General features: G+C 65.7%; 53 protein-coding genes (1 of these 53 running past the window's edge). 24 read left to right on the top strand and 29 right to left on the bottom strand.

The annotated features are described in order from the left end of the window. The first annotated feature begins 50 nt into the window (after nt 1-50). The 3 genes from ABGN05_RS02995 (at nt 51) to ABGN05_RS02985 (ending at nt 4,484) form a co-directional block, all read left to right on the top strand. Entirely contained in the window at nt 51-2,147 is a 2,097-nt protein-coding gene (locus tag ABGN05_RS02995; RefSeq protein ID WP_367952502.1) for a putative bifunctional diguanylate cyclase/phosphodiesterase, read from the top strand. A gap of 65 nt (nt 2,148-2,212) precedes the next feature. Continuing rightward, nucleotides 2,213-4,057, top strand: a complete 1,845-nt coding sequence (mutL, locus tag ABGN05_RS02990; RefSeq protein WP_367952501.1) for a DNA mismatch repair endonuclease MutL — start codon at nt 2,213-2,215, stop codon at nt 4,055-4,057. A 199-nt stretch (nt 4,058-4,256) separates the two neighbouring features. Further along, nucleotides 4,257-4,484, top strand: a complete 228-nt coding sequence (locus tag ABGN05_RS02985) for a DUF2093 domain-containing protein (protein WP_367953132.1) — start codon at nt 4,257-4,259, stop codon at nt 4,482-4,484. Nucleotides 4,485-4,665: 181 nt separating this feature from the next. On the opposite strand, the gene lpxK is transcribed toward ABGN05_RS02985, so the two are convergent. The 6 genes from lpxK to ABGN05_RS02955 are packed head-to-tail and all read right to left on the bottom strand — an operon-like array spanning nt 4,666 to nt 10,284. Further along, nucleotides 4,666-5,706 (bottom strand): tetraacyldisaccharide 4'-kinase, encoded by a 1,041-nt coding sequence (gene lpxK, locus ABGN05_RS02980; protein WP_367952500.1) that lies wholly within the window; start codon nt 5,704-5,706, stop codon nt 4,666-4,668. Nucleotides 5,707-5,709: 3 nt separating this feature from the next. Then, nucleotides 5,710-7,032 carry a lipid IV(A) 3-deoxy-D-manno-octulosonic acid transferase gene (waaA, locus tag ABGN05_RS02975; protein WP_367952499.1) on the bottom strand — a complete coding sequence of 441 codons (1,323 nt, stop codon included), beginning with the start codon at nt 7,030-7,032 and terminating at the stop codon, nt 5,710-5,712. After that, entirely contained in the window at nt 7,029-7,823 is a 795-nt protein-coding gene (locus ABGN05_RS02970) for a lysophospholipid acyltransferase family protein (RefSeq protein WP_367952498.1), read from the bottom strand. The genes waaA and ABGN05_RS02970 overlap by 4 nt, the downstream gene beginning before the upstream one ends. Continuing rightward, the gene (locus tag ABGN05_RS02965) at nt 7,820-8,086 is read right to left on the bottom strand and encodes a DUF4170 domain-containing protein (RefSeq protein WP_367952497.1); all 267 of its coding nucleotides are present in this window, start codon (nt 8,084-8,086) and stop codon (nt 7,820-7,822) included. Before ABGN05_RS02965 ends, ABGN05_RS02970 begins: the two co-directional genes overlap by 4 nt. A gap of 40 nt (nt 8,087-8,126) precedes the next feature. After that, nucleotides 8,127-8,960, bottom strand: coding sequence for a 3'(2'),5'-bisphosphate nucleotidase CysQ (locus tag ABGN05_RS02960; RefSeq protein WP_367952496.1), 834 nt, complete (start codon nt 8,958-8,960; stop codon nt 8,127-8,129). Further along, entirely contained in the window at nt 8,947-10,284 is a 1,338-nt protein-coding gene (locus ABGN05_RS02955; protein ID WP_367952495.1) for a TldD/PmbA family protein, read from the bottom strand. The genes ABGN05_RS02960 and ABGN05_RS02955 overlap by 14 nt, the downstream gene beginning before the upstream one ends. A gap of 160 nt (nt 10,285-10,444) precedes the next feature. Here ABGN05_RS02955 and ABGN05_RS02950 point away from each other — a divergent pair, with 160 nt between their 5' ends. Both ABGN05_RS02950 and ABGN05_RS02945 read left to right on the top strand, forming a co-directional pair. Continuing rightward, the gene (locus ABGN05_RS02950; protein ID WP_367952494.1) at nt 10,445-12,244 is read left to right on the top strand and encodes a monovalent cation:proton antiporter-2 (CPA2) family protein; all 1,800 of its coding nucleotides are present in this window, start codon (nt 10,445-10,447) and stop codon (nt 12,242-12,244) included. A 107-nt stretch (nt 12,245-12,351) separates the two neighbouring features. Beyond that, entirely contained in the window at nt 12,352-13,797 is a 1,446-nt protein-coding gene (locus ABGN05_RS02945; RefSeq protein WP_367952493.1) for an MATE family efflux transporter, read from the top strand. On the opposite strand, the gene ABGN05_RS02940 is transcribed toward ABGN05_RS02945, so the two are convergent. From ABGN05_RS02940 to ABGN05_RS02920, 5 genes are all read right to left on the bottom strand, one after another. Beyond that, a complete protein-coding gene (locus ABGN05_RS02940) occupies nt 13,794-14,702 on the bottom strand; it encodes a patatin-like phospholipase family protein (protein ID WP_367952492.1) in 909 nt (302 codons plus the stop codon). The genes ABGN05_RS02945 and ABGN05_RS02940 overlap by 4 nt on opposite strands. 1 nt (nt 14,703) lies before the next feature. Beyond that, nucleotides 14,704-16,026, bottom strand: a complete 1,323-nt coding sequence (locus ABGN05_RS02935; RefSeq protein ID WP_367952491.1) for a M16 family metallopeptidase — start codon at nt 16,024-16,026, stop codon at nt 14,704-14,706. Nucleotides 16,027-16,067: 41 nt separating this feature from the next. Then, nucleotides 16,068-17,492, bottom strand: coding sequence for a M16 family metallopeptidase (locus tag ABGN05_RS02930; protein WP_373695879.1), 1,425 nt, complete (start codon nt 17,490-17,492; stop codon nt 16,068-16,070). Between the two features lie 100 nt (nt 17,493-17,592). Next, nucleotides 17,593-18,147 (bottom strand): 16S rRNA (guanine(966)-N(2))-methyltransferase RsmD, encoded by a 555-nt coding sequence (rsmD, locus tag ABGN05_RS02925; RefSeq protein WP_367952490.1) that lies wholly within the window; start codon nt 18,145-18,147, stop codon nt 17,593-17,595. 3 nt (nt 18,148-18,150) lie between these two features. Continuing rightward, nucleotides 18,151-20,127, bottom strand: a complete 1,977-nt coding sequence (locus tag ABGN05_RS02920) for a pseudouridine synthase (RefSeq protein WP_367952489.1) — start codon at nt 20,125-20,127, stop codon at nt 18,151-18,153. A 77-nt stretch (nt 20,128-20,204) separates the two neighbouring features. Here ABGN05_RS02920 and ABGN05_RS02915 point away from each other — a divergent pair, with 77 nt between their 5' ends. Continuing rightward, nucleotides 20,205-20,660, top strand: coding sequence for a nucleoside deaminase (locus ABGN05_RS02915; protein ID WP_367952488.1), 456 nt, complete (start codon nt 20,205-20,207; stop codon nt 20,658-20,660). A gap of 4 nt (nt 20,661-20,664) precedes the next feature. Here ABGN05_RS02915 and ABGN05_RS02910 read toward each other — a convergent pair whose 3' ends face one another. From ABGN05_RS02910 to ABGN05_RS02890, 5 genes are all read right to left on the bottom strand, one after another. Then, nucleotides 20,665-21,531, bottom strand: a complete 867-nt coding sequence (locus ABGN05_RS02910) for a hypothetical protein (RefSeq protein ID WP_367952487.1) — start codon at nt 21,529-21,531, stop codon at nt 20,665-20,667. Then, a complete protein-coding gene (gene ileS / locus ABGN05_RS02905; RefSeq protein ID WP_367952486.1) occupies nt 21,518-24,550 on the bottom strand; it encodes an isoleucine--tRNA ligase in 3,033 nt (1,010 codons plus the stop codon). The genes ABGN05_RS02910 and ileS overlap by 14 nt, the downstream gene beginning before the upstream one ends. 258 nt (nt 24,551-24,808) lie before the next feature. Beyond that, the gene (locus ABGN05_RS02900; protein WP_367952485.1) at nt 24,809-25,615 is read right to left on the bottom strand and encodes a MipA/OmpV family protein; all 807 of its coding nucleotides are present in this window, start codon (nt 25,613-25,615) and stop codon (nt 24,809-24,811) included. Nucleotides 25,616-25,732: 117 nt separating this feature from the next. Beyond that, nucleotides 25,733-26,719: a bifunctional riboflavin kinase/FAD synthetase gene (locus ABGN05_RS02895; protein WP_367952484.1), complete on the bottom strand. Its 987-nt coding sequence runs from the start codon at nt 26,717-26,719 to the stop codon at nt 25,733-25,735. A 28-nt stretch (nt 26,720-26,747) separates the two neighbouring features. Further along, nucleotides 26,748-27,608 (bottom strand): TIGR01459 family HAD-type hydrolase, encoded by an 861-nt coding sequence (locus tag ABGN05_RS02890; RefSeq protein ID WP_367952483.1) that lies wholly within the window; start codon nt 27,606-27,608, stop codon nt 26,748-26,750. 183 nt (nt 27,609-27,791) lie between these two features. Between ABGN05_RS02890 and ABGN05_RS02885 the strand changes: the two genes are divergently transcribed. The 8 genes from ABGN05_RS02885 (at nt 27,792) to ABGN05_RS02850 (ending at nt 37,387) form a co-directional block, all read left to right on the top strand. Continuing rightward, nucleotides 27,792-28,979, top strand: a complete 1,188-nt coding sequence (locus ABGN05_RS02885) for an EAL domain-containing protein (protein WP_367952482.1) — start codon at nt 27,792-27,794, stop codon at nt 28,977-28,979. 133 nt (nt 28,980-29,112) lie between these two features. Then, a complete protein-coding gene (locus ABGN05_RS02880) occupies nt 29,113-31,002 on the top strand; it encodes a TadE/TadG family type IV pilus assembly protein (RefSeq protein WP_367952481.1) in 1,890 nt (629 codons plus the stop codon). Nucleotides 31,003-31,039: 37 nt separating this feature from the next. Next, on the top strand, nt 31,040-33,034 hold the full coding sequence (locus ABGN05_RS02875; protein WP_367952480.1) for a pilus assembly protein TadG-related protein: 1,995 nt from the start codon (nt 31,040-31,042) through the stop codon (nt 33,032-33,034). Nucleotides 33,035-33,249: 215 nt separating this feature from the next. Continuing rightward, entirely contained in the window at nt 33,250-33,546 is a 297-nt protein-coding gene (gene groES, locus ABGN05_RS02870; protein WP_367952479.1) for a co-chaperone GroES, read from the top strand. 68 nt (nt 33,547-33,614) lie between these two features. Beyond that, entirely contained in the window at nt 33,615-35,267 is a 1,653-nt protein-coding gene (groL, locus tag ABGN05_RS02865) for a chaperonin GroEL (RefSeq protein WP_367952478.1), read from the top strand. A 149-nt stretch (nt 35,268-35,416) separates the two neighbouring features. Then, the gene (locus ABGN05_RS02860) at nt 35,417-35,596 is read left to right on the top strand and encodes a CsbD family protein (RefSeq protein ID WP_367952477.1); all 180 of its coding nucleotides are present in this window, start codon (nt 35,417-35,419) and stop codon (nt 35,594-35,596) included. 220 nt (nt 35,597-35,816) lie between these two features. Further along, nucleotides 35,817-36,269 (top strand): RrF2 family transcriptional regulator, encoded by a 453-nt coding sequence (locus ABGN05_RS02855; protein ID WP_367952476.1) that lies wholly within the window; start codon nt 35,817-35,819, stop codon nt 36,267-36,269. Nucleotides 36,270-36,610: 341 nt separating this feature from the next. Then, nucleotides 36,611-37,387 carry a sulfite exporter TauE/SafE family protein gene (locus ABGN05_RS02850; RefSeq protein ID WP_367952475.1) on the top strand — a complete coding sequence of 259 codons (777 nt, stop codon included), beginning with the start codon at nt 36,611-36,613 and terminating at the stop codon, nt 37,385-37,387. Between the two features lie 69 nt (nt 37,388-37,456). Here ABGN05_RS02850 and ABGN05_RS02845 read toward each other — a convergent pair whose 3' ends face one another. The 4 genes from ABGN05_RS02845 to ABGN05_RS02830 form a co-directional block, all read right to left on the bottom strand. Then, entirely contained in the window at nt 37,457-38,731 is a 1,275-nt protein-coding gene (locus ABGN05_RS02845; protein ID WP_373695893.1) for a TRAP transporter large permease, read from the bottom strand. Between the two features lie 19 nt (nt 38,732-38,750). Further along, a complete protein-coding gene (locus tag ABGN05_RS02840; RefSeq protein WP_367952473.1) occupies nt 38,751-39,308 on the bottom strand; it encodes a TRAP transporter small permease in 558 nt (185 codons plus the stop codon). 60 nt (nt 39,309-39,368) lie between these two features. Further along, a complete protein-coding gene (locus ABGN05_RS02835; RefSeq protein ID WP_373695892.1) occupies nt 39,369-40,295 on the bottom strand; it encodes a sialic acid TRAP transporter substrate-binding protein SiaP in 927 nt (308 codons plus the stop codon). A 235-nt stretch (nt 40,296-40,530) separates the two neighbouring features. Further along, nucleotides 40,531-41,814 (bottom strand): hemolysin family protein, encoded by a 1,284-nt coding sequence (locus ABGN05_RS02830; protein ID WP_373695878.1) that lies wholly within the window; start codon nt 41,812-41,814, stop codon nt 40,531-40,533. Between the two features lie 282 nt (nt 41,815-42,096). Here ABGN05_RS02830 and ABGN05_RS02825 point away from each other — a divergent pair, with 282 nt between their 5' ends. The 5 genes from ABGN05_RS02825 to ABGN05_RS02805 all read left to right on the top strand — a co-directional run bounded on the left by ABGN05_RS02825 (nt 42,097) and on the right by ABGN05_RS02805 (nt 46,519). Continuing rightward, the gene (locus tag ABGN05_RS02825; RefSeq protein WP_367952471.1) at nt 42,097-43,503 is read left to right on the top strand and encodes a S8 family serine peptidase; all 1,407 of its coding nucleotides are present in this window, start codon (nt 42,097-42,099) and stop codon (nt 43,501-43,503) included. Nucleotides 43,504-43,572: 69 nt separating this feature from the next. After that, nucleotides 43,573-43,809 (top strand): hypothetical protein, encoded by a 237-nt coding sequence (locus tag ABGN05_RS02820; RefSeq protein WP_367952470.1) that lies wholly within the window; start codon nt 43,573-43,575, stop codon nt 43,807-43,809. A gap of 196 nt (nt 43,810-44,005) precedes the next feature. Beyond that, the gene (fumC, locus tag ABGN05_RS02815) at nt 44,006-45,409 is read left to right on the top strand and encodes a class II fumarate hydratase (RefSeq protein ID WP_367952469.1); all 1,404 of its coding nucleotides are present in this window, start codon (nt 44,006-44,008) and stop codon (nt 45,407-45,409) included. Nucleotides 45,410-45,505: 96 nt separating this feature from the next. Beyond that, the gene (locus tag ABGN05_RS02810; RefSeq protein ID WP_373695877.1) at nt 45,506-45,937 is read left to right on the top strand and encodes a DoxX family protein; all 432 of its coding nucleotides are present in this window, start codon (nt 45,506-45,508) and stop codon (nt 45,935-45,937) included. A 126-nt stretch (nt 45,938-46,063) separates the two neighbouring features. Then, nucleotides 46,064-46,519 (top strand): DoxX family protein, encoded by a 456-nt coding sequence (locus ABGN05_RS02805; protein WP_367952468.1) that lies wholly within the window; start codon nt 46,064-46,066, stop codon nt 46,517-46,519. Here the strand turns inward: ABGN05_RS02805 and hisG are convergent. The 3 genes from hisG to hisS form a co-directional block, all read right to left on the bottom strand. After that, entirely contained in the window at nt 46,506-47,201 is a 696-nt protein-coding gene (gene hisG / locus ABGN05_RS02800) for an ATP phosphoribosyltransferase (RefSeq protein ID WP_367952467.1), read from the bottom strand. The two genes, ABGN05_RS02805 and hisG, sit on opposite strands and share 14 nt — an antisense overlap. Before the next feature lie 100 nt (nt 47,202-47,301). Next, complete coding sequence (locus ABGN05_RS02795) at nt 47,302-48,417, bottom strand: ATP phosphoribosyltransferase regulatory subunit (protein WP_367952466.1); 1,116 nt, start codon at nt 48,415-48,417, stop codon at nt 47,302-47,304. 177 nt (nt 48,418-48,594) lie between these two features. After that, on the bottom strand, nt 48,595-50,100 hold the full coding sequence (gene hisS, locus ABGN05_RS02790) for a histidine--tRNA ligase (RefSeq protein WP_367952465.1): 1,506 nt from the start codon (nt 50,098-50,100) through the stop codon (nt 48,595-48,597). Nucleotides 50,101-50,397: 297 nt separating this feature from the next. On the opposite strand from hisS, the gene ABGN05_RS02785 reads away from it, so the two are divergent. The 3 genes from ABGN05_RS02785 to ABGN05_RS02775 are packed head-to-tail and all read left to right on the top strand — an operon-like array spanning nt 50,398 to nt 51,190. Next, nucleotides 50,398-50,622, top strand: a complete 225-nt coding sequence (locus tag ABGN05_RS02785) for a hypothetical protein (RefSeq protein ID WP_367952464.1) — start codon at nt 50,398-50,400, stop codon at nt 50,620-50,622. A 41-nt stretch (nt 50,623-50,663) separates the two neighbouring features. Continuing rightward, the gene (locus tag ABGN05_RS02780; RefSeq protein WP_367952463.1) at nt 50,664-51,071 is read left to right on the top strand and encodes a hypothetical protein; all 408 of its coding nucleotides are present in this window, start codon (nt 50,664-50,666) and stop codon (nt 51,069-51,071) included. Then, nucleotides 51,068-51,190, top strand: a complete 123-nt coding sequence (locus ABGN05_RS02775; RefSeq protein ID WP_367952462.1) for a hypothetical protein — start codon at nt 51,068-51,070, stop codon at nt 51,188-51,190. The genes ABGN05_RS02780 and ABGN05_RS02775 overlap by 4 nt, the downstream gene beginning before the upstream one ends. On the opposite strand, the gene ABGN05_RS02770 is transcribed toward ABGN05_RS02775, so the two are convergent. Beyond that, nucleotides 51,185-51,829, bottom strand: coding sequence for a DNA-3-methyladenine glycosylase I (locus ABGN05_RS02770; protein ID WP_373695876.1), 645 nt, complete (start codon nt 51,827-51,829; stop codon nt 51,185-51,187). The two genes, ABGN05_RS02775 and ABGN05_RS02770, sit on opposite strands and share 6 nt — an antisense overlap. A 227-nt stretch (nt 51,830-52,056) precedes the next feature. On the opposite strand from ABGN05_RS02770, the gene ABGN05_RS02765 reads away from it, so the two are divergent. Beyond that, the gene (locus ABGN05_RS02765; protein WP_367952460.1) at nt 52,057-52,851 is read left to right on the top strand and encodes a L,D-transpeptidase; all 795 of its coding nucleotides are present in this window, start codon (nt 52,057-52,059) and stop codon (nt 52,849-52,851) included. A 181-nt stretch (nt 52,852-53,032) separates the two neighbouring features. After that, complete coding sequence (locus ABGN05_RS02760; RefSeq protein ID WP_367952459.1) at nt 53,033-53,914, top strand: bile acid:sodium symporter family protein; 882 nt, start codon at nt 53,033-53,035, stop codon at nt 53,912-53,914. On the opposite strand, the gene glcF is transcribed toward ABGN05_RS02760, so the two are convergent. The 5 genes in view from glcF to glcE are tightly spaced (at most 27 nt apart) and all read right to left on the bottom strand, a layout consistent with a single transcriptional unit that may run on beyond the window. Next, on the bottom strand, nt 53,892-55,223 hold the full coding sequence (glcF, locus tag ABGN05_RS02755) for a glycolate oxidase subunit GlcF (protein WP_367952458.1): 1,332 nt from the start codon (nt 55,221-55,223) through the stop codon (nt 53,892-53,894). The two genes, ABGN05_RS02760 and glcF, sit on opposite strands and share 23 nt — an antisense overlap. Nucleotides 55,224-55,236: 13 nt before the next feature. Beyond that, nucleotides 55,237-55,566, bottom strand: coding sequence for a hypothetical protein (locus ABGN05_RS02750; RefSeq protein WP_367952457.1), 330 nt, complete (start codon nt 55,564-55,566; stop codon nt 55,237-55,239). Further along, nucleotides 55,563-55,787, bottom strand: a complete 225-nt coding sequence (locus tag ABGN05_RS02745) for a DUF433 domain-containing protein (protein WP_367952456.1) — start codon at nt 55,785-55,787, stop codon at nt 55,563-55,565. Before ABGN05_RS02745 ends, ABGN05_RS02750 begins: the two co-directional genes overlap by 4 nt. A gap of 27 nt (nt 55,788-55,814) precedes the next feature. Continuing rightward, on the bottom strand, nt 55,815-56,189 hold the full coding sequence (locus ABGN05_RS02740) for a DUF4870 family protein (protein ID WP_367953128.1): 375 nt from the start codon (nt 56,187-56,189) through the stop codon (nt 55,815-55,817). Beyond that, on the bottom strand, nt 56,189-56,421 hold the 3' end of the coding sequence (gene glcE, locus ABGN05_RS02735; protein WP_367952455.1) for a glycolate oxidase subunit GlcE. It continues 1,015 nt past the right edge of the window; the window shows 233 of its 1,248 coding nt (coding positions 1,016-1,248); its start codon lies off the right edge, out of view; it ends in the stop codon at nt 56,189-56,191. Before glcE ends, ABGN05_RS02740 begins: the two co-directional genes overlap by 1 nt.

Raw genomic sequence — 56,421 nt, 5'->3', positions numbered from 1 at the left:
TATTCTGACCCTGGGGAACGATACACGTTCGCAGGGGACCACGGCGCGCGATGTTCAGACTGCCGAGCTTCAGGGCCGGGACGGGCAAACCGGTCACGCTCATCACTTTCGCTTACTGGGCCGCACTTCTCATCATTGCGGCGATGCTGGCAGGGTCCTTCATGCTCCTGCAGCAGATGCTGGCGGCCCAGCAGCGCAACGAGCGTGTGATCGGCCTGGCCAGCGCGCAGCGCGCCCTGTCACAACGCGTTGTGTTCCTCGCGAACGCAGCCGATGCGGCACCCGCGATCCGTCAGACTCCGCTGGTCGAGGCGCTCAAGCAGGCGACAGCGGAATTCGAAGCCAACTACGACGAGTTGCTGGACCAGCTCGGCGCCGATCCCTTCTCCAAGGCCCGCAACGACCCCGCCTCGATCGACGGCGTGCTGTTTTCCGCACCCTATCATCTCGACTACTTCTCCGGCAGCCTGGCCGCGAACGGATGGCGCGTCGCGGCAGCCCTGGAAACGGAGTTGCAGCCGAACGCGGACATAATCGGATACCGTGCGGGCAAGGAGCGCGCGCGGCTCGACGACATCGTGGCGACTGCAACCATGGATGGCTACGCGGCGCTCGGCGAGCGGCTTTCCGCCGGCGGGCGCGAGCGTCTTTCGACCCTGCTCCAGCTGCACCGGATCCTCTTCGTAGCCACCCTGGCGGTGATGCTGCTCATTGCCGTCTTCATCTTCCGCCCGATGGCATCGATGATCGGCCGGCGCACCGATCAGCTCGTGGAGGCGCGCAATGCCATGGCCTACAACGCCATTCACGACGAACTGACCGGCCTCTACAACCGCTCGTTCCTGAAGTACCGCTTCGACAAGCTCATCGAAGACGCGGCCGCGCGCCGCGATAGCATGGCGGTCATCCAGTTCGATCTCGACCGCTTCAAGCAGATCAACGACACGCTCGGGCATGCGGCGGGCGATCATGTCCTCGCCGTCACCGCCAGACGCATGCGCAAGGCGAGCCGCAAGCAGGACATGCCGGTTCGTCTGGGCGGCGACGAATTCGTCCTGATCACCAACCGCCGCGACGACAACAGCGAGATCGCCGCTCTCACCGAAGGCATCCTGCGGGCGATTAACCGGCCGATCGACTATGAGGGAACGACGATCCATCCCGGCGCGAGTGCCGGCATTGCGGTCTATCCGCGGGACGGCGAGCGCGGCTTCGACCTTCTGATGCACGCCGATGTGGCGCTCTACTCGGCAAAGAAGTCGGGTGGCGGCACCTTTTCATTCTTCACCGACGATCTGCGGCGTGAAATCGCCGAGCGGGTCGATATCGAGCAGCAAATGGTCCTCGCCATCGCCAGCCAGGACTTCACCGTCTGCTTCCAGCCGCAGGTTTCCCTTTCCGACGGCAGGGTCACCGGTCTGGAAGCCCTCGTCCGCTGGTTGCCGCCCGACGGCAAATTCATCCCGCCCTCGGTCTTCGTGCCGATCGCGGAGAAGTGCGGGCTCATGCCGGCCATCGGGCGGATCATATTCAGGAAGGCCATCGCGGCCGCGGCAGCCTGGCATCGAGACGGGCTGGAATTCGGCCGCCTCGCGCTCAACGCATCCGGCAGCGAGCTTGCGCAGCCCGATTTCGCAAGCTTCCTGTTGAAGACCCTGAAGGCGGAAGGGCTCCCTGCGCGCCACCTGGCGCTCGAGATCGTCGAATCGGTGATGCTGGACGATGAGAAGACCGGCATCGCGGCTACGCTTCGCGCCGTACGGGCGGAAGGGATCACGCTCGAGCTCGACGATTTCGGCACCGGCTACGCCTCGTTGACCCATGTCGACCCGCGAGAAATCGACCGACTGAAGATCGATCGGCGTTTCGTGCACGACATCGACAGCAATTCGCACCATGCGCAGATCGTTCGCGCCGTGACCGAACTCGCGCGCGGGCTGGGCATCGGCATCATCGCCGAAGGCGCCGAGACCGACACCGAGCTTTCGCTGCTGGCGGGCATCGGCTGCGACGAGGTGCAGGGTTACGCCGTCTCCTTCCCGATGCCTCCCGACAACATGCGCGAATGGCTCACGACGCGCAAACCCAGGCACGCACGCCCCGTTGCGATCGAGGACACCATTCCTTCACACCACCAAGCCGCCTGACGCCGTCACGGCGCCCCACGGCGCCAACGCTTCTGGCAGCGTCCGAATCCGGCTAGAGTGGCCGGATGTCCATCCGTCAGCTTTCAGAAACCGTCATCAACCAGATCGCCGCCGGCGAGGTGATCGAGCGCCCCGCAAGCGTGGTGAAGGAACTGGTCGAGAATGCGCTCGACGCCGGCGCGACCCGTATCGAGATCGTCACGGCCGGCGGAGGGCTGAACCTCATCCGCGTGATCGACGACGGATCGGGCATTGCGGCGGACGACCTGCCGCTCGCCGTCGCGCGCCACTGCACCTCCAAGCTCTCAGACGACATCCACGACATCCGCTCGCTCGGCTTCCGCGGCGAGGCGCTGCCGTCCATCGGTTCGGTCGCGCGTCTCACCATCCGCTCGCGCACCGCCGACGCGGCCGAGGCGATGGAAATCGTCGTGGAGGGCGGACGCATCGCCGGTCCCCGCCCCGGCGCGGCCAATCCGGGAACGCAGGTCGAGGTGCGCGATCTCTTCTTCGCCACGCCCGCCCGGCTCAAGTTCATGAAGGGCGAGCGGGCGGAAAGCTCGGCCATCTCGGACGTGGTGAAGCGCGTCGCCGTCGCGTTCCCGACCGTGCGCTTCACGCTGACGGGCGCCGACCGCGTGCGGCTCGACCTTCCCGCGGAAGCCGACGACGAAGCCGGGCGCCTGCGCCGGCTGGCAAAGGTCTTGGGCGACGAGTTCCCGGAGAATGCGCTGGCGATCGACGCGCTGCGTGAAGGCGTGCGGCTGATCGGGCAGGTTTCGATCCCTTCCTTCACCCGCGCGAACAGCCTGCAGCAATATGCCTACGTCAACGGCCGCCCGGTCCGCGACCGGCAGATCGCCGCCGCGATACGCGCCGCCTATGCCGACGTCCTGCCGCGTGACCGCCATGCGCTTGCCGTCCTGTTCTTATCGCTGGACCCCGCGCTGGTCGACGTCAACGTCCATCCCGCCAAGGCCGACGTGCGTTTCCGCGATCCGGGGCTGGTGCGCGGCCTGGTCATCGGTTCGATCCGCGAGGCGCTGGCCAATGCGGGAATGCGTCCCGCCACCTCCGGCGCGGCGGGCATGCTGGCTGCCTTTCGGGCCGGCGGCGCCCCGCAGGGCCGCGCAGGGACGACCGGCTTCGACCGCTCCCGCGACGCCGCGCATCGCACCTGGGGCGCGGGCTCCTACGACATTGCGCGATCGCCGAGCCGGCCGCTTGCGAACGGCTTCGGCGAGTCGGCCCAGGCCATCTTCGACCACGCGGCACCTCCGAGCGCCGATGCGCGGGCCGACGTCATCGAAGCCCCGGCCGAACTGCGCCGCACCCCGCTCGGTGCCGCGCGCGCGCAGGTGCACGAGAACTACATCGTCGCCCAGACCGAAGACTCACTCGTCATCGTCGACCAGCATGCCGCCCATGAACGCCTCGTCTACGAGGCGCTGAAGCAGGCGATCCATTCGCGGCCCCTTCCCGCGCAGATTCTCTTGCTGCCCGAGATCGTCGACCTGCCGGAGGAGGATGCAGAACGCCTCGCCTCGCATGCGGAGACGCTTGCCCGATTCGGTCTCGGGCTGGAGCGGTTCGGGCCGGGCGCGGTGGCGGTGCGCGAGACACCCGCCATGCTGGGCGAGACCAACGTCCAGGCGCTCGTGCGCGACCTCGCCGACGAGATCGCCGACACCGACACCGCCGACACGCTGAAACGGCGGCTCGACCAGATCGCCGCGACCATGGCCTGCCACGGCTCGGTGCGCTCGGGCCGGCGGTTGCGGCCCGAAGAGATGAACGCGCTCCTGCGGGAGATGGAGGCGACCCCCGGTTCGGGCACCTGCAATCACGGGCGCCCGACCTTCATCGAGCTCAAGCTTGCCGACATCGAGCGCCTCTTCGGACGGCGCTAGCCGGCGCGAGGGGTCCGCATCGGCTGCACTGCGCCGTTCCTGCCCCTGGCGGCTTGACCGTCCGGAAGAATTGTGGCGCTTAAGGCATGATCCCCGGGAAGCGAATACCGGTTCGCCGACGGATCGTGCTCCAGACAGAGTCAGAGCGGATGGGGATCCGGGAGCGGATCGACCGCCCTGAGCGGAAGAAAGCATGGCGATGAACCGTTTCGAAGGCCCTGGCGCGAAGGAAGCGCGCATTCGCTACCTGGATGGCGATTTCCAGGTCGCCAGCCCGGGCTCCTTCGTGCGCTGCGCCGTGACCGGCGAAATGATCCCGCTCGACGAACTGAAATACTGGAGCGTCGCGCGGCAGGAAGCTTATGTCAGCGCCGCAGTTTCGCTCGCGCGCGAGATCGAGAGCAATCCCGCCATCCGGCGGCGCTAACCGCCGCCCTCGCATCACCGGACCGGCGGTTCCCCACCAACATTTGAACACCTCGAATTCACGCGTCGACGTGGTTCAGCGACAGCTTGTTTGAGGCAGTTGTTCCCCCTCCGCCGGGCCGAAGGCGGCCAACGGTTTGGCAAGATATTGAAGCGGATTGTCGGCGCCTCGTCAGGAGACGTCAGGCAGTGCGGGAAACCCCGTGCTGGCGGCGTGCGAACGCCTCGAGCGTCCGATCGACGATCTTGGATGGAACGCGCGGATCGTCGAAGGCGAGATCGATTTCCAGGACGAGCGTACGCTCCGCCAGCGCCTTCGCAGCGGGCGATCCGCCGCGTAGCCGAACGGCGTCCTTGGCCGTCGTCACGAGTTGGAGCCCACCCGCATCGGCTTCGGCCTCGAGTTCGGCGATGTCGGTCTCGGAAAAGGAATGATGATCCGCGAAGCCGCGCGTCGCGACCGGGTCGCAGCCGGCGCGCCTGAGCGTCTCGAAGAATTTTTCCGGATCGCCGATGCCGGCGAAGGCGAACAGTCGCCGGCCCGACAGCCGATCCTGGTCGCGCGGCTGAATCGTGGCGCCGTAGACGGAGCGGCCTGCCCGCGCCGCCATGCGCACGACGTCTTCCGCGCCGTTGCCCTCGCCGATCGCCAGGACCGCGTCGGTAAAGCGCAGTTGGCTGATCAGGGGCGCACGCATGGGACCGGCCGGGATGCTAAAGCCGTTGCCCAGGCCGCGCCGCGCGTCTACCACGAGCAGCGCATAGTCGAACTGCAGCCGGGCGCTCTGGAAACCGTCGTCCATCAGGAGGAAATCGCAGCCGGCGTCGATCAGCAGGCGGGCACCTGCGGCGCGGTCGGGCGTCACCGCCACGGGCGCGTGCGCAGCCAGCAGCATAGGCTCGTCGCCGACATGACGGGCGCTGTCATGCGCCGGGTCGACGACGTGCGGTCGGGACAGGCTGCCACCATAGCCGCGCGAAAGGATGCCGGGCTGCCGCCCGGCCGCACGCGCCGCATCCGCCAGCGTGATGACCGCCGGTGTCTTGCCCGCGCCGCCGACGGTGAAATTGCCCACGCACAGGACCGGCACCGGAAGCTTCCTACGCCGCGCCGAGATCATCCTTCGCGCGGCGACCAGACCGTAGGCCCCTGACAGCGGCGAGAGCGCCAGCGCTCGCCAGTCCGGCTTCTCCCACCAGAACGGAGGCGCCTCGCCGGTCATGGCCTATCGGTTCTTTCTTCCGCCGTCTTCGAGACGCGCCTTGACGATCAGCGGATAGATGTAGGGCTCCAGCGCCTTCAGCGTGGCCGGAAGCGCGCCGCGCATCTCGTTCACCGTCTCGACGCCCGCATGCATCATCTGGCGCCTCTTCGCCTCGTTGCAGAGCAGGAAATTGACTGCGCCCGCCAGCATGTCCCTATCACCCACGAGCCTCGCTCCGCCGCGCTCGATCAATTTCTGGTAGGAATCGCGGAAATTCTGGACGTTGCGGCCGGAGAGGATCGCCGTCTCCAGCATCGCGGGCTCGAGCGGATTCTGGCCCCCTTCCGAGGTCATCGAACGGCCGACGAAAGCGATTTCCGTCAGGCGAAGATAGAGACCCATCTCGCCGATCGTATCGCCAAGCAGGATGTCGGTCTCCGGCCCCACATGGCCGCCGAGGCTGCGGCGGACCGTTTTCAGGCCCCTCCCGGAAAAAGCGGCGGCAAGCGTGTCGGCGCGGTCGGGATGCCGTGGAACGACGATCGTGAGGAGTTCGGGGTGACGCTTCTTGACCAGTTCGTGGACGTCCGCCGCGATCTCCTCTTCGCCCTTGTGGGTCGAGATCGCGGCCCAGACCGGACGGCCGCCGATTTCAAACTGCATCCTCCGCAAGGCGTCCTCGTCGACGGCAGGCGGGTCGGTGTCCACCTTGAGGTTGCCGGACACCGAGACTGGCCGCGCGCCGAGCGCCCGAAACCGTTCGCCATCCAGTTCGGACTGCGCCACGACATGGGAGAGGTTCTCGAAAAGCGCCTCGGCGATGAAGGAGCGCTTCTTCCATGCGGCGAAGGACCGGTCCGAGAGTCTGCCGTTCACCAGGACCTGGGGCACGCGCCGGGTGCCGAGTTCCAGGATGGTCATTGGCCAGATCTCTGATTCGGCGATGATCGCCAGGTCGGGTTTCCAGTGGTCGAGGAAGCGGCTCACCGCCGGCTTCAGGTCGAGCGGCACGTACTGGTGCAGCACCTTGTCGCCGAACTTCTCTCGCACGAGGTGCGCCGAGGTCACCGTCCCCGTCGTGAAGACGACGTTGATGCCGAAACCGGCGATGCGGCGCACCAGCGGGATCACCGCATTCGATTCGCCCACGCTCGCCGCATGCACCCAGACCAGCGGCCCGGGCGGGCGGGCGACCTTGGAGATCCCGTAGCGTTCGCGCCGCCGCGTCCGCTCTTCCTTGCCCTTCGTGGTGCGCCAGGCGATGTAGCCGCCGACCAGCGGATAGGCGGCCGCGCCCGCGAGGCGGTAGGCCGTGAGCATGGCTCGCGCCCATCGTTCGCTCATGGCGTGCGGTCGACCAGCCTGTAGGCCTTTTCGGTCGCGGCGTTCAGGCTCGCCGTAACCTCGCGCCGCTTCTGTTCCAGTTCCTCGTCGGTGGCATTCGCCGGCACGTGGACGGGTTCTCCCGCGACCATCGCCTTCCGGCCGAAAGGCAGGTTGAGCGTCGTCTTGTCCCAGGTTTTGTCGAGGACCTTGCGGCGGCTCGTGGCGAGCGCGAGCGGCACGATCGGACGCCCCGAGAAGCGTGCGAGCATGACCACGCCCAGGCCGGCCTCCCGCGGCGTTCCATGCGGTATGTCGGCGATCATGGCGACCGAGGACCCGCCGTCGATCGTCTTCTTCAGCGCGATGAGCGCACGCGCGCCGCCCTTCTCGCGGCTGCGCGAGGCATCGCGTCCGCCGGAACCGCGGATGATCGTAAAGCCGAACCGCTCGGCGACGCGCGCATTGAGTTCGGCGTCGCGGCTGCGCGAGAACAGGGCCGACATCTTGAGCCGTCGCGGCTTCAGGCACGGCGCCAGGACGTGTTGACCGTGCCAGAACACGGCAATGCCCGGCGCGTTCTTCGCGTAGACCTGGTCGAGATCGTTGGATTCGGGATGCGTCCGGTTGGTCGCAAAGACGAAGCGTACGCCAAGCGCCAGCGCCCAGGCGATCACATCGGCCGCGAAGCGCGATTCGGCAAGAGGAGCGCGGATGGACCGCCAGATGGTCTTGGATAGCCTCGGCCTGGCTTTCGGCTTCTGAACCCCGCTCATGTCGGGAGCGGCAGCGATCGGGCGCCCGTCCGTCATCGAGCCTTGCCCGCCGCGAGGCTGATGCCAGCCGCCTCGGGATCGAGAAGCCTGTGCAGATGCACGATGAAATAGCGCATGTGCGCGTTGTCCACCGTTTCCTGCGCCTTGGTGCGCCAGGCGGTTTCGGCCGACTTGTAGTCCGGATAGATACCGACGATGTCGAGATCGTCCAGACTGCGGAACTGGGTACCCGTCAGCGACGCCAGTTCGCCGCCGAAAACCAGATGCAGGAGCTGCTTGTCGTCAGCTTTTTCCGTCATTCTTCTTTCCCGCACACACGAAGTTGAAAACCGGAACTGATTAGATCATTCCCGGAGCATTGGAAACCGGCCTCCTGTCGCGCGAGGCCAGTGCCTCCAGGATCTCCGACAGGAGAGGACCGCTTCCCGCGACCAGCATGTCGTGGCGCACGTCGGCGCCCGCATAGGCAAGTCTTCGGCCGTATTCGTCGACGACCCTGCCTCCGGCCTGCCGCAGGATGAGGTCCGCGGCGGCGAGATCCCAATCATGCGAATTGGGCTTCACGAGGGCGGCATCGAGGTTGCCGCCTGCCAGGAGCGCGATCCGGTATGCGAGCGAGGGTATGTAGGACGTCGTGGCGACGCGGTCCCGCAAGGTGTCGGGCAGCATGTTGAAGATCGTCTTGGGCCCCCCGACTTCCGGCCGTTCGAGGCTCTCGCGCACCGAAATGGCGCGGCCGTTCTGGTACGCGGGACCCGTCTCGCTGGCCCAGTAGATTTCCTCCAGCGCCGGGCAGTCGAGCACGCCGGCGATCGGCACGCCATCCTCGACGACGGCGATGCTGACGCACCACGTCTTGCGCCGATCGAGGAAGGCACGCGTTCCGTCGATCGGATCGACCACGAAGGTCCGTTTCGCGCCGAGCCGCCCGGGCGAATCGGCAGTTTCTTCCGACAGCCAGCCGTAATCCGGCCGCGCCTTGGTCAGTTCCTCGCGCAGGAAGCGGTCGACGGCGTAGTCCGCCTCGCTGACCGGCGAGCTGCCCTCCTTCATCCACACTTCGGGAGTCTTGCAAAAGAAGCTCATGGCAATGCGCGCGGCCTCGCTGGCCGCGTCGCGGATCAGGTCCAGGTCGGCGGAGGCGGTCTGCGTTTCGGCGTTACTCTCCTGCAAGCGTCATCCCTTCCACGAGAAGCGTCGGTGCGGCCGTCCCGAATTGCCGGTCGATGTCGCTGGCGGGAACCATGTTCTGGAACATGTCCTTGAGATTCGATGCGATCGTCACCTCCGAGACCGGAAAGGCCAGTTCGCCGTTCTCGATCCAGAAACCCGAAGCGCCGCGGCTGTATTCGCCCGTCACCATGTTGACGCCCTGCCCGAAGACCTCAGTGACGTAGAAGCCGCGCTTGAGCGAGCGGACCAGTTCGTCGGGAGAGGCGGTCCCCGGCTCGATCGCGAGGTTCGTGGAGGACGGATTGACGGACGAGCCCGACCGGGAGCCATGCCCGTTGGTCTCCAGTCCGAGTTCGCGCGCCACCGAGGTCGACAGGAACCAGTGCTTCAGCACCCCCGCCTCGACCATGGTCAGCGTCTCGCCGCCGACACCCTCGCCGTCGAAGGGCCGGGAGGCGGGGCCGCGGGGCCGGCGCGGTTCGTCCGTCACCGTGATGCCGGTCGAGGCGACCTGCTTGCCCATCATGTCGCGCAGGAAGCTCGTCTTGCGCGCCACCGAAGCGCCGTTGATCGCTCCTGCTAGGTGCCCCGCGATCCCTCGCGCCACGCGCGGATCGTAGATCACCGTTACGGGGCCGCTCTTGACTTTGCGGGCGCCGAGCCGCTTCACGACACGTTCGCCTGCCCTGCGGCCGATCTCCCGCGGCGAATCGAGTTCGTCGAAGTAGAGGCGGGAGGAGAAATCGTAGTCCCGCTCCATGCCGGTCCCCTCGCCCGCGATGACGCTGACCGAGCGCGAGAATCGCGACGTGGCGTATCGCCCGAGAAAGCCGGCGGACGTGGCCAGCACCAGCCCGCCGATGCCGGCGTTCGCCCCTGCGCCGCTGGAATTGGTGACGCCCTTCACCGCGAGCGCCGCCTCTTCGGCCGCAAGCGCATCCTCGCGCAGACGGTCGGCCGAAACCTCCGTCGGGTCGAACAGGTCGAGGTCGGGCACGTCCTTCACCAGGCGGCTTTCGTCAGCAAGCCCCTGGAAGGGATCCTCGGGCGAGACCTTCGCCATCGCCACTGCGCGTTCCGCCAGCATGTCGACGTCCGCATCGATCGTGGCGGAGACGCTGGCGACGCGCTTGCCGATGAAGACCCGCAGCGCGAGGCTGTCGCCTTCGGAAGCCTCAGTCGATTCGACCTTGCCGAGACGAACGGTGACGCTGGTCGAGCGTCCCAGCACGGCGACCGCGTCCGACGCGTCGGCTCCGGCCCGGCTCGCGGCCTCGACGAGCGAAGCCACCACATCGTTCAGTTTGTCTGTGTTCAAGGACATGCAATAGTTCCGGTTGACTCGCACGGACGCGAGCGCTGCGCCCGGTTGAACGGGCTTCTCGTTACCGGACCATCTATGGCTCCGGTCGGACATGTGCAATGGCCGTCGGGCGGCATTCTCGCTGGCCGGCCCGAGGTCGAGGCTGAGCGAGGGGACGTTGATGGCTGCCGAAGCAAGCGAGTTCACGGAGGTGCTTCTGCTCCTCGGTGCCGTCGCCGTCGCCGCGCCCGCCTTCAAGAGCATCGGGCTAGCCACGGTGCTTGGTTACCTCGCGGCGGGGATCGCGATCGGCCCGGTCGCGACCCTCATAACCGGCAGCGAGGAACTGCTGGATTTCGGCGAAATCGGGGTCGTCCTCCTTCTCTTCGTCATTGGACTGGAACTGAAGCCGTCGCGCCTGTGGTCGATGCGCCGCGACATATTCGGGCTCGGCGCGTCGCAGGTCGTCCTCACCGGAGCCGTTCTCGCCGCGCTGGCCCTCGCCCTCACCGACCTGGAATGGCAGGTCGCGACGATCGTCGGATTTACGCTGGCCCTTTCCTCCACCGCCTTCGCCCTGCAACTGCTCGAGGAAGGCGGCGACCGGAACCGCCGCTACGGCCAAACGTCGTTTTCAATCCTGTTGTTCCAGGATCTTGCGATCGTGCCGTTGCTCGCGCTGGTCCCGTTGCTTTCACCGGGGACGGCGGACGCGGAACCGGGCGGCATCGATGATTTCGCGATCGCTATGCTGAGCATCGCCGCCCTGCTGGCGAGCGGGCGATACCTCCTCAATCCCCTCTTTCGCATCATCGCCAACACCGGCGCGCGGGAAGCGATGATCGCGGCGGCACTCTTCGTCGTCCTCGGCGCGGCGGGCCTGATGCAGTATGCCGGACTGTCGATGGCCATGGGCGCGTTCATCGCGGGCGTGATGCTCGCCGAATCCTCCTACCGTCACGAGCTGGAATCGTCGATCGAGCCCTTCCGAGGCATCCTGCTAGCCGTGTTCTTCATGGCAGTGGGGCTGTCGCTCGAACTCGGGATCATCCTCGAGAACTGGCTGACGATCCTGATCGCGGTTCCGCTGATCATGCTGGTCAAGGCGCTTGTCACCTACGGTCTCTGCCGCCTCTTCGGCTCCAGCCACGCAGACTCCGTGAAGGTCGGGCTTCTCCTTCCGCAGGGCGGCGAGTTCGGGTTCGTGATCTTTTCGGCGGCGGTGGCCGAGTTCATCTTTCTGCAGTCGCTGGCCTCGCTCCTGATCGCGATCATTACCGTGTCGATGGCCGCCACACCGCTCGCCATCGGTCTTGCGAGGTTCCTGATCCGGGAGGAAGAGGACGAGACCATCGACGAGAACTTCGAGGGTGCCGGCTCCGACGTGCTGATGATCGGCTTCTCCCGTTTCGGGCAGATCGCCTCGCAGATCCTGCTGTCGGGCGGCGCGCGCGTAACCATCATCGACCATTCCGCCAACCGGGTCCGCGTGGTGGAGAAGTTCGGCTTCCGCATCTACTATGGCGACGGCCGCCGCAAGGACGTGCTGGAGGCCGCGGGCATACGCCAGGCGCGCATCGTCGCCGTCTGCACCCACGGGCGCGAGGCGACGGACAGGATTGTGGACCTGATCCAGCGCGAGTTCCCGCACGTGCGGCTGTTCGTGCGCTCCTACGACCGCAACCACACGCTCGCGCTGCGCGCCAGGGACGTGGAGTACGAGATCCGGGAGACTTTCGAATCCGGCCTGATGTTCGGCCGCAAGACGCTCGAGGCCATGGGAATCGAGGAGATCACGGTCAGCGAGATCGTCGACGACGTGCGGCGCCGCGACGAGGAGCGCCTTTCGATCCAGGCGGCCGAGGCGAGCGGCCGGGAACGCGTCTCGACGCCCGAGCCGCTCGTCAAGCCCCGGCGCGAGAGCCGCCGGCTGGACAAGGTCGCCGACCTCCCGGACGGTCTCGACGAGCCGAGGAAATAGTCCGGCTCGCGGACGAACTTCGGGTTCGTATCGGCGACGGACTGCCCTATGAGTGGTCTCGGGACGCCGTGTAGCTCCCGGCCGGGATCGAGCGGACGGATGAACGGGTGAATACGGAAGAGCCAACGGCGACAGCGCCCCTGCCGGGCGCACCGGCCAAGTTCACGACGGGCTCGACCCTGCGTCACGTCGTGGTCATGACGGCGACGGGCTCGATCGGCCTCATCGCCATCTTCATCGTGGATGCCCTGAACCTCTTCTACATCTCGCTTCTCGGCGTCCGGGAACTGGCAGCCGCGATCGGCTTCGCCACCACAATCATGTTCTTCACCGTCTCGGTGGCGATCGGCCTGACCATCGCGACCTCGGCGGTCGTGTCGCGGGCGCTCGGAAGGGGCAGCAGGACCGATGCCGCGGCCTTGGGCGGCGCATCGATACTCTTCATGGGGTTGGCGCTCGGCCTGATAACCGCCTGCACATGGCCGTTCCTCAACCCGTTGCTGGCCCTGCTCGGCGCCACGGGGGAGACACTTTCCCTGTCGACGCGCTTCCTGCAGATCGTGCTGCCGTCGGCGCCGCTCGTGGCGGTCGGAATGGCAACGACCGGCATCCTGCGCGGCACCGGCGACGCGCGGCGCGCCATGTACGTGACGCTGGGAAGCGGGCTTGCCGCCGCGGTCCTCGATCCCCTCTTCATATTCGGGCTGGATCTCGGCCTCGACGGGGCCGCGATATCGACCGTCCTGTCGCGCATGATCATGGTCGCCATCGGGCTGCACGGCGTGCTGAGGGTTCACCGTCTTCTGGCGATGCCCGATCTGCGGCGGCTCTCCGCGGTCGCTCGGCCCTACTTCGCGATCGGGTTGCCGGCGGTCCTGACGCAACTCGCCACGCCTGTCGGCAATGCCTATGTGACGGCGGAGATGGCACCGTTCGGCGACGACGCGGTAGCCGGCTGGGCCATCATCGGACGCATCGTGCCGGTGGCCTTCGGAGCGATCTTCGCGCTCTCCGGCGCCGTCGGCCCGATCCTCGGCCAGAATTTCGGCGCGCGGCGTTACGACCGGCTTCTGGCCGTCATGCGCGACAGCCTGATCGTCACCATGATCTACGTTCTGGCGGCGTGGCTCCTGCTCGCGCTGTTCCGCCACCATCTGGCGACGCTGTTCGGCGCGACCGCGGAAGCTCGCCAGCTGATCGTATTCTTCTGCCTGTTCGCCGCCGGCAGCTTCCTGTTCAATGGCGCGCTCTTCGTCTCCAATGCCGCCTTCAACAATCTCGGCTATCCGGGCTACTCGACCATCTTCAACTGGGGCCGCGCCACGCTCGGGACGGTCCCCTTCGTCTGGCTCGGCGCCAACCTGTACGGCGCGGTCGGAGTGGTCGGAGGCTGGGCGCTGGGAGGGGTGGTTTTCGGGATCGTTTCGGCGGTCGTCTGCTTCCGCGTCGTCGCCCGCATCGGATCGCAACCGCCATCGGGTCCACCGATTCCGGGTCCGCCCCCGTCCGCGAACTCTCCGTTCACGACCGGCAAGGCGGCGACGGCGGGTTAGCCCTTCGCCTGCCGTGAGGGGCGGGCCAGTTCGAGCTTCTCGTGTTCCAGCACGGCCGCCTCGAGGGCGCGCTTCAGGTCGTCCTTGATCGGCGCGGTATGCGCCATCACGGCCTCCATCTTCATGAAGTCGAGCACGCGGAAGCGCGAGATCGGCGGACGCAGGAAGATCGAGGGGCGACAGGTTTTCAACTGCAACGCGATGATCGACTGCATCATGAGCTGGCTCGACCCGAACACCAGGTCCAGCGTGTTCAGCGTCCGCTTGCCGTGCGGGGTCGGCACCCCGACGACGTCGATGCCGATCGTGATGTCGGCCAGTCCCTCGATCAGGTCGAAGGGAACGGGATTGTAGATGCCGCCGTCGATGAGGATGCGCCCGTCGCGACGGACCGGACGGAAGACTGCGGGGATGGCGGCGGAGGCCGCCAGCGCCGACAAGAGGTCGCCTTCCTCGAAGACGACCTGCTCGTGACGAAAGAAATCCGTGGCCGTGACCTGGAGCGGGATTTCGAGTTCCTCGAAATTCGACGGGATCTGGGCCGGAAGGAACGCGCCGAGGATGCGCTCGACGTTGAACTGCGTGACACGCAATCCCCCGTCGATGAATTCGGCAAAGGTGCCCGGCCGTGCCCGCCACATCCTGGCCGCGACCTCGCCGCGACGGCTGAGGATGGAATGGGCATAATGATGGATGTCGCGGCCGGTCATGCCGGCAGCCATGCCCGCACCCATGATCGCGCCGATCGAGGAGCCCGCGATCGCCACCGGACGAATGCCGAGTTCGTCGAGCGCCTCGATGACGTGGATGTGGGCAAGGCCGCGCGCGCCCCCGCCGCCAAACGCGACGGCGAAGGTCGGATCGCTCCGTCGGCTCTCGCCGGAGGGCGGCTGTCCGTCCATCATGTCAACCCTTGTCGAAAGACACGGTCGGTCCGACGATCATGATGGCAGGCTCCGCCGACAGCAAGCGTTTCGCGACGGCTTTCACATCTTCCAGCGTCACCGCCTCGATCAGGTCGGCGCGCCGATCGATGTAGTCGATGCCAAGATCCTCGATCTGCAGCTGCACCAGCGTGCGGGCGATCGCACTGGAGGTATCGAGATTGTTGATCGCATAGGCGCCGACGACGTAATCCTTGGCGTCGCGCAGTTCCTGCTCGGTCGGGCCTTCCTCAGCCATGCGCGTGATGACGTCGCGGATGACGTCGAGCGTCTCCTGCGCGCGGTCGGCACGGGTGGACGTACCGATCATCAGCGCCGAGGAATAGTCGCGGTTCACCAGCGAGGAACCGATCCCGTAGGCCAGCCCGCGCTTCTCGCGCACCTCGTCGAAGAGCCGGGAGGAGAACGTGCCGCCACCCAGGATGTGGTTCATCAGGTAGGCTGCGAAAAACTGCGGATCGTCCCGTTCGATGCCGGGATAGGCGAGCCTGAGAGTCGCCTGCGGAATTTCGTAGGGAAGCGCGATCTGCTGGTCGAGCTTCGGCTGGACTTTTTGGACCACGCCGACGTCGGGCTTCTCCGGCAGCGACCCGAAGACGCGGTCGAGTTCCGTCTTCAGCGTCTCGGGATCGATCGCGCCCACGACGCTGACCACGAGATTGCCGCGCGCGAAAAGGTCCTCGTGCAGCTTCTGGAGGTCCTGCTGCGTGATCGTGGCCAGGGTCTCGGGCGTGCCTTCGTCCTGGCGCGAATACGGATGGTCGCCATAGATCGCGTTGGCCCAGGCAATGGACGCCTCCGTCTCCGGATCGTTCGCGCGCGCCTGGATGCCGGCCACGATCTGGGCGCGGATGCGTGCAAGCGGCTCGTCGTCGAAGCGCGGCCTGTTGACGGCCAGTTCCAGCAGTCGGAAGGCTTCTTCGCGGTCTTCGGCGAGCATGCGCATCGAACCGTAAAACGCGTCGGGGCCGGCATCGAACGACATCTCGGCCCCGCTCTGGTCAAGTTCCTCCTGGAACTCGGCTCGGCCGAGATCTCCCGCACCCTCGTCGAAAAGCCCGCTCATCAGTTGCGCCAGGCCTTCCTTGCCGACGGGATCCTGCGTGCTGCCGCCCTCGAAGGCGAAGCGGATCGAGATGATGGGAACGGTGTAGTCCTCGACCAGCCAGGCGGTGATGCCCTTGTCGCTGGTGACTTTCTGGATGTCGACGGCGGCCTGCGCGGGCGCAACCGCCGGCAGGAACGCGAGGCTGAAGCCGATGACCGAGGCGAAGATTGCTTTCATTGGTCTTTCCATGAGGCGGCCGGGCTGGCGAAGCGTCCTGTTCACGAGCGTTCTCCTTCGACCGGCAGCAGATATCCTGTCACCGACCGGCTCTGGTCCAGATAGCGGCGCGCGACGTCCTGCACTTGTTCGGCGGTGACCGCCTCGATGCGGTCGGGCCATTCGTCGATGTCCTTGATGGTACCGCCCGTGGTCAGCGTCGAGCCGTAGATGCGGGCCATGCCGCTCTGGCTGTCGCGGGCGAAGATCAGGCTGCGCACGTAGCGCTTCTTGGCCTGCTCGAGTTCTTCCGGGGTGACGCCATCGGCAATGATGCGGGCGATTTCGTCATCCATGGCCTTTTCGACGTCGTCGATCGTCGCCGTGCCGCGGGGGGACGCGTAGATCTGGAACGACGTCGCGTCGAGCGCATCGGACTGGTAGTAGGCGCCGACGCCCGACGCGATGCCCTCTTTCACGACCAGCGCCTCATAGGCCCGGCTGCGCGGCCCGCCGCCGAGAATCTCGGACAGGAGGTCGAGCGCCTCGGCCTCGCCCGGCTCGGCGGTGGCATAGGAGGGCACGACCCAGGCCTTGCGGACGCTGGGAACGCTGACGCGCGGATCGGACATGGTGACCGTGCGCTTCGTGTTCTGCTCCGGCTCCGTCGGGCGCACACGCGGCGGAAGCTCGGGGCCGCGCGGCACCTCGCCGTAGGTCGCCTCGGCCAGCCGCTTCACTTCTTCGGCATCGACATCGCCCGCGACCACCAGCACGGCGTTGTTGGGCGCGTAGTAGCGCTGGTAGAAGGCGAGCGCGTCCTCGCGGTTCAGCTTCTCGATCTCGTGCATCCAGCCGATGACCGGGATGCGGTAGGGATGGTTCTGGTAGAGTGTGGCGTCCATCTCCTCGCCGAGCAGCGCGCCCGGCTCGCTCTCGACGCGCGATCCGCGCTCTTCCAGGATCACGTTGCGCTCGGGCCCGATCACCTCATCGGTCAGGATGAGGTTGTGCATCCGGTCCGCCTCGTACTCCATCATGGTTTCGAGCGCATCGGGTGAGACCTGTTGGAAGTAGGCGGTGTAGTCGTTCGACGTGAAGGCGTTCTCCTGGCCGCCGATCTCGGCGACGCGGCGCGAGAACTCGCCGGGCGCATGGATCTTCGTACCCTTGAACATCAGATGTTCGAAGAAATGCGCGATGCCCGATTTGCCGGGCTCCTCGTCGGCGCTGCCGACCTTGTACCACAGCATGTGGGTCACCACCGGCGACCGGTGGTCGGGGATGACCACGACCTGCAGGCCATTGTCGAGGAAGAAGCTCGATATCTCGGCTTCGCTCTTCTTCTGCTCCGTCGCGGCCGCGGCAGGGTTCTCCGCCGCCATCGCCGGCACGGTGAGCGGCAGCGGCGACAGGCCCACGCCAAGCGCGATCAGCATCGGCGACAGGAATGCCTTCGCGCGGATGCCGCTTCGGTTGAATTCCATTGAACACCTCGATTTCACGGTCGCGCGGAAAGTGGGGGCATATTGAAGCGATGTGAAGCATCCGGAGCATGAAATCTCCGTAATGCAGCGCCGCCGCGCGCTATTCGGCCTCGATGAACCGGACGATCGTGTCGCCATAATGGCGCTCGTCGAGAATGGCAAAGCCCCCGCCCGGGGCGAAGGCCGCCGAAGCGGCTTCCTCGACGATGCAGAGCGCCCGAGCTTTCAGCCAGCCGCCAGCTTTTGCGGCCGCCAGCGCCTTCTCGGCGAGACCCTTGCCGTAAGGGGGATCGGCGAAAAGCAAATCGAAAGGCATGATCGTCCCGGCGCTTCCGAGGCTCGTGGCGTCGCGGCGGAAGATCTTGGTCCGACCCTGCAGCCCGAGTGCCTCGACATTCGTGCGGATCACTCCCCTTCCCTCGGCCGATTCCTCCACGAAGACGCAATACGCCGCACCGCGCGACAGCGCCTCCAGACCGAGCGCACCCGTGCCGGCGAAGAGGTCTAGCACCCGTGCGCCCGCGAGCCGGTTCTCGAAGCGGTGCGCCAGCACGTTGAAGACGGCTTCGCGGGTCCGGTCCGTGGTCGGGCGGATCGCCTCAGTCCGCGGCGCGGCCAGCGTGCGGCCGCGAAACTCGCCTCCCACGATCCGCAAGGGCTACTCGCCCTTGCGCGGCTTGCGGGGTCCAGGCCGGCCCGTGCCTGGACCGCCGCCCGCCTTCGAAGGATCCGGACGGAAACGACCGCCTTCGCCGCGTCCTGTGCCGGCGGCCTTGCGATCATCACCGCGCACCGGACCGCGGGCCTGCCGGCGCACGCCCTCCGGAGAGACTTCCTCTTCCGCTACCTTCTTCTTGCCTTGCGGCCGCGCGCCGGGAGCCATCCACACGTTCGAGGCCTTGCCGCGCGGCGGCTCGAATTTCTTCTCTTCGCTCTCGCGCTTGTCGCCACCCGCACGTTTCTTGTCCCGGAACGGCGGCTTCGTTGTCTGAAGGCGCCCGAGCGCGTCCTCTCGCTTGTGTTCGCGGTCGCGCTTCCGGTTCTTGACCAGTCCACCCTCGCCAGGCTCCCGATAGCCGCTGCGTGGCGGCTCCGGCCTGTCATCGCCGCGATCGGCCGGCCCGGCCGTCGGTCGGTTCGAGAACGGCTTCACGATCGGCGCATCGAAGTTTGCGCCGGCCTCCTCGATCAGCCGCTCGCCGAGCTGGTCGCGCAGCGTGCGGCCCTTGAGTTCCTGTACCGCGCCTTCGGGCAGTTCGCCGAGCTGGAACGGACCGTAGGAAATGCGGATCAGCCGCGCCACCTCGAGCCCGAGCGCGGCGAGGATGTTCTTGACCTCGCGGTTCTTGCCTTCGCGCAATCCCAGCGTCAGCCAGGCGTTGGACCCCTGCTCGCGGTCGAGGGTCGCCTCCACCGAACCGTAGAAGACGCCGTCCACGGCAATCCCTTCGCGAAGCGATGCGAGTTGCGCCTCGTCGACCGAGCCATGGACGCGAACGCGGTAGCGTCGCAGCCAGCCCGTGGCGGGCAGTTCCAGCATCCGCGACAGCCCGCCATCATTGGTGAGCAGCAGCAGCCCTTCGGTGTTGATGTCGAGCCGGCCGACGGTCATCAGGCGGGGCAGTTCCGAGGGCAGGACGTCGAAGACGGTCCTGCGCCCCTGCGGATCGCGGTTGGTCGTGACCAGCCCGGCAGGCTTGTGGAACAGAAAAAGCCGCGTCCGCTCGATCGCAGGGATGGGGTCGCCGTCGATCGTGATGGTGTCGCTGGCGGTGACGTTGACGGCGGGGCTTGCCAGCACCTGGCCGTTCAGCCGCACCCTGCCCGCCTCGATGAGCGCCTCGGCATCGCGCCGCGAGGCAACGCCGGCTCGCGCCAGGCGCTTTGCGATGCGTTCGCCTTCTTCCGGTGCCGCCGCGTCCTTGCGGGCGTCGCTTCGCGGCGGCCGTTTGGCGCCGCTGTCCGCCCGCGCTCCCGCGGGCCTGTCCTTGCCGGCAGCTCTGTCCCTGAAGGGACGCTTCTCGCCGAAACCGGGCTTGTCGGCGCCCGTCCGGCGATCTCCCGTCCCGGAAGTCCGATCGTCGCGGCGCTTGAAGTCGGGTCGTGCGCTATCCTGACGCTTGCCACCGAAACCGCCGCGCTCCCCACCTGCGTTACGGAAAGGCTTCCTGTCTCCGCCGGCAGGGCCATCCTCGCGCCGGGGCCGAAAAGTCCGCTCGCCGCCGGTGTCCGGCTTCCTGTCGCGGAAGGGCTTGCCTGCGCCGAAAGGTTTGCATCTTTCCCGGTCGGCAGGACCGCTGCCCGCCTCGCCCGGCGCCCGGCGTTGTCGCTGGCGATCCACTTCGCCGCGACCTTCCCGATTCGCGGGGGGCCCGGAGCGCCGCTGCTGACGCGCTTCGCCCTCGCCGCCCTCGGCCGGCCGACGCGGCTTGTAGGGCTTCTTCGCGCCCTGGTCGCTGTTGCGCGCGCGGAAATCGCCGCCGCCGTGCGCCGCCGCTCTGCCGGCCGGCTTGCCAGGCTTCTTGCCGCCAAAAGGTTTCCCGGCGTCCTTGCGGGCTCCGTCTCCGGCCGCCCGGAATCCGCCTTTTTTCGCGCCGGTTCCGCCCTTGCGCTTCTTGTCCTCGTCGTCGTCCATGTGGTCTTTGCCTTTCCGCGCGGCTAACTATCAGCAGACTTGGCCCGGCGCGAGTGGAATATCGGAGTTTCGGAACGGTGAACCGTCCTGTTTTCATGGGAGAGGCGCTGTCAGAGGCGCGGCTTGCCGCATCCCGCGGCGAAGTGCCCGTCGGCGCGGTGGTCGTGATCGAGGGTCGCATCGTCGCCCGCGACGGCAACCGCACCCGCGAACGCGCCGATCCGACCGCCCACGCCGAGATGCTGGTCATCCGCGAAGCCTGCCGGATATCCGGCTCCGAGCGGATTGGATCAGCCGACATCTACGTGACGCTGGAACCGTGCGCCATGTGCGCGGCGGCGATCTCCTTCGCGCGCATCCGCCGGCTCTATTTCGCCGCCGGGGACCCCAAGGGAGGCGGCGTGATCCACGGCGGACGCTTCTTTTCCGCGCCGACCTGCCATCACGCGCCGGAGGTTTACTCGGGCTTCAGCGAGAGGGAAGCCGCGGCGCTGCTGAAGGATTTCTTCCGCGAAAGGCGAACGGAGGAGTGAGCCCTCACCCCCAGGGAATGAGGTCTTTCAGGCTCCAGCCCTTCTTGCTGCCCACCTCGCGGCGCTTCTCCTTGCGCCATTCGTCCTCGCCGATGTCGCCGACAGGAGCAGTGGGCGCCGGCTGGCGGTAATCGAGCGGCGGTTCGCTCAGATAGCGGCGGGTGGTCGGGCTGCCCTGGTTGTTGGCGGCGAGCCGGCGGTTGAATTCCTTGCGCTGGTCTCCGCCAGAGCCTTCCAGGAGCGGCTCTCCGTTCAAGCCGACGTCATCGCCGCGCGTCCTGCGGACTGCCCTCTTGGGCGCCGCCCGCGCGACTTCGTCATAGACTTCAGGCTGAAAGTTGACTTCGTCGCGGTTGATAGTCGCCTCGGCGCGGACCCGCGCGCGCCTCTGCTCGGGCGACTCGGGCCATGCCGGGTTGGAAGCGGTGTTGATGCTGTCCTGCGGCTGCGGCAACTGCGCGATCGAGGCGGGTTTCACCAGTTCGGGACGCGGCTTGTATTCGATAGGCGCCTCGTCCTTGGGCGAGATCGTCAGCACGCCGGTGACGTCTTCCAGAAGCTGCACGTCTGCCGGCGTGCCGGTGCCGTAGGTCGGCGAGCCCATGCAGGCCGACAACGATGCCACGACGGCAGCCAGCGCGACACTTTTCGCCGCGTTTCCGCTCAATGCGTTCAGTACGCCAGATAACATGCCGATGTGTGCCTTTCCCGACGGCCGTTCCACCCCTGCCGTCCAAGTCGCCGACTGTCTATCACAGAATCCGGCAACAAGATGACGGATGCGCGTTAACGGCTTGTAAAGCAACCTGCCGTCACCGGCAATCGGGCCGCGGCGCGCGGCCACGGCGCGATTTGTCTCACAGGCGGCCAAGCGCCTGCAACTCCTTCAGCGCCGCCGCGTCGCGCGCCGAAACGTCCGGATAATCCGGGTCGGTCCCGACGTCGTCCGTGTAGCGCCAGGAGCGCGCGCATTTGGCGCCGCCGGCCGTGGCGAACAGCACGCCCACACCCTTGACGTCGTCGAGCCGGAACGCCTCCGCCGGTGCCTCACCCGCGCGCACGGAGATGCCGCTGGTGATCGAGATCTCGGCCATGTCGGAGCCATCCAGAGCCGCCATGAGCGCGGGATCGGCCACGTACACGATCGGTGCCGCCTCCAGGGACGAACCGATTGTCTTCCGTGCCCGCTCCAGTTCCAGCGCTCCGGTCACGACGCGGCGCACCTGCCTGATCTTGCGCCACTTCTCGGCAAGTGCGTCGTCGCGCCATTCGGCCGGCACCTGCGGGAATTGCTCCAGATGCACCGATACCGCGTCCTTGTGCCGGTCGAGCCAGGCCTCCTCCATGGTGAAGGGCAGCATCGGCGCCAGCCACGTGACGACGCAGTCGAACAGGTGCCGCACCACCACGATCGAGGCCTTGCGGCGCATGCTCGACGGCGCGTCGCAGTAGAGCGCGTCCTTGCGGATGTCGAAATAGAATGCCGACAGGTCGACGATCATGAAATCGGTCAGCGACTTCGCGATGCGCTTGAAGTCGAAGGCGTCGTAGCTTTTGCGCACCATCTGATCGAGTTCCGACAGCCGATGCAGCATCAGCCGCTCCAGTTCCGGCATGTCGGCAAGCGCGACCTCCTCGCCCTCGTCATGGCCGAGGGTGCCGAGCATCCAGCGGATGGTGTTGCGCATCTTGCGGTAGGCGTCGACATTGGTCTGGATGATCGACTTGCCGAGCCGCTGGTCCTCCCAGTAGTCGGTCGTCATCACCCACAGGCGCAGGATATCGGCGCCGGACTGCTTCATGATGTCCTGCGGGAAGACCTGGTTGCCGAGGGATTTCGACATCTTGCGACCGTCCTCGGCCATGGTGAAGCCATGGGTGATCACGGTGTCGTAGGGCGCGCGGCCGCGCGTGCCGCAGCTTTCGAGTAGCGAGGAATGGAACCAGCCGCGATGCTGATCGGAGCCCTCCAGGTAGACGTCCGCCGGCCATTTCAGGTCCGGCCGGTCCTCCAGAGTGAAGGTGTGGGTCGAGCCGGAATCGAACCAGACGTCGAGGATGTCCTTGACTATCGTCCACGGCTCGTTGGCGCGCGATCCGAGGAAGCGCTCGCGCGCGCCGTCGGCGAACCAGGCGTCGGCGCCTTCGGCCTCGAAGGCTTCCATGATGCGCGCGTTGACCGCCTCGTCCTTAAGCACGTTGCCGTCCTCGTCGACGAAGACGCAGATCGGCACGCCCCAAGCCCTTTGACGTGAGAGCACCCAGTCCGGCCGTTCCTCGATCATGGCACGCAGGCGGGTCTGCCCGGCGGCAGGCACGAAGCGCGTGGCGTCGATGGCGGCAAGGGCGCGGGTCCTGAGTGTCGTGCCGTCGCTTAGGTCCTTGTCCATGTGGACGAACCACTGCGGCGTGTTGCGGAAGATCACGGGCTTCTTCGAGCGCCAGGAATGCGGATAGGAGTGCTTCAACCGCCCGCGTGCAAAGAGCATGTTGCGCTCGATCAGCGCGTCGATGACCGCCTTGTTGGCGTCGCCCTTCTTGCCGTTGTCGTCGATGACCCGCGCCGCCCCGCCTTCGCGGTCCGGCCCGAAGCCCGGCGCGTCCTTCGTGAAGAAGCCGGCATCGTCGACGGTGAAGGGGATCTGTGGCGAAAATGGCTTGGCAAAGTAGCTGAGTTGCCCGTTCACCACGCTCAACGAGGTCGGCTCAAACACATATCTCAGATGGCCCCTTAGGAAATCCTGCCACGCGTCGAAATCCTCCCGGCCATGGCCGGGAGCGGTGTGCACAAAGCCCGTGCCAGCATCATCGGTGACGTGGTCGCCGGGAATCATAGGAACGATAAAATCGTACCCACCGGCTAGCCCCGCCAATGGATGTGAAATCTCCAATCGCACAAGTTCTTCGCTGCTGATGTCACGCAGGAATTTGAGAGTAAGTTTTGACTTAGTTGCGGCCTCGTCCACGAGTTTTGTTGCGAAGATTACCTTCTCACCGACTCGAGGACCGAAGTCATTTTGACACTCCGAAACTTCGTAGAGAGCGTATTTGACGAGCGGAGAAAATGCCACGGCTCGGTTGCCAGGAATGGTCCAGGGGGTGGTCGTCCAGATGACTACCGACGCTCCCTCAACGTCGCGTTGAAGACCAAGATTGTGCTCAAGTGGATCAATGCCTTCGTCTCTTCTGACCGCTTCGCTGTAGTGCGATCTAGCCACCGGAAACTTCACCCACACCGTATCCGACTCATAGTCATGATACTCGACCTCCGCCTCCGCCAGCGCCGTCCGCTCCACCACGCTCCACATCACCGGCTTCGACCCGCGATAGAGCTGGTCCGACATGGCGAACTTCAGAAGTTCGCCCGCGATGCGCGCCTCGGCGTGGAAGGCCATGGTGGTATAGGGGTTGTCGAAGTCGCCCTCGATGCCCAGCCGCTTGAACTCGTCCGACTGCACGGTGATCCAGTGCTGGGCGAACTCGCGGCACTCCTTGCGGAATTCGTTGACCGGCACCTGGTCCTTGTCGAGCCCATTGGCGCGGTACTGCTCCTCGATCTTCCATTCGATCGGCAGGCCGTGGCAGTCCCAACCGGGCACGTAGTTGGAATCGTAGCCGCGCATCTGGAAGGAGCGCGTGATGACGTCCTTCAGGATCTTGTTGAGCGCATGGCCGATATGGATGTTGCCGTTGGCATAGGGCGGCCCGTCGTGCAGCACGTAGAGCGGCCGGCCCTTGGCGTCCTCGCGAAGGCGCCTGTAGAGGTCGAGGTCCTGCCAGCGCGCGACGATCTGCGGTTCTTTCTCCGGCAGGCCCGCACGCATGGGAAAATCGGTCTTGGGCAGGTAGAGCGTCTTGGAATAGTCGAGCTTGTCAGCACTGTCGGTCATGGTTCGCCATCTCGTGGGCCGCGGGCGCGAAGCGTTCGCCGGGCCGGTGTCAAATGAAACGGATGTGCGCGTCGCGCGCGAAATTCTTCCCGGACCTTCCGGCGGCGCTCACGCCTGCCGGACGGCCGGGCCGGTAATTCGTATCGCGAAAAGGCGAAGGCCGGCGCTCGGTGTCATGGCCGCGCTATGTAGCGGACGATCGGCGCGGAATAAAGGGGTTTTGGCCGCGCGTGCAGGAACCGCGCGTACGCGCGCCGATCACATCGAGAAGTCGAACCTGTAGGTCGCCGAGACGCCGAGCAGAAACTGGTTCTCCTCGCCGCGCTGCTTCACCAGGCTGGAATCCGCCGCCGGTCCCATCAGGCGGGAATACTCGCCGAAGAGGCTCGTGGTCACCGTGTCGGTCGCCTTCCAGGTGATGGCGCCGCCGAGTCCGACCGAGCGGACGCCGCTGTCCGGATCGTAGACGGCAAGGCCCGAGGCTGCCGATTCCGCGGGCGACACTCCGTAGTAGGCATCGAAATAGTCGGCGGACGCGAAGGAAAGGCGTGGTCCGCCGGAGACCCTGATGGAGGGCGTGACGTCCATGAAGGCGTCGGCCGCGAAGTCTGCGACGACGCCGTCATGCGCCCGGATGCCGTGGCGGACTTCGCCGCGCAGGCGCATCCAGTCGGACGGATAGAACTCAGCGAAGGCGCCGAGTTCCACGCCCCAACGCACCGGATCGAGCCCGGCAAGGTCCGGCGAGTCGTCGGCGTCGCGGCCGAAGACGATGTTGCCGGTCGGCCCCGCGCGGAAATCGCCCGTGTCGATGAAGCCCAGCGAGATGTTGTCGTTGCGCGAGGAAAAGCGGCGAGCGCTGCCCGCCTTGCCGAGCGAGATGAGTGGCGCGGCCCGCACCATGTAATCGCTCGCGCCCTCGTAGTCCGGAGCAGTCAGCACCTCGGCGCCGACCGTGAGATACCAGTCTCCGGAAAGCCAGTTCCCTTGCTGGGAAAAAGCCGGCGAGGCCGAAAGCACAAGCGTCGTCGAGAGGACGAGGGCGGCTGAAGCGGTTTTCTGCATGTCATCTCCGAAGCGGATCGCGCCATAAGAATGGCTTTGCATTTCGAATACGTAAACCATGGATATGTGGATCAAAGGTTCACGGCCTGCGAAAGGGGAGCGTTCACCGGGAAGGATCTAGAACGCCAGTACCCCATCCAGCCCCGACAGCGGGCGCACCCCTGACAGCAGAGCGCGTGCTTCCTGCTCGTCTCGTTTCATCTGCACCACGAGGTCGTCCAGCGAGGTGAACTTCTCCTCGCCTCGAAGGTAGCCGAAGATCGAAACGCGCGCCGTCTCGCCGTAGAGATCGCCTGAAAAGTCGAAGATGAACGTCTCCAGAAGCGGCGCCCCGTCCTCGTCCACCGTCGGGCGGCGGCCGAAACTCGCGACACCGTCGTGAAGCGTGCCGTCCTCCCGCCGCAGCCGCACGGCGTAGATGCCATGCTTGAGATCGGTCTCCGGCGGCAGCGCCATATTGGCCGTGGGGTAGCCGAGCGTTCGGCCAAGCTGCTTGCCGCGCGTGATCTCCGCCTCGACCGTGTAGCGGTAGCCGAGCAGGCCGGCCGCTTCCGCCACTTCGCCGGCGGCGAGCAGCGCACGGATACGGCTCGACGAGACGATTTCGGCCCCCTCGTCGCGATAGGCGTCGATCAGGGTGACGCCGAAACCGTGCCGCTCGCCCGCCGCCATCAGGTAGGCCGGGCCGCCCTGCCGGTCCTTGCCGAAGTGAAAGTCGAATCCGGTCACCGCGTGCGAGATGCCGAAGCCGCCCATCAGGATGCGACTGACGAACTCCTCCGCACTCTGGCTCGCGAAGTCCTTCGTGAACTCCTGCTCGACGATGCCGTCGAAGCCGATAATGCGGATGAGTTCCGACCTCAGGTTGGCAGGCGTGATCCGGAAGACCGGCTGTTCCGGCCGGAAGACCGAACGGGGGTGGGGCTCGAAGGTCAGCGCCAGCGCCGGCACTCCCTTGCGTTCGGCCAGAGCACGCGCCCTGTCCAGCACCGATCGATGGCCACGATGAACGCCGTCGAAATTGCCGATCGCGACGACCCCGCCGCGCAGGTGCCGCGGCAGATCCGTGGGATTCCCCACCCTGGCGAACGGTCTCCGGCTCATCTCCCCCTCGGCGGCATGGGTCGCCCGCTCACCGCAACCGCGGGATGACGGCGACGGGTTCGTGGCCGTGCTTTTGGAGGAACGCCGCCAGCCGCGGCAGGTCCGGCTCCAGCGTCTCGCCATAGTCGCGCGCATGGATGCCGCCCGACACGTAGAGCGCGTCGATGTCGTTCTGCGAGGCTCCCTTGATATCGGTGAGCACGCCGTCGCCGATGGCGAGAACGTCGGAAGACGAGATCGTACGGCCCAGCAAGTCGCCGGCTGCCTTGAGTGCGGCTTCGTAGATCGGCCGGTGCGGCTTGCCCGATATCAAAGTGCGCCCGCCGAGTTGGCCGAAATCGCGCGCCAGCGCCCCGGCGCACCAGATCAGGCGATCACCGCGTTCCACCACAATGTCGGGATTGGCGCATATGAACGGAAGGTTCCTTGCCCGCAGCCTGCGCAGCAAGTCCGAATAGTCTTCCGGAGTCTCGGTCTCGTCGTCGAAGAGCCCCGTGCACACCACCACGGAGGCCTCGGGTTCCTCGCAGAGTTCGATGTCGAGCCCGTCATAGATCGAAAGGTCGCGATCTGGTCCGATATGGAAGACCATGCGCGGACCGTCCGCGATCAGGTCGCGGGTCACGTCGCCGGAGGTAACGACGCGGTCATAGGCGTCCGACGGCACGCCGAGCGCGCGCAGTTGCGCCTCGACGTCCGGGTGCGGTCGCGGCGCATTGGTGATAAGGATGACCGCCTTGCCGTTCTCGCGCGCCCGCGCCAGTGCGGCGGACGCCTCCGTGAAGGCGCGCTCGCCATTGTGCACCACGCCCCACACGTCGCACAGAAGGACGCTGTATCCGCCGGCGATCTCGTCGAGCGAACCTGTCATTCGCGGCAATTCGGGCATCGGGACTCCTGCTGGACACGCCGCAAAACTCGTTTCCGGACCGGGGATTAACCGAACCCGTTCACCCTGTCATTATGTTTCGCTTAACAGCTGTCCGGCACAATGCCACAAGGGCAGCGGATGGTTTTAACGGCGGCCTCCCGGGACGGAGGCACCCACGCCGACCGGGGACTTGGGATGCGATTGGCTCGTGCGGCATTTGCCGCCGCTATTCTCGGCGCATGCGTCTATGGCGCGCGGGCGGTGACGCCCGAAGCGACCGCCGCGATCTATCCGTCGCAGACAGCGGTTCTGATCGTCGTCGGCCTGCTGTCGGCCGGCGCGCTGGCCCTGGCCGGCTTGGCACTGCTGCGGTCGCAGCGGCAGGCGGCCGAGTTCACCCGCTTCTCCCGTTCGATCGAGATCACGCTGTCGAGGCTCGCGGCCCAGGCGGATGCCGGCACGAGGGCCGTGGAGGACATCGAGAACTGGGTCGGCGAGGAGCTTGCGCGCTTCTCCGACAACCGCGAGACGCCTTCCGAGCCTGCCGAAGCGGCAAAAAACGTCATTCCGCATCCCTCTGCCGCGAAATCGCAAGGCAGGAAGACGGCGGCTTCGGCGCGTGACGGCGGGCAGGCGGAAGATGCGCTTGCCGCAGCGGTTTCTTCCGGAGTGCTCGAACTCAGTCTCCAGCCCATCGTATCGATCGGCCGCAACGAAGCGGTCGGCTTCGATACCTTCGCCCATCTGGAAACCGCCGCGGGAGCCACCGAGGACATTTACCGCCTGTCTCCGAGCGCAAGCCGGGTGGATCGGGCGGCCTTCGAGCGCCTCCTCGTGACGCGCGCGGCCGAAACCGCACGGCGGCGCCTTGGTCCCCGAAGCGGTAGCATGCCCCTTCACTGCCCCATCTCGGAGGCGCTGCTGGATGAGGAGTCCGCCTGCGAGGCGGTCACGCTTCTGATCTCCGGACATCCTGCCCTGTCGAAGTCGATCGTCCTGTCCCTGGGATCGCCACTGCTGCGCGAGCCCACGCCGACCCAGCGTGAACGACTGTCCGGTCTCCTGCAGACCGGAATATCGTTCGCCGCGGAAGGATGGGACGGACCCGCAGGCAGCATTTCCGATCTGCGCGATCTCGGAGTGGTTTTCCTCAAGCTCGACGCGAACCGTCTCCTCGACCGCGAGAAATCCCGGCGCAAGCAGGTACCGGGCCGCGAGATCGCGACGGCCGCGGCCGAAAGCGGGATCGATGTCATCGCGACAGGCATCATGACGGACGAGGATGCGGTCAACATCCTCGACCTCGGGATCGACCTGATGATCGGAAACCGGTTCTCCGAGCCTAAGCGTCTGCGCTCTGCGGAAGCGACGGCCGGACGGGTCGCCTGACACCACTCACCCCCTGGATTCGTTAACAAATACCCAATCCGGCGTGGCAGTTTCGAGGGTTTGTGCGAACGGTATCGTAGCGCTCCTGTGTCATCGTTCTCGGCGACGTCTCAGTAGGCAGGGGTGCAGCCGAATGTTTCGCAGATTCTGGAAGGACAGCCGCGGCGACTATGCCATCGCCACGGCGATCGCGATCGTGCCAATTCTGGGCGGATTGGCGCTGGCCGTGGACTACACAGAGATCAGCCGACAGCGCGCATCGACTCTGAACGCGTTGGACGCCGCCGGCATAGCCGCGGCGCGCCACTACGTACAGGGCAATACGGAATCCGCCACGCTAGCCTATGCAAAGGACTTCTTTTCCGCGAACATGAACGACATCGACACGAGCGGGGTGAAGTTCGAGCTGATCCTCCCGACATCGGAGAGCGGTGGCGGCGTGCTGACGCTGAAGGCTTCCCAGACCTACAAGCCCTACTTCCTCAGCGCCTTCGCGGATCTGATCGGCGCGACCGAGCAAACGCTCAAGTTCGAAGCCGAGACAAAAATCCGCCTGAAGAACACCCTCGAAGTAGCGCTCGTGCTCGATAACTCGGGTTCCATGGATTACAACGGCTCCGGCTCGGGCAAGAAGCGCATCGACCTTCTCAAGGATGCCTCCAAGCAGCTGGTGACCACGCTCGCCGGGCAGGCGGCACAGATCAAACAGGTCGACAAGCCGGTCCGGTTCTCCCTGGTCCCGTTCGCCGCCTCCGTGAACGTCGGCTCGCAATATGCCAGCGCGTCATGGATGGACACCGACGGTCGCTCCCCTATCCACCACGAGAACTTCGACTGGACGACCATGCCGTCCGACAAGAAGGTCCAGCTGACCGGCGGCGTCTACTACAAGAACGGTTCCGGCTGGGGCTCGGAGGAAGGCCAGAAAGTCACACGCTTCACGATGTTCAACGACCTCAAGCGGATAACCGGGACCCAGAACGTGAAGACCGGTAGCGAATGGGCCTGCGTGAGCTACTATTGGTGGGGTGGCTGCAGGGAGTACGGCTGGAAAGACAAGTACGAGAACGTGCCGGTCTACAGCTCCTATGCAAGCTGGCAGGGTTGCGTCGAGGTGCGACCCTACCCCTACAACCTCGACGATACCGCTCCAACGTCCGGCACTCCGGCCACGCTCTACGTTCCGATGTTCGCGCCGGACGAGACGGACCAGACTTCGGGTGGCTATGCGTCGAACAACTGGTGGACCGACAACCTGAACGACACCGCCATCAAGCGGCAGAAATACATGCCCAAGTACTTCGAACCGGCCGGACAGGGCACGTCGGCGTCGGGCAGTGGCCAGGGACCGAACTCGTCGTGCACCACCAAGCCGATCACGCCGCTGACCGACGTGACGACGTCGACGGGCAAGAAAGCGATCGAGGACGCCATCGACGCCATGGCCCCGCTCGGCGCCACCAACGTTCCGGAAGGCATCGCCTGGGGCTGGAAGACCGTTTCGCACGGGGCCCCCTTTACCGAGGGCAGAGCCGAGTCCGAGAAGGGCAACGACAAGGTGCTGATCGTGCTGACCGACGGCGCCAACACCTATTACACGCCCTCGTCGCTCGGCTACGCCGATGCGTCCGGCAACAAGTCGACCTACTCGGCCTACGGCTATACCGCGAAAAATCAGCCCGGCGAGTCTTATACCCGTATGTTCATGGGCACGTCCGTCAGCAAGACTGACTACTCCAACGGCAACTACACCACTGCCATGACGCAGCAGATGAACCAGATGTGCGAAAAGGCGAAGTCTGCCGGTCTGATCGTCATGACGGTATCGCTCGATCTCTCAACGTCGAAGACCGACGAGAAGGGCCAGATCGATGCGCTGAAGGCCTGCTCCTCGAACTCCCGCTTCCGCAAGGATGCAAACGGAAACGCCGAGAAGCTGTTCTGGAACACCACGGGCGGCGAGCTTGAAAGCACCTTCAAGTCCATCGCCGACGAGCTTTCGAACCTGCGCATCGTGGGCTGACATGCTGCGTCGGGCGCTGAGCCGGATAGCGAGAGCATTGTCCCGCCGCTTTTCGGGGGCGGCGGGCTCGGCCGGCCGTCTCGTCGCGGACCGCAAGGGCAACTACTCGATCGGCTTTGCGCTCGCCATGCTGCCGATCCTCGGCGGCGTCTCGCTGGCGGTCGACTATTCCGACATGATCCGTCAGAAGCAGGCAATGCTGAATGCGCTGGACGCGGCTGGCATCGCGACGGCAAGACGGATCGTGGAGGGCGCGACTGAATCCGAGATCCGTGCCTATGCCAAGGATTTCTTCGAGGCCAACCTGGGGCCGGTGAACGCGGCAGACACGGTGCTTTCCGTCCAGTTGCCCACCAACACCAGCGGCGGCGGCACGCTCAAGCTTTCCGCCACGCTCGACTACAGGCCCTATTTCCTGCCGTCGTTCCGGTACCTGCTCACCGGGACACCCGACAACGAGCCGGTCGCCTTCAGCGCCGGCAACGAACTCAGGCTGAAGAACACGCTTGAGGTCGCTCTGGCGCTCGACAATTCGGGATCGATGTCGAACCTCGGATCGGGCTCGGGCCAGAAGCGCATCGACCTTCTCAAGGCTGCCGCCAAGCAACTGGTCGACACGCTGGTCCAGCAGGCGGCGCTGATCAAGCAGGTCGACAGGCCCGTCCAGTTCTCGCTCGTTCCCTTTGCGGCATCGGTAAACGTCGGGCCCGGCAATGCCGGCGCCGCATGGATGGATGGCGAAGGCGTGTCTCCGGTCCACCACGAGAACTTCGACTGGTCGACGATGAGTTCCGGCAACCGGCGTGCCGAGAAGGTCGCCGGCGTGTGGTTCAAGAAGGGAAGTGACTGGGGCGTCGAGGAGAACGAGATCCTCTCGCGATTTTCCCTCTACAAGGACATGAAGAAGGTCGACACCCGCGAATGGGTCGTAACGGGCTCTGAATATGTCTGCACGCGCTACCGCTCGAACGGCACCTGCCGCGAAGGCTACTGGCGCGAGACCGGCTATTACGAGGAGACGCTCGGTCCCTACGCGAGTTGGCAGGGATGCGTCGAGGCGCGTCCGTATCCCTATAATATCGACGACACGCCGCCGGCCGTCTCTGCGGGAGCGACAGGCGTGTGGACGGGCGATACCGCCACCCTCTTCGTGCCGATGTTCGCGCCTGACGAAGCCGGCGACCGGTGGGCGACCGACGCCGATTCCAGCCCCGACAACTACTCCGCGCCAAACAACTGGTGGAACGACGGCACCGAGGCGAGTTCGGCCTCTATCCGCCAGAGGAACATGCCGAAATTTTTCGAGGTGCGCCCGTACGGCACGACCTCGCCGCAGGGAACCGGCCCGAACTACTCCTGTACGACAAATCCGATCACACCACTGACCGACGTGTCGACGGCCGACGGACTGACCGCAATCAAGACCGCGATCGACGCGATGGCCCCCAGCGGCGGCACGAACGTGCCCGAGGGCCTGGCCTGGGGCTGGCGGACCGTGTCGGGCGGAGAACCCTTCACCCAGGGGCGGCCGGAGATCGAGAAGGGCAACGACAAGATCGTCATCCTGCTGACGGACGGCGCCAACACCTACTACACGCCCGGTTCGCTCGGCTATTCGGATCATGCCGACAACAAGTCAATCTATTCCTCCTATGGCTATACCGGCCAAGCCTATGACGGCGGCTCAGAGACCCGACTCTTCATGGGCACGAGCAGCGCGGTCGGCGATTTCGACTACTCGAATTCGAACTATACGAAAGCTCTCAACGAGCAGCTTCAGACACTCTGCGGCAATGCCAAGGCCGCCGGCATCCTGGTCCTCACCGTCGCGCTCGACCTCAGCGAGACCGATGCGACCGAAAATGCACAGATTGACGGTCTTCGCGCCTGCTCTTCCGATTCCCGGTTCCGCAAGAATTCCGCCGATCCGACGAAGCCTGCCAAGCTGTTCTGGAACGCTACCGGCGCCAACCTCGCCGAGAAGTTCAAGGAAATAGCCGACGAGCTCTCGAATCTGCGCATCGTGGGTTGACCATCCGGCGCTTCATCGCCATGTGCGCGACGAAGCGGCTGCCCACGGCGCGAACGAGCGCGTGGAGAGCCCCTCGGACCTAGCCAGCGCTTGACATCTTCCGACCTCGAGAATATGTCACCGCCGCAGGTTAGCACTCTTCATCGAGAGTGCTAACAGCGCCCGGCACTGCCGGACGGAGGAAACTCTTCAACATCCGTATCGAGGATATTCATATGGCACAAACCAATTTCCGCCCGCTTCACGACCGCGTGGTCGTCAAGCGCGTCGAATCCGAAGAGAAGACCAAGGGCGGGATCATCATCCCGGACACCGCCAAGGAAAAGCCGCAGGAAGGCGAGATCATCGCCGTCGGCTCGGGTGCCCGCGACGAGAGCGGCAAGCTCGTTCCCCTCGATGTGAAGGCAGGCGATCGCGTGCTGTTCGGCAAGTGGTCCGGCACCGAGGTGAAGCTGAACGGCGAAGACCTTCTGATCATGAAGGAATCCGACATCATGGGCGTGATCGCCTGATTTCGGTTTCCGCCAACTCATCCACTGAACTTTTGGGCCCTTCGGGTCCAGTATCCAGGAGCTAAGACATGGCTGCCAAAGACGTAAAATTCTCCCGCGACGCCCGCGAGCGCATGCTGCGCGGCGTCAACATCCTCGCCGACGCGGTGAAGGTCACGCTCGGCCCCAAGGGCCGCAACGTTGTTCTCGACAAGAGCTTCGGCGCTCCGCGCATCACCAAGGACGGCGTTACCGTCGCCAAGGAGATCGAGCTCGAGGACAAGTTCGAGAACATGGGCGCCCAGATGGTGCGCGAAGTGGCCTCCAAGACCAACGACATCGCCGGTGACGGCACCACGACCGCGACCGTGCTGGCGCAGTCGATCGTCCAGGAAGGCCACAAGGCCGTTGCCGCCGGCATGAATCCGATGGACCTGAAGCGCGGCATCGACCTCGCCGTCGCCGAAGCGGTGGCGAGCCTCGTGCAGAGCGCCAAGAAGATCAACACCTCCTCGGAAGTCGCCCAGGTCGGCACGATCTCCGCCAACGGCGAGACCGAGATCGGCGAGATGATCGCCGAGGCCATGCAGAAGGTCGGCAACGAGGGTGTCATCACCGTCGAGGAAGCCAAGACCGCCGAGACCGAACTCGAGGTCGTCGAGGGCATGCAGTTCGACCGCGGCTACCTGTCGCCGTACTTCGTCACCAACCCTGACAAGATGGTCGCCGAGCTCGAGGACGCCTACATCCTCCTGCACGAGAAGAAGCTCTCCAACCTCCAGGCGATGCTGCCGGTTCTGGAAGCGGTCGTCCAGACCTCCAAGCCGCTGCTGATCATCTCCGAGGACGTCGAGGGCGAGGCGCTCGCCACGCTCGTCGTCAACAAGCTGCGCGGCGGCCTCAAGATCGCCGCCGTCAAGGCTCCGGGCTTCGGCGATCGCCGCAAGGCCATGCTCGAGGACATCGCGATCCTCACCGGCGGCCAGGTGATCTCGGAAGATCTCGGCATCAAGCTCGAGAACGTCGGCCTCGACATGCTCGGTCGCGCCAAGAAGGTGTCGATCTCCAAGGAGAACACCACCATCGTCGACGGCGCCGGCAAGAAGGAAGAGATCCAGGGCCGCGTCGCTCAGATCAAGCAGCAGATCGACGAGACCACCTCGGACTACGACCGTGAGAAGCTCCAGGAGCGTCTCGCCAAGCTCGCAGGCGGCGTCGCGGTGATCCGCGTCGGCGGCTCGACCGAGGTCGAGGTCAAGGAGAAGAAGGACCGCGTCGACGACGCGCTCAACGCGACCCGTGCGGCTGTGGAAGAGGGTATCGTTCCCGGCGGCGGCGTGGCGCTCCTGCGTGCCTCGCTCGCGATCAAGGGCGAAGGCGCCAACGCCGACCAGAAGGCGGGCATCGCCATCGTGCGTCGCGCCCTGCAGTCGCCGGCTCGGCAGATCGCCTCGAACGCGGGCGCCGAAGCGTCCATCGTCGCCGGCAAGATCCTCGAGAACTCCAGCGCGACCTACGGCTACAATGCCCAGACCGGCGAGTATGGCGACATGATCGCCATGGGCATCGTCGATCCGGTCAAGGTCGTGCGCACCGCTCTCCAGGATGCGGCCTCGGTCGCCGGCCTGCTCGTCACCACCGAAGCCATGATCGCCGAAGCTCCCAAGAAGGAGAGCGCCGGCGGCGGCATGCCGGGCGGCATGGGCGGCGGCATGGGCGGCATGGGCGGCATGGACTTCTAAGCCCCTCCCTGGGCTCGGCCTGGGGACCAGGCATCCTGCCTCTGCATCGAGGGCGGCTCGCGAGGGCCGCCCTTTTCTTTTTATTCGACGGCAACCCTCCACCTTACCCCAGCGTTTTCCTCTGCTTGTGAACATCAGGAGATACCAAGATGAACAAGGATCAGGTGAAGGGCGCCGCCCACGAAGCCAAGGGTGCCGTCAAGGAAGCTGCCGGCAAGGCCGCCGGTTCGTCGAAAACCGAAGCCGAAGGCAAGGGCGAGAAAGTCGCCGGCAAGGCCCAGAAGACCTATGGCGACGCCAAGGACACGGTGAAGAAGGCAGGTAGCTAACCGCCCACACGCGCGCCGCTGTCCGACAAACGGGACGCGAAACGACCAGGAGGGCGGCAGCGATGCCGCCCTTTTGATTCATCAGCCGGTGCAACCGGCAAGAAGTCGCACGCGAAGTTCCCTGATCTGCGTCATACGCGCGCCTGGAGGCCCTCTGCCCTTTCCCTTTCGGCGAATCGATGCCATCGGGTACGATGCGGTCGGAAGGGCGCAGGACGGGATGATTTCGCAGAAGGCCAAGTACGCCCTCCGGGCAATGATCGCGCTGACGCACGCCGAGGAGCGCGGCGAGGTCATGTCGATCGCCGAAATCGCGACGGCCGAGCGCATCCCGAAGAAATTCCTCGAACAGATCCTGCTCGACCTCAAGCGCAACGGACTGGTTGAAAGCAGGCGTGGCAAGGCCGGCGGCTATCTGCTCCTGAGGCGGCCGGACCGGATTACCTTCGGCGAGATCCTGCGCACGATCGAAGGCCCGATCGCGCCCCTCCCCTGTCTCAGCCGGACTGCGTATCGGCGCTGCGAGGATTGCGTCGAGGAGTCCGAATGCGAAATCCGCCGGGTCTTCAGCCGCGTCGCCGAGGCGACCCGCGCCGTTCTCGACGCGACGACGCTCAAGGATGGCATCAGCAAGGAAATTGCTGGCACTTCGTCCCTAACCCACGCAAAATAGTAAGAAATTCCGACAAGAAGCGCATCTTTAGAAAATCATTTCGCGCTTAATCACTACTAAGTATGTAGTCTTAATAGTGATTAACGACGCATCGGTGAACGGAGTGGACCCTGTTTTCCTCGCGTGGGGCTTCGGCCGCCGCCTTCGCGTTTCCTCCCTGCCCAATGCCTGCGCGCAAGTCATTTCCGCGGACGCCGCCACCTCTCCAGTTGTAGCCGACCCCGTCGCGACGTCGCCCGACGCGCCGCGCGACAGCGTCAGGCTTTCGGGGCCCGCGCGCCGGCGTGTTGCTCGAACCGATTTCCCGCTTTTCCCCTGACCTCGTCCAAAGGAGCACGCGCATGCAGGATTTTCTTCTCTTCGCCCTCGTAGGCTTCCTCGCCCAGGCGGTAGACGGCGCACTCGGGATGGCTTATGGCGTCATCTCCTCCACCACCCTGCTGACCTTCGGCGTCGCCCCGGCGCACGCCTCCGCGGCCGTACACGCCGCGGAACTCTTCACCACAGCGGCATCGGGCTCCGCCCACCTCTACCACCGCAACATTGATTGGAAGCTGTTCTGGCGCCTGGCGCCGTTCGGCATCATCGGCGGCTGCGCGGGAGCCTACCTGCTGACGTCCTTCGACGGCTCCATGGTAAAGCCGTACGTCACGGGCTATCTCGCTCTGGTGGGCGCATGGCTGGTCTTCCGCTCGTTTCGCAAGATTCCGTCCCGCCCGGTCCCGGCGCCGATCGTCGCGCCGCTGGGTGCGGCGGGCGGCTTTCTCGACGCTGCCGGAGGCGGCGGCTGGGGTCCGATCGTCACCACCGGGCTTCTGGGAGCCGGCGCGCCGCCGCGCTACGTGATCGGCACCGTCAACGCGAGCGAATTCCTGATTACGCTTGCGGTGTCACTCAGCTTTCTTCTGGCGCTGGTGACCGGTCACTGGGACGCCGCCGGCGGAATGAGGGACCATCTCGCTGCCATCGGCGGGCTGATCGCGGGCGGCCTCTTCGCCGCTCCGCTGGCCGGCCTGTTCGTCAAGGTGCTTCCGGAAACGGTGCTTCTGCGCCTCGTGGGAACGCTCATCGTGCTTCTTGCGGGATGGCAGACCATGCAGCAGATCGGCTGGATCTGAGCGGCCGGGGACCGGCAGCAGATCAGCGGCGGAGAGACACCCGCCGTTCGGTCTCGGAAACGTGGCTGCTCACCGATAGAGCAGCGTCGGCAGCCACATCGTGATCGCCGGAATGAACGTCACCAGGATCAGCACGAGGAACAGGGGAACGAGGAACGGCAGGGTCGCTACCACGCAGCGCTCGAAGGGCACCTTCGCGACCCGCGACAGGACGTAGAGCACGAGGCCGACGGGCGGCGTCAGGAGCCCGATCATCAGGTTCAGCACCACTATGACCCCGAAATGCACCGGATCGACGCCCATCTTGAGCGCGATCGGCAGCAGCACCGGGACGAGGATCGTGATCGCCGCGACCGTCTCCATGAAGCAGCCGACCAGAAGCAGGATCAGGTTGATCAGCAGGAGCACGATGATCGGGTTCTCGGAGATGCCCAGGATGATGCCGGCAAAATGCTCCGGCACCCGGTTGGAGGCCAGTATCCACGCGAAGATGGAAGCCGCCGCTACGATGAAGAGAACCACCGACGTCGTCTCGATCGTGTCGAAGGAGACGCGCAGGAACCGCTGGAGCGTCAGCGTCCGGTAGACGACGAGCCCGAGGAACAGCGCCCAGACGCAGGCGGCGATCGCCGCTTCTGTCGGCGTGAACGCGCCGGACAGGATGCCGCCGACGATGATGACCGGCGTCATCAGCGACAGGAAGGCGCGCAGGAACGAGGAGCCGAGCACCGACATGCTGAACGCCTGGTCGCGGGGATAGCCGCGCCGGCGAGCGTAGATGGCAACCATCGCCATCAGCGCCAGCGCCATCAGGATACCGGGGACGAAGCCGGCGGCGAAGAGCTGGCCGATCGAAGCGCCGGCAACGACGCCGTAGATGACCATCGGCAGCGAGGGCGGGATGATCGGCCCGATCGTCGATGAGGCGGCGGTAATGCCGACGGAAAAGCCGGCATCGTACTTCGCATCGCGCATCGCCTTGATCTCGATCGCGCCCAGCCCCCCGGCATCGGCGACCGCGGCACCCGACATGCCGGCGAAGATCACCGAGGCGCCGATGTTCACATGGCCCAGTCCGCCGCGCATCCAGCCCACGAGCGCCTTGGCAAATTCGAAGATGCGTTCGGTGATGCCGGCGGTGTTCATCAGGTTGCCGGCCAGGATGAAGAACGGCACAGCGAGAAGCGGAAACGAATCCACGCCGTTCACCATCCGGTGGATGACCACGACGTCGGGTATTCGTCCGTCGAGGAAGATGAAGACGGCGGAGGAACCAGCGAGTGCGATCGCCACCGGCACGCCGAGTGCAAGCAGCGCGAAGAGCAGGACGAACAGGAGCGTCAGGATCATCGGGAGGCGCCGATCACAAGGTTGGTCCCATGGCCGCGAACTGTTCGGGATCCACCAGACGGCTGGTGCCCGATCTCAGGTGGCGGACAAGGACGATCACGCCGTAAACCGTCATAGCGGCGAAGCAGGCGGCCACGATCCAGTAGACGACCGATTTCGGCACGTCGATCGAGACCATCATCTGCTGCGTGCTCTGCGCCATGCGCCCGCACAGCCAGCCCGTCACCGCATAGAAGAGGATGGCGATCACGTCGACGAACAGCTGGAGGAGATACCGCAGGCGTCGCGGCAGGTACCGGTAGATGAGTTCCACGGCGATGTGGCTCTCCTTGCGGACCGCCATCGCCGCGCCGATGAACGTGACGCCGATCAGCAAGAAACGCGCAATCTCCTCGGTCCAGCCGAAGGAGTTGTTGAGCACGTAGCGCGTGAAGAACTGCAGGAACACGACGAACGCGAGCCCCCAGAAGACAACGAGCACGATGCCGTCGACCGCACGCAGGTCCGAAAGCGATTCGTCGCCCGGATTGTCGGACACACGTCCGGCGTCGTCGGAATCATGCCGCATCATTGTTCTCCCGGCGATGGCGGCGGCGCGGTGCCGCGCCGCCGGAAAGCCCGGTGTCTGCCCCTACTCGATCGCCTGCAGATTGTCGTAGGTGGCCTGGTCCCAGGTCGCATCCTCGCCGTTGTGGAGCTTCATGGTCGCCTCGCGGAAGGGCGCGCGGTCCACCTCGCGCACGTCGACGCCCTGGTCCTTGAACCACTGCACCAGGTCCTTCTCGGACTGGATGATCTGACCGGTCGCGCAGTCGGCGGTCTCGTCCAGCACCTTTTCGAGCGCGGCCTGGTCGGCCGCGTCCATCGCGTTCCAGGCCGGCCCGCCGACGATCGTAAGCAGGGCGTCGGTGATGTGCCCGGTCAGGTTGATGTGCTCCTGAACCTCGTAGAACTTCTTGGCCTGGATGGTCGGCAGCGGATTTTCCTGCGCGTCGACCGTGCCTTGCTGGAGCGCCAGGTAGACTTCCGCGAAGGCGATCGGAGTCGGGTTGGCGCCGGTGGCTTTGGGGAACATCATGTAGAGCGGCGCATTCGGCACACGGATCTTCAGGCCCGCCATGTCCTCGGGCTTGTCGATCGGCTTGTTCGAGGTGACGTGGCGCTCCCCGTAGTAGGTGACCGACGTGATGTGGTTGCCGGTCGCGTCGGTGTAGCCCTGCGCCAGGTCCTTGAAGAGGTCGGAGTTTCGGTATTTGTCCCAATGGTCGAAGTCGCGGAACATGAATGGCGCGCCGCCGATGGCGATTGGTCCGTAGGCCCGCCCCGCGAAGAGCTGCCCGGTGTAGATGATGTCGACCGTGCCGAGGCCGAGGCCTTCGTTGATGTCCACTTCCTTGCCGAGCGAGGAGGCCGGGAAGACCTCGATAGAATACCGATCTTCCGTCGCTGCCTTCAGCTTGTCGGAAGCCGCCACCGCGCAGGTGTGGTAGGGTTCGCTCGCTTCGTACACATGCGCCCATTTGAGCGTGGTCTCGGCCGAGGCCGGTTGAATTGCCATGGTGGACGCAGCAGCAGACGCCGCAAGTGCGGCAAGCAGTTTCGTTGTCTTCACGTTTTTTCTCCTCCCGAGTTACCCTCCGCGACGGACATCGCCGGTGGGGCTGTCACCTTTCTTTTCGCCTGCCCGCACGGTCCTCCAACCGGCGAGCCTCCTCCATATTTTCCATCCCTCGAAAAAACAGTAGCCGCATGACGATATGGAAACAAGCGCTGCGGCAATGGTAAGGATTGACCTACCTTTGCCGCTCCGCCAGTACCTTGTCGATGCGGCGACCGTCGAGGTCGACGACCTCGAAGCGCCAGTTGCCCATCTCGATCGTGTCGCCCGTCTGCGGCAGGCGCTTGAAGGCATCGAGCAGGAAGCCGGCGACCGTATCGTAGCCGCGCCGCTCCGGCAGTTCGAGATAGAGCAGTTCCGCCATCTCGTCGGCCGGCATGGCGCCCGAGATCAGCCAGGACCCGTCGGCTCGCTGGCGCGCCTCGGGCTCGGCGTCCTCCTCGTCGGAGCGGAATGCGCCGGCTATCGCATCGAGAATGTCAGCCGGGGTGATGAGCCCCGCGAAATGGCCGAACTCGTCGTGGACCAGTGCCACCGGCACGTCGGCCTTCTGCAGGGTTTCCAGCACCGAAAGCGCGGTCATCGTGTCCGGCACCACCGGAGCGGAGCGCACATGCTCCGCAATGCCGGCCTCGGGGTCCGTGAAGAGGCCAGCCACCGCGTCGCGGACGCGGGCGACGCCTATCACCGCGTCGATTGACCCTTCGTGGACGGGAATGCGCGTGTGGGTGGTCGCAAGCAGCGCCGCTTTCAGCTCGTCGCCGGGAAGCGACGCATCGATCATCTCGACCTCGGTGCGCGGCGTCATCAGGGCGCGGGCGGTACGGTCGCCGAGGCGCATCACGCCGGAGATCATCGTCTGCTCGGCCCTCTCGATCACGCCGGCGCTTTCGGCCTCGGCGATGAGTGTGCGGATCTCCTCGTCGGTCACCGCATTCTCGCCTTCCGCCGCCATCCCGGTCAGCGCCAGAATGCCCTTGGTCGTGGCGTCGAGCAGCCAAACCACCGGCCCGGCGACCCGCGAGAAAAGCGTCATCGCCGGTGCCACCATGCAGGCGAAGCCCTCGGCGTTCTTCAGCGCGAGATGCTTCGGCACCAGTTCGCCGATAACGACCGAGAAGAAGGTGATCGATCCGATCACCACGATGTAGCTGACGACATCTGCGACATTGTCGGCCAGACCCCACCCCTCCAGCACGACGGCGAACTTCCCGCCGAGCGCGGCGCCTGAGAACGCGCCGGCGAGGATGCCGATCAGCGTGATGCCGATCTGCACGGCCGACAGGAACCGGCCGGGTTCCTCCGCGAGCCTCAGCGCAGCCCGCGCACCAGCCTTGCGCTGCTCGGCCATCAGCATCAGCCGCGGCTTGCGCGACGAGACGACCGAAAGCTCCGACAGCGCGAAGACGCCGTTGAGGAGGATGAGGCAGGCGGCAACGATCAGCTCGAACATGGCCATACAGGCGGTAGAGCTTCGGGGGTCGCTGGTCAACACGCAGGCCGGCGGGAGGGACGCCCCTGTGCGCACGAGGAGGCGAACGGCAGAGTGTGAAACGCGGCACAGACTGCGGCCCCGCACGGCTGATAGGCTATGCGGACATAAGAAGTGTGTCGCCGTCCCTGGTACGGCGATCGCAAGCGTCCGCCAGCGGGGGCGGTGGGCGCCATTCCCATCGGGGCACCGACGCCGTGCAGCCGCGACAGCGGCACGAAACCACGGCACAACGAAGGGAGCAGCAACATGACCTCCGAAATCTTCGAACTGCCCAAGGAGCCGGAATACACGGGCCGCATGCTCGTGGTGGGACGTCCCCACAAGAGCAGCGAGGCCCAGAGGGCGATCAAGAATGCGGTGGGCCTCAACATCGCCAGTTCACGCGACTACGAAGGCCAGAGCGTCACCGCGGAATCCATAGAGAGCGGCGACGGCATCTACTTCGACGAGATCGGCGTGGCGGTCGTGACGCCCTCGGACGCCGACCAACTCGGCCGCATGACGACGATGTCGGCGCTCGCCGAAAGTGCCGAAGGCCCGGTCCTCGAACCGGAGCAAATGATGTATGCGCTCGGCGGGGATTACAGTGACTACGTCCGTGGCTTCCGGGATGCGACGAACGCGCTTGCGGATCGTTACGCGGCTGCGGAGTCGTGGCCGGAAGGCATCAGCGCCGCGGAAGCCGAAGCGCTTGCGGTCGGCACCACCTGGGGTCTGCAGAAGACCCGCACGGTGGCTTCCAGCCCCTTCCTCCAGGGACGGACCGGAAGGGGCATCAAGGTCTGCGTGCTGGATACCGGCATGGACCTCAACCATCCAGACTTTGCCGGCCGCAACATCACCAGCCGCTCCTTCGTGCCGGGCGAGGCTGTCCAGGACCAGAACCGGCACGGAACTCACTGCATCGGCACGGCCTGCGGCCCGAAGGAACCCGCCGACGGAACGACCGACCGCTATGGAGTGGCCTACGAGGCAGACATCTTCGCTGGCAAGGTGTTGAGCAATGCCGGAAGCGGGGCGGACGGCTGGATCCTCGCCGGCATCAACTGGGCCGTGGCGAGCCGCTGCGAGGTGATCTCGATGTCGCTTGGCGCGATGGCCACCGACTCAGGCTTCTCGCAGGCCTACGAGAACGCTGCGCTGGCTGCTTTGAACGTGGGTTCCCTGATCGTTGCCGCCGCCGGCAATGATTCGCGCTTCGGGCTGAAGCCCGTCAGCCGGCCGGCCAATTCCCCATCCATCATGGCGGTCGGCGCACTGGACCAGAACCTGCGCCGCGCGGCGTTTTCCAACGTCACCTTCCATGCTCCGCACGGCAAGGTGGATATTTCCGGCCCCGGTGTCGACGTGCTTTCGGCCATCCCGGTAGCGATGGGAACACACGGCACGTTGTCGGGCACCAGCATGGCAACTCCGCACGTTGCCGGTATCGCCGCCCTGATCGCCGAATCCGGCGCCTCCTATCGCGGCAGCGCCCTTTGGCAGCGCCTCGTCGCGACGGCGGAAGCCGTCTCGGGCGAACCTGCCGGCCATGTAGGTTCCGGAATCGTGCAGGCGCCCTACCTCCGGAACGTCATCGTCAAGCCGTTGCCCTGGTGGTGGTGGAAATTCTTCTCCCCGAGCGGCCAGGCGACGGCGCAGGCAGCCGAATAGCGGTCGTCGCAGGACAGGAGTAGCCTGGAGCGCCGCCACGACGGCGGCGCTCGCAACCTGGAGAGTAGCATGAGCGACGAGAAGAATGCGGCGGCCCGCCGCTACGTATGCGTGGTCGATCCGAAGGTGACGAGTCTCGACGTGGTCGCCGGGAAGCTGGCCCAGCGAGGCATCGCCGTCGACGACAGGCTCGATTTCATTAGCACCCTCATCATTCATGGTAATGAGAGCGACGTCAGCGCCGCCTCCGGCGACATCGAGGGCATCACCAGCGTCGAACCCGAGGGCACCATGAGAACCCAATAGACCGCACGCAAGCGCGCTCGGTCGACGAACGATCCGACGTATGCGGACATGCCTGACCGCCGGCAACGATCCTTGTTTTTCTTCAACGACTTCCACTTGCCGACTGAATCGATTTGAGAGACCGCCCGCTTCATTCTTCGCTTGAAGCGGGAAGGTCCGCGCGATAGGCGGAAGCCTCTGAACCCAGGAGGCCGCCTTGTCCGACGCCCGCGTCACGACCCGCACCGAGACCGATACCTTCGGCGCCATCGATGTTCCCGGCGACCGCTACTGGGGCGCGCAGGCGCAGCGCTCGCTCGGCAATTTCAGGATCGGTTGGGAGAAGCAGCCGCTGTCGATCGTGCGGGCGCTCGGCATCGTCAAGCGCGCCGCGGCGGAAGCCAACATGGCGCTCGGCCGGCTCGATCCGCAGCTTGGAAAGGCGGTCGTCGCCGCTGCCCAGGAGGTGATCGACGGCAGGCTGAACGATCATTTTCCGCTGGTCGTCTGGCAGACCGGGTCCGGCACACAGTCGAATATGAACGCGAACGAGGTGATCTCCAACCGCGCGATCGAGATGCTCGGCGGCACGATGGGCTCGAAGAAGCCGGTCCATCCCAACGACCACGTCAACATGAGCCAGTCGTCCAACGACACCTACCCGACGGCCATGCATGTCGCCTGCGCCGAGCGCATCGTGCACGACCTCGTACCTGCGCTGAAGCACCTGCATGCCGCCCTCGACGCCAAGGCGAAGGAATTCGACCACATCGTCAAGATCGGCCGCACACACACGCAGGACGCCACGCCGCTGACGCTCGGCCAGGAATTTTCCGGCTATGCCGCGCAGGTCGACTCGTCGATCAGGCGCATCGAGCAGACCCTGCCCGGCCTGTGCGAACTCGCGCAGGGCGGCACGGCGGTGGGCACCGGCCTCAACGCACCCGTCGGCTTCGCCGAGAAGGTCGCCGAACGCATCGCCGACATCACCGGCATCGCCTTCGTCACCGCGCCCAACAAGTTCGAGGCGCTGGCCGCGCACGATTCCATGGTCTTCGCCCACGGCGCCATCAATTCGGCGGCGGCAGCGCTGTTCAAGATCGCCAACGATATCCGCTTCCTCGGCTCGGGCCCGCGCTCGGGGCTCGGCGAACTGGCGCTGCCGGAAAACGAGCCGGGTTCCTCGATCATGCCAGGCAAGGTGAACCCGACCCAGTCGGAGGCGCTGACGCAGGTCTGCGTACAGGTCTTCGGCAACAACGCCGCGCTAACCTTCGCCGGCAGCCAGGGCCATTTCGAGCTGAACGTCTACAATCCGTTGATGGCCTACAACTTCCTTCAGTCGGTGCAGCTGATGTCCGACGCCGCGCGCTCCTTCACCGACAATTGCGTGGTCGGTATCGAGGCGCGAGAGGACAACATCAAGGCAGCTCTCGAGCGCTCGCTGATGCTGGTCACCGCGCTCGCGCCGAAGATCGGCTACGACGCCGCCGCCAGGATCGCCAAGACCGCGCACAAGAACAACACGACGCTGCGCGAAGAGGCGCTGGCCACTGGCCTCGTGACGGGCAAGGAGTACGACCGCATCGTGCGGCCGGAGGAGATGACCAGGCCGGGATAGTTCGCGACGTCGAGGAACGGCCGACCCTATCGTTCACTATTATCGAACGTTGAGTAGGCAATCGCACCACTATTAGTTTCCAACGGAACGGCTATCTTGAGCCTTACCGAAACCGGAGACACCTTCCCCATGTCCAACAGCGCCATCCTTCTCGTGGCACGCGTCCTCCTCTCCTTCATGTTCATCATGTCGGGCCTGTCCAAGTTCGGCGACATCGCCGGCACGGCCGGCTACATCGGCTCGGTCGGTCTGCCTGCCGCTACCGCTCTTGCCTGGCTCACGGCCATCTTGGAGACTCTTGCCGGCATCGCCGTCCTTGTGGGCTTCCAGACGCGCATCGCCGCGCTCCTGCTGGCCGCCTTCTGCGTGGCCTCGGCGGTTCTTTTCCACGCCGACTTCTCCGACCAGGCGCAGATGATCTCCTTCATGAAGAACCTGACCATCGCCGGCGGCTTCCTGACGCTCTGGGTCGCGGGCCCCGGCTCGATTTCGGTCGATGCCCGGTCGGGATCGCTCGCGACCGCCTGACGACGCCTGACTTTCCAACCTGAGCGGCCCGGCCTTGTGCCGGGCCGTTCTGTGTCTGCCGACGCCGCTCGCTGATGACACCGGGCCTGAAACGGAGCATCATGTGGCGAGAAAGGTGGACTAGCCATGCTCCGTGATCCCGGCCTGCTGATTGCCCGCCTGCTGCTCGGCAGCCTCTTCGTCTTGGCAGCCATCTCGAAGCTGTCGAACGTCGATGGCACCGCCGCCTATTTCGCCTCACTCGGCATGCCGCTGCCGATGCTTGTCACATGGGGTTCGGCAGGGTTCGAACTTCTGGCCGGGCTGGCGGTCCTCGTCGGGTTCCAGACGGCGATCGCTTCCCTCCTGCTCGCGCTGTTCAGTGCGGTGGCGGGCTATCTCGGCCACTACGGCCAGGGCGGAGGCGACCCGATGATGACGCTGATGCACGACCAGGCCTTTGCCAAGGACCTCGCCATGGCCGGCGGCTTCGTGGCGCTGGCGATCGCCGGTCCGGGCGCGTGGTCGGTCGACGGGCGGCGGTCGGGCCGCGAGACATCGCCCGAACACCGCGGCGGAGGGCATCCGCTCAAGCTTGGCTGAGCCGGCTCCGGACGTCCTCGAGCGTAGCCCGGTCGGCTTCGCCGCGCTCCCGCCGCGACGCCACCAGACAAGCCTGGGACTTCAGGATGACGCCATCCTCCAGCACCCTCAGATGGTTCGCACGCAGCGTCGATCCGGTCGTGGTGATGTCCACGATCACGTCGGCCGAACCGGCGGCAGGCGCGCCTTCTGTGGCGCCCAGGCTCTCGACGATCCGGTAGACCTGGATGCCGTGCATCTGCGAGAAGAATTGTTGGGTCAGCCGCCAGTATTTCGTGGCGATCCTGAGCCGCCGCCCGTGGCGCTGGCGGAAATCCGCCGCGACGTCGTCGAGGTCCGCCATGGTCGTCACGTCGAGCCAGATGTCGGGCACCGCCACGACGACGTCCGCCTGCCCGAAGCCGAGACGCGCCTCGATCGAGACGCGCGCCTCCCAGTCGGCCATGCTCTCGCGCACGAGATCCTCGCCCGTCACGCCGAGATCGACGCTGCCCTGACCGAGTTCGCTCGCGATTTCGGAGGCCGACAGGAACGCCACCTCGATGTCGTCGCGCCCTTCGACATGCGCGCGGTAGCGCCGCTGGTCCGGCGGCTCCACGACCGGGAGCCCCGCGCCCGCAAAAACGTCCAGCGCCTGCTCACGCAGCCGGCCTTTCGAGGGAAGTGCGATGGTGATGCTCATGGGCGCGGCTCCCGCGCAGTTTGCAGACGCAGAGCAAGCACCCCCTCACCGTCATGCTTCCCGGCGGGCAACTGTACAGGGAGCAATGATTGGAGGCGCATCACCCCTGCCCCCGCAGCGCTTCGATGCGGTCGAGCCAGACCGAGAACCCGACCCCGGGGATGGGTCTTTTCGCGCCCAGCAGCGTCAGGAGCCGGTCGTAGCGACCGCCGCCGACGAGCGGCCGTGTCGCGTCGCCGGCGAAGATCTCGAAAACCAGTCCCGTATAATAGTCGAGCGGACGGCCGAAGGCGGCGTCGTAGGTAATGGAGGCCGAAGCAAGCCCGTGGCGACGCACCGCCTCGGCGCGCGCCGAAAACCGCTCCAGCGCCGCGCCCAGCGAAATGCCGGCGCCGGCGGCGAAACCTTCCAGCGCGTCGGCGGCGGTATCGAGCGGCGCGCGGATGGCGAGGAAGCTTCGCAGCGCCTCGAAGGCCTCAGACGACAGCCGCACGCTTCTCAGTTCCGCCTTCTCGATCAGCCGCCGCGCGATCTCGTCGGGCGTGCGCCCCAGCGCAGGCGACAGGCCCGCCTCCTCCATGCCTTCCGCGATATGCGCGGCGAGTGCCGCCGGCTCCCCGTCGGCCACGAGTTCGGCCACGCGGGAAGGCAACGCCGCATTCTTGGGTGGATTGGCGAGGTCGGCGAGCGCCGAGGCGAGCATGTCCGCCGAGCCGAAAGCGCGCGCCAGCCGCATGCGCCATCCGCGCGGCAGGCCGAGCGCCGCCAGCACCGCCTCGAACACCGACTGGTCGCCGAGCGTTACGGCAAGCGTCCGCCCCGGCAGCGCCAGCGATACCAGCGCATGCGCGTCGGCCACCGAGCGCGCGTCGGCCATCGCGGCGTCCGTCTCGCCCAGATCCTCGATGCCGGCCTGGAAGAACTCGTTGCCCCCCTCGCGCCGCTGGCGGAACACCTCGCCGAGATAGGCGTAGCGGCGCGGCGTGCCGGCCTGGCTGGCGATGTGGTCGAGGCAGACGGGAATGGTGAACTCCGGCCGCAGGCAGAGCGCCGCGCCCGTCTCGCTCTCGGTAAGGAAGATCCGCCGCCGCAGATCCTCGCCGGCCATGTCGAGGAACGGATCCGCCGGCTGGATCACCGGAACGTCGACGAGATCGGCCCCGCGCGCGGCGAAGAGCGCGGTGATGTCAGACGCGATGGCAGGGAAGCGGGTCATGCGTCAAGAACCTGCCTTCTCCCCTTGTGGGAGAAGGTGGATTGGCGCGTAGCGCCAAGACGGATGAGGGGTGTCGGAAGGTTCTCCAGCATCACGCTCCATCCAGCACCCCTCATCCGACCTCGCTGCGCGAGGCCACCTTCTCCCACAAGGGGAGAAGGTGACGTCACAGTCCGATCAGCCACGTCCCCGCTCCGCCTTCTGCGCCTCGATGATCCCCCGCACCGTCGCCACCAGTTCGCTCTCGGCCACCTCCACCTGCGCCGGGCGGCCCTCGCGCCATTCGGCGTTGTCGGTGATCTGTTCAGCCAGCCGAGCGCCTTCAACGAGGTCCTTGACCTGCACGACGCCCTTGGCAAGCTCGTCGCCGCCCTGGATGACGACGCACGGCGCGCCACGCCGGTCGGCATACTTCATCTGCGGCTTCATGCCGGAACCGCCGAGATACATCTCGGCACGGATGCCCGCGGTGCGCAGGTCGCCGACCATCTTCTGGTAGCGGCCGAGGCTTTCCGTGTCCCGGTCCATCACCAGCACGACCACGGGGCCGGGAATCTCTGCCGTCTGAAGCTTTCCGAGGTTCTTCAGCGCAGTCATCAGGCGCGATACGCCGATGGAAAAACCCGTCGCCGGCACCGGCTCGCCACGGAACCGCGACACCAGCCCGTCATAGCGCCCGCCGCCGCCGACCGAGCCGAAGCGAACGATCTGCCCGTCCTCGTTGGGAATCTCGGCCAGGAGTTCGGCTTCGTAAACGGGGCCGGTGTAGTATTCGAGGCCGCGGACAACGGATTGATCTATCTTTATCCTATCCTCACCGTAACCTGCCGCGCGGCATAATTTTCCGATCTCGACAAGCTCCATAGTTCCCTCTCTACGTAGCTCGCTATCCGCTATAGGCAGTGGGCCAGTTAGCAGTCCACTTTCGGGCTGCTGAGGATCGGCCGAGACATACCTGACTATTGCCTCTATCTGCTCCTCATCCAGCCCCGCCCCCTTGGTGAAATCACCGCTTTCGTCTTCGCGTCCTGCCCCCAGCAGCAGCCTCACCCCCTCCGGGCCAAACTTGTCCAGCTTGTCGATCGCCCTCAGCACCGTCAGCCTACGACCCGCATTCTCCTCGCCGCCGAGGTCGATCGCCTCCAGCACCCCGTCCAGCACCTTTCGGTTGTTCACGCGGATCACATAATCCCCGCGCGGAATCCCCAGCGCCTCCATCACGTCGGCCATCATCATGGCCATCTCGGCATCCGCTGCCACGCCCGGCGTGCCGACGGTATCCGCGTCAAACTGCATGAACTGCCTGAATCGCCCCGGCCCCGGCTTCTCGTTGCGGAACACCCAACCCTGCCGGTAGCTGCGGAACGGTTTCGACAGTTTTTCGAAGTTCTCGGCCACGTAGCGGGCCAGTGGCGCGGTGAGGTCGTAGCGCAGGGAGAGCCACTGCTCGTCGTCGTCCTGGAAGGAGAACACCCCCTCGTTCGGCCGGTCCTGGTCGGGCAAAAACTTTCCCAGCGCGTCGGTGTATTCGATCATCGGCTGCTCGACGGGCTCGAAACCGTAGAGTTCGTAGACGGCGCGGATCTTTGCGCACATCTCCTCCACGGCACGGATGTCGGCCGCCTGCCGGTCGACGAAGCCGCGCGGCAGCCGCGCTTTCGTCCTGTCACTCTTTCCGGTCATTTCTCGCAGTTTTCCGCCGGTTCGCGGCCGCTCGGGGCCGTCATGGGAAGTCCTGCGCGCGTGTAACCGATGCATTGCGGAGCGGCAAGGGTGGTGCCGGCCAGGTGGCGGCTCCCGAAGCTCGCGCCTGCGCGAAGACCGGTGCGCCGGCCTGCCTCGGAACAGCGACGATTTTCGCTTTCCTTCATTTCCTTTCGTTTCTTCTGTGAAACTTCTCGCTGCCGCTCCGACACGAAGCCGATACTCGAAGCACCGATATGCCCCCTTGGGGCGTCTTCTTCATCGGAGGCGAAGGAAATGGAACGGCTCGACAAGAACCCGTTCGGAACGGAAACACGGTCGGCGGCGGCGTTCGGGTTTAATCCGCACGGCGCGCGGGCGGCGGCTATCGCGCAGCAGAGCGCGCCGGGCGAACTGCGCCGCGCGGCATTCACGCTGGCGCTTGCGCTCTATCCGCTGATCGGCTCGGTAACAATCGTTCTCGCTGCCGTCATGCTGGCGGGCGGAGCCAACGCGGGATGATCCGGATCGGCAACGTCCCCGCAGCGCCCCGGCGAAGCGCGATGCGTCGTCTTGGTATCGCGGCCGCCGTCGTCCTCATGGCCGGACTGGCGGGCTGCGTCCGGACCGCGACCCAATCGGGCAGCTGCGCGCCAGGCAACCCCGTCTATGTCGGCCACTACTATCTCCAGGGCGTCCGCGAGGTCGGGTCGGAAATCCTGCTCAGGCCCGACGGCTCGTTCGAGTTCATGCTCGCCTACGGCGCCAACGACCAGTATGGCCGCGGCTGCTGGAGCCTGGGCGGCGCGACCCTTTCGCTGGTGCCGGAAGGGCGAAGTGCCGCGTCGCGCATGCACACGCCGGACAATCGCGGCTTCAAGGGCCTCGTCCTGGAGGCCCAGGGGCGCGATCTCGTCTGGGACATCGCCGGTTCCGGGCACAGGGGCCGCTACCGGAAGGCTGCGTCATGAAGACCGCGGTCCTCGTCGCCCTGGTCACGATCGCGCTCTCCGCCAGCCTGCTCAGCTGCGGCGGCCGGGGCGGGACGTGCACGCCCTTCCACAAGGGCTATCCGCTTTGCGGTCTATGACCGGCCGGGCCGCTTGAACTGCTGCCGCTCGAGTTCCACGAGCGGCCGGCACACGCACCCTTCGATGTGATCGTTGACCAGCCCCATGGCCTGCATGAAGGCATAGACCGTCGTCGGCCCGACGAAGGTCCAGCCGCGCTTCTTCAGTTCCTTCGAGATGCGCGTCGACACTTCGGTCTTCGGCATGGCCCTCAGCGTCGCAAGATCGAGCACCTTGGGCCGCTCGTGCGCCTGCGGTTCGAACTTCCAGAACCATGCGGCCAGCGAACCCTCCTCGTCGGCCAGATCGCGGGCGCGCTTGGCGTTGTTGATCACCGAGACGATCTTGCCGCGATGGCGCACGATGCCGCTGTTGGTCAGAAGCCGCTCGACGTCGCGATCCGCGAACAGCGCCAGGCGCTCGAAATGGAAGTTCTCGAAGGCCTCGCGAAAATTCTCGCGCTTCCGCAGGATCGTGAGCCAGGAGAGCCCGGACTGGAACCCTTCCAGGCAGATCTTCTCGAACAGCCGCCGGTCGTCGGCGACCGGATGTCCCCATTCGTGGTCGTGGTAGTGCTGGTAGAGGTCGTCATTCCCCGGCCAGGTGCAACGGACGGCGCCATCAGTCCCTTCCATCAGGCCGTTTCCTACTTCACCCATGTCCCGACCCATCTTCGTTAACGGCGCGCGGCAGCGCTTAAGCGGCGCTTTACCAGATTCCTGAACCGCGCGGTAACCACACCGAAACCTTTCCTGACATTCGCGCCTTTTAGCGATTCCGATTCACCATTCCGACTCCCCGGCTCCCCCACAATCGTAGCGGTTCCGGACGTCGGCCCCATCGGCCTGGCGTTCGGCTGTCGAACGATGCGTGGAGAGTACGTCCGATGAAAAAATCCATACTTATTGCCTGCGCGGCGCTTGCCGCCGCGCTTTCCGCCTCGCCGGCCGCGTCCCAGGAACGCTACGGACAGCGTCCCCCGCTGGTGGTCAGCCCCGACCTGTCGGCCCCATGGGTCCTGCAACTGAGAAGCAAGCCGCAGCGGCAGGTCGTGCGAACGCAGGCAACCCGGCAGGCCTACTACCCGGCGCGCGAACGCGTGCTGGTCGACCGCGACGGCCTGCGCGTCATGGCGCAGCCCCGTGCCCGCCAGCCCGCCTTCGACCGCGGCCTGCAGACCGCCGCGGTCACCCGACCGGCAGCGAAGCCGGTGGAGCCGCAGATAAACCCGGTCTACCTGCCGCAGACGGTTTCCTATGACGGTCCCGAGAAGCCGGGCACGATCGTCATCGATACCAACCAGAACTTCCTCTTCCTCGTGGAAGCCGGCGGCAAGGCCCGGCGCTACGGCGTCGGCACCGGCAAGCCGGGCTTCGAATGGGCCGGCACCCACAAGGTCACCCAGAAGCGGGAATGGCCCGACTGGCGCCCGCCGGCCGAGATGATCGCGCGCGAGCGCGCCAAGGGCCGGGATCTGCCCGTCCACATGGCCGGCGGGCCCGCCAATCCGCTCGGCGCCCGTGCGCTCTACCTCGGCTCGACTCTCTACCGCATCCACGGCACCAACGCGCCCTGGACGATCGGCCAGCACGTTTCGTCGGGCTGCATCCGCATGCGCAACGAGGACGTGATAGAACTCTACAACCGGGTCGGCGTCGGCACCAAGGTGATCGTGATTTGATCCGCTTACCGCCGGTCCGACCGGCGGCATACCGCGCGGGGGCGGCCGGACGAGGGGATCTGTCCGGCCGGGACGCGGGCACGAAGGGCGGGGCGCGAGAGCGCGCCGCCCTTTCGGCTCTACGGAAAAATGCGACGCCGTCATCGGCCGATCAACCGCCAACGAAAGACTCGAAATGAGCATGACCATCACGCTTTTCCTGCCAATCGTCCTGGTAGTGATCATGTTCTCTCTGGGTCTTGGTCTCGTCATCGACGATTTCGCGCGCCTCGGCCGACATCCCAAGGCCTTCGCCGTGGGCTTGCTGGTACAGTTCGTCCTGATGCCGACGACCGCCTACGTCATTGCGCTGGTCTTCGGGCTGGCGCCCGACATGGCGCTTGGACTGATGATCCTGTCGCTTTGCCCCGGCGGCCCCACCGCCAACCTCATGACGAGGTACAGTCATGGAGACGTGGCACTCTCCATATCGCTCAATGGGATCTCCAGCCTCGCTGCGGTCGTCACCATGCCGCTCCTGGCTGCTTTCTTCGTCGATCACTTTCTGGGAGCGGAAGCCCCCGAGATCGAGGTGACCTCGCTCGGCCTGTCCATGTTCGCCATCACGACGATACCGGTCGTCGCCGGCATGCTGGTCCGGCGCTACGCCCCGGCCTTGACCGAAATCATCGACATTCCGACCCGCAAGCTTTCGATGCTGCTTCTGGTCGCCATCATCTCGGGCGCCCTTCTGGTCAACTGGAACATCTTCGTGGCGACGCTGCCGGTCCTCGGCCCAAGCGTCGTCATGCTCGCATCTTCGCTCCTGGTGGGGGGACTTGCGCTGGCGTGGTCGACAGGGCTCGAGCCAGGTCAGGCCACGGCGGTCTCCATCGACGCCGGCATCCAGAACGCCGCGCTCGGCATCACGGTCGGCGCGCTGATCGCAGGACCCGATGCCGCCGTGCCGATCTACAGCGTCCCGGCCGGTGTCTACGGCGTGACGATGTACTTCATCGTCATCCCGTACATGTTCTGGCGTCGCAGCCTCGCGCGTCCCGCTACTGCGCAGCTTCCAACGTAGATGCACCCGGCTCAGCAACGCCTTCCGGCCTGGGACCGCCGTAGGCCCAGTCTAGCAATTCCACCGTGTGGACCACCGGCATCTTCGCCGCCGAGGCGATCTGGGTGATGCAGCCGATGTTTCCGGTCGCCACCAGGGTCGCGCCGGTCGCTTGGAGGTTCTTCACCTTGCGGTCGCGCAGTTGGGCGGCGATTTCCGGCTGGAGGATGTTGTAGGTGCCGGCCGAGCCGCAGCACAGGTGCCCCTCCCGCGGATCCTTCACAACGAACCCTGCCTTCGCCAGAAGCTGCTTCGGCTGGCGGGTTATTTTCTGGCCGTGCTGCATGGAACAGGCGGAGTGATAGACGAGCGTCAGACCCGGCGCATGGTCCGGCACGGGAAGATCGAGCGTCGCCAGATACTCAGTCACGTCCTTCGCCAGCGCCGAGATTCGCGCGGCCTTCTGCGCGTAGACCGGATCGAGCCGCAGCATGAAGCCGTAATCCTTGATCGTGGTGCCGCAACCTGACGCGGTGATGACGATCGCATCGAGGCCCCCACCCTCGATCTCCGCCGTCCAGACGTCGACGTTGCGCCGGGCGGCGTCGAGCGCATCCTCCTCGCGACCCATGTGATGCACCAGCGCCCCGCAGCAGCCCTCGCCTTTCGGCAGTACGACCTCGATGCCGAGCCGCGTCAGGAGCCGGATCGTCGCCTCGTTGATGCCGGGCTTAAGCACCGGCTGCGCGCAGCCCGAGAGCAGCGCCACGCGCCCGCGCCGCGGACCGGCGGCCGCGCGTGTTCCTGGCTCGGCGGAGGGCGACTTCGGCGGAACCCTGTCCGGCGCAAGCGCCAGCATCGCCGCGAACGGCTTCAACCCCATGGCCCTGAACAGCGGCGCGAAAGGCCGCCCCAGCCTTGCCAGGGAAAGGGCGACCCGAAACCGCGCCGGGTGGGGTAGGACGGCCGCGAGCACGCTGCGCGTCAGCCGGTCGATCGGCGGCCGTCGGTAGGTCTTCTCGATATGGGCGCGGGCATGGTCGACCAGATGCATGTAGTTGACGCCGGAGGGGCAGGTCGTCATGCAGGACAGGCAGGAGAGGCAACGGTCGATATGGGTGACCACCTCCTCATCGGCCGGCCGGTCGTTCTCCAACATGTCCTTGATCAGGTAGATGCGCCCGCGCGGACTGTCGAGTTCGTTGCCGAGCGTAACATAGGTCGGGCAGGTCGCCGTGCAGAAGCCGCAATGCACGCATTTGCGCAGGATCTTTTCGGATTCGGCGACATGGGGATCGGCGAGCTGGTCGGGGGAGAATGAGGTCTGCATCGCAGTTGATGCCCTATGTTCTGGATGACGGCACGAGGCCGACCGTGCCAATCTGCGCCTGGCCGATCGCTGCGGCGACAAGATCTATGATTTCCTTGAGAGCCGCGAGATCATGGGTCAGAAGAACCACGACGGCCGACCCTGCTGCCACGAGATTCTGTTGATGCGCCAGGTTCTTGTCGCAGGTCAGGAGACAGCTGTACTCCACCGATCCGACGAGCCTCAGCAAGCGACCATTTGTCTGACCTTTCCAGTCGTTCGGAAACGGGTCGACGGTGCAACCTGCATTGCGGAGCAGACCAGCGATCTTTCGCGGAACGCCTTCATCGAGGATGGTTTTCAAGCTGCTCTCGACAACTTCTTCTCGATATCCTTCGAAGCCAGAACAAGCACCGCATCGATCTGGCTCCGCTCGACCGTCGGATAGTTCTCGAAGAACTCCTCCAAGGACATCCCACCGCGCAGGTTCTCGAACAGCGCCTCGACGGGCACGCGCGTTCCCTTGAAGACGACCGCCCCCGAAACGACATCGGGATCGCAGCTGAGCACATCGGAAAGCTGCATCTCATCCTCCTTGTGTAAGGAATTCCCTCAGATCACCCAGCTGTCCGGGTTCCTGATCGGCTCGTTGCGGCTCGCCGCCTGCAGCCCGACCACGCAACGTACCACGAACCACACCGCCACCGCGATCATCAGCAGGAAACCGATCAGCACCACCGCGAGCACCGCGCTTAGGAAGGCATAGAGCAGCCCAATCCAGAAGGTACGGATCGCATAGGTGTAGTGCGTCTCGACCCAGCCGCCCGCCTTGCCGCGATTCAGGTAGGCCATGACGAGGCCGATCAGCGGGGTGAAGCCGATGGCGAAGCCGACGAGATAGAGGATGTAGACGACCTGGACGTTCGTGCGGCCGGGTTCCAGCCAGCGATCCGTCTGCCGCCCGCCCGAAGGGTTGCTCTCGCTCATCATGTCGCCTCCGTCACGATAGAACCGGCCTGCCCCGAAGTTTCGGGCAGTCCCATCCGGCCCGGATTGAGTATTCCCTTCGGATCGAACTGCTCCTTGAGCCTTGCCGAAAGCGCCGCGAGTGCCGGCGGCTGCGGCTGGAATACCGGAACCGCGGCGCGTTCAGCGAGACTCGCCCGCACCAGCGTGGCGTGTCCGCCGCCGAACTGCTTCACCAGCCGCCGCAGGGCCG

This window comes from Aquibium pacificum (assembly GCF_040839445.1).
GTDB lineage: Bacteria > Pseudomonadota > Alphaproteobacteria > Rhizobiales > Rhizobiaceae > Aquibium > Aquibium pacificus.
Note: the sequence above shows the minus strand (reverse complement) of the source record. Positions and strands in the feature narration are given on the sequence as shown.

What these genes read in the sequence shown, in the direction of transcription:
- ABGN05_RS02995 (WP_367952502.1), top strand. Translation starts at nt 51, where the DNA reads ATGTTCAGACTGCCGAGCTTCAGGGCCGGGACGGGCAAACCGGTCACG.
- mutL (WP_367952501.1), top strand. Translation starts at nt 2,213, where the DNA reads ATGTCCATCCGTCAGCTTTCAGAAACCGTCATCAACCAGATCGCCGCC.
- ABGN05_RS02985 (WP_367953132.1), top strand. Translation starts at nt 4,257, where the DNA reads ATGAACCGTTTCGAAGGCCCTGGCGCGAAGGAAGCGCGCATTCGCTAC.
- lpxK (WP_367952500.1), bottom strand. Translation starts at nt 5,706, where the DNA reads ATGACCGGCGAGGCGCCTCCGTTCTGGTGGGAGAAGCCGGACTGGCGA.
- waaA (WP_367952499.1), bottom strand. Translation starts at nt 7,032, where the DNA reads ATGAGCGAACGATGGGCGCGAGCCATGCTCACGGCCTACCGCCTCGCG.
- ABGN05_RS02970 (WP_367952498.1), bottom strand. Translation starts at nt 7,823, where the DNA reads ATGACGGACGGGCGCCCGATCGCTGCCGCTCCCGACATGAGCGGGGTT.
- ABGN05_RS02965 (WP_367952497.1), bottom strand. Translation starts at nt 8,086, where the DNA reads ATGACGGAAAAAGCTGACGACAAGCAGCTCCTGCATCTGGTTTTCGGC.
- ABGN05_RS02955 (WP_367952495.1), bottom strand. Translation starts at nt 10,284, where the DNA reads ATGTCCTTGAACACAGACAAACTGAACGATGTGGTGGCTTCGCTCGTC.
- ABGN05_RS02950 (WP_367952494.1), top strand. Translation starts at nt 10,445, where the DNA reads ATGGCTGCCGAAGCAAGCGAGTTCACGGAGGTGCTTCTGCTCCTCGGT.
- ABGN05_RS02940 (WP_367952492.1), bottom strand. Translation starts at nt 14,702, where the DNA reads ATGATGGACGGACAGCCGCCCTCCGGCGAGAGCCGACGGAGCGATCCG.
- ABGN05_RS02935 (WP_367952491.1), bottom strand. Translation starts at nt 16,026, where the DNA reads ATGAAAGCAATCTTCGCCTCGGTCATCGGCTTCAGCCTCGCGTTCCTG.
- ABGN05_RS02930 (WP_373695879.1), bottom strand. Translation starts at nt 17,492, where the DNA reads ATGGAATTCAACCGAAGCGGCATCCGCGCGAAGGCATTCCTGTCGCCG.
- ABGN05_RS02920 (WP_367952489.1), bottom strand. Translation starts at nt 20,127, where the DNA reads ATGGACGACGACGAGGACAAGAAGCGCAAGGGCGGAACCGGCGCGAAA.
- ileS (WP_367952486.1), bottom strand. Translation starts at nt 24,550, where the DNA reads ATGACCGACAGTGCTGACAAGCTCGACTATTCCAAGACGCTCTACCTG.
- ABGN05_RS02900 (WP_367952485.1), bottom strand. Translation starts at nt 25,615, where the DNA reads ATGCAGAAAACCGCTTCAGCCGCCCTCGTCCTCTCGACGACGCTTGTG.
- ABGN05_RS02895 (WP_367952484.1), bottom strand. Translation starts at nt 26,719, where the DNA reads ATGAGCCGGAGACCGTTCGCCAGGGTGGGGAATCCCACGGATCTGCCG.
- ABGN05_RS02890 (WP_367952483.1), bottom strand. Translation starts at nt 27,608, where the DNA reads ATGCCCGAATTGCCGCGAATGACAGGTTCGCTCGACGAGATCGCCGGC.
- ABGN05_RS02880 (WP_367952481.1), top strand. Translation starts at nt 29,113, where the DNA reads ATGTTTCGCAGATTCTGGAAGGACAGCCGCGGCGACTATGCCATCGCC.
- groES (WP_367952479.1), top strand. Translation starts at nt 33,250, where the DNA reads ATGGCACAAACCAATTTCCGCCCGCTTCACGACCGCGTGGTCGTCAAG.
- groL (WP_367952478.1), top strand. Translation starts at nt 33,615, where the DNA reads ATGGCTGCCAAAGACGTAAAATTCTCCCGCGACGCCCGCGAGCGCATG.
- ABGN05_RS02860 (WP_367952477.1), top strand. Translation starts at nt 35,417, where the DNA reads ATGAACAAGGATCAGGTGAAGGGCGCCGCCCACGAAGCCAAGGGTGCC.
- ABGN05_RS02855 (WP_367952476.1), top strand. Translation starts at nt 35,817, where the DNA reads ATGATTTCGCAGAAGGCCAAGTACGCCCTCCGGGCAATGATCGCGCTG.
- ABGN05_RS02850 (WP_367952475.1), top strand. Translation starts at nt 36,611, where the DNA reads ATGCAGGATTTTCTTCTCTTCGCCCTCGTAGGCTTCCTCGCCCAGGCG.
- ABGN05_RS02840 (WP_367952473.1), bottom strand. Translation starts at nt 39,308, where the DNA reads ATGATGCGGCATGATTCCGACGACGCCGGACGTGTGTCCGACAATCCG.
- ABGN05_RS02835 (WP_373695892.1), bottom strand. Translation starts at nt 40,295, where the DNA reads ATGGCAATTCAACCGGCCTCGGCCGAGACCACGCTCAAATGGGCGCAT.
- ABGN05_RS02830 (WP_373695878.1), bottom strand. Translation starts at nt 41,814, where the DNA reads ATGGCCATGTTCGAGCTGATCGTTGCCGCCTGCCTCATCCTCCTCAAC.
- ABGN05_RS02825 (WP_367952471.1), top strand. Translation starts at nt 42,097, where the DNA reads ATGACCTCCGAAATCTTCGAACTGCCCAAGGAGCCGGAATACACGGGC.
- ABGN05_RS02820 (WP_367952470.1), top strand. Translation starts at nt 43,573, where the DNA reads ATGAGCGACGAGAAGAATGCGGCGGCCCGCCGCTACGTATGCGTGGTC.
- ABGN05_RS02805 (WP_367952468.1), top strand. Translation starts at nt 46,064, where the DNA reads ATGCTCCGTGATCCCGGCCTGCTGATTGCCCGCCTGCTGCTCGGCAGC.
- hisG (WP_367952467.1), bottom strand. Translation starts at nt 47,201, where the DNA reads ATGAGCATCACCATCGCACTTCCCTCGAAAGGCCGGCTGCGTGAGCAG.
- ABGN05_RS02795 (WP_367952466.1), bottom strand. Translation starts at nt 48,417, where the DNA reads ATGACCCGCTTCCCTGCCATCGCGTCTGACATCACCGCGCTCTTCGCC.
- hisS (WP_367952465.1), bottom strand. Translation starts at nt 50,100, where the DNA reads ATGACCGGAAAGAGTGACAGGACGAAAGCGCGGCTGCCGCGCGGCTTC.
- ABGN05_RS02785 (WP_367952464.1), top strand. Translation starts at nt 50,398, where the DNA reads ATGGAACGGCTCGACAAGAACCCGTTCGGAACGGAAACACGGTCGGCG.
- ABGN05_RS02780 (WP_367952463.1), top strand. Translation starts at nt 50,664, where the DNA reads ATGCGTCGTCTTGGTATCGCGGCCGCCGTCGTCCTCATGGCCGGACTG.
- ABGN05_RS02775 (WP_367952462.1), top strand. Translation starts at nt 51,068, where the DNA reads ATGAAGACCGCGGTCCTCGTCGCCCTGGTCACGATCGCGCTCTCCGCC.
- ABGN05_RS02770 (WP_373695876.1), bottom strand. Translation starts at nt 51,829, where the DNA reads ATGGGTGAAGTAGGAAACGGCCTGATGGAAGGGACTGATGGCGCCGTC.
- ABGN05_RS02765 (WP_367952460.1), top strand. Translation starts at nt 52,057, where the DNA reads ATGAAAAAATCCATACTTATTGCCTGCGCGGCGCTTGCCGCCGCGCTT.
- ABGN05_RS02760 (WP_367952459.1), top strand. Translation starts at nt 53,033, where the DNA reads ATGACCATCACGCTTTTCCTGCCAATCGTCCTGGTAGTGATCATGTTC.
- glcF (WP_367952458.1), bottom strand. Translation starts at nt 55,223, where the DNA reads ATGCAGACCTCATTCTCCCCCGACCAGCTCGCCGATCCCCATGTCGCC.
- ABGN05_RS02745 (WP_367952456.1), bottom strand. Translation starts at nt 55,787, where the DNA reads ATGCAGCTTTCCGATGTGCTCAGCTGCGATCCCGATGTCGTTTCGGGG.
- ABGN05_RS02740 (WP_367953128.1), bottom strand. Translation starts at nt 56,189, where the DNA reads ATGAGCGAGAGCAACCCTTCGGGCGGGCGGCAGACGGATCGCTGGCTG.